The organism is Zhenpiania hominis (assembly GCF_014333425.1).
GTDB lineage: Bacteria > Bacillota > Clostridia > Peptostreptococcales > Anaerovoracaceae > Hominibacterium > Hominibacterium hominis.
Window position 1 is genome coordinate 1 of sequence record NZ_JACRYT010000010.1, and the last position, 57,671, is coordinate 57,671.

At 48.0% G+C, this 57,671-nt stretch carries 48 protein-coding genes and 1 pseudogene (1 of these 49 running past the window's edge); 11 read left to right on the top strand and 38 right to left on the bottom strand.

The features are described 5' to 3' along the window. Nucleotides 1-243 (top strand): hypothetical protein (locus H9L42_RS09820; RefSeq protein ID WP_187302588.1); only part of this gene is annotated, 243 nt, incomplete at its 5' end. 7 nt (nucleotides 244-250) lie between these two features. On the opposite strand, the gene H9L42_RS09825 is transcribed toward H9L42_RS09820, so the two are convergent. The 11 genes from H9L42_RS09825 to H9L42_RS09875 form a co-directional block, all read right to left on the bottom strand. Then, nucleotides 251-9,544, bottom strand: a complete 9,294-nt coding sequence (locus H9L42_RS09825; RefSeq protein WP_187303234.1) for a Cna B-type domain-containing protein — start codon at nucleotides 9,542-9,544, stop codon at nucleotides 251-253. A gap of 312 nt (nucleotides 9,545-9,856) precedes the next feature. Beyond that, on the bottom strand, nucleotides 9,857-13,855 hold the full coding sequence (locus H9L42_RS09830) for a Cna B-type domain-containing protein (protein ID WP_187303235.1): 3,999 nt from the start codon (nucleotides 13,853-13,855) through the stop codon (nucleotides 9,857-9,859). A 251-nt stretch (nucleotides 13,856-14,106) separates the two neighbouring features. Next, entirely contained in the window at nucleotides 14,107-14,742 is a 636-nt protein-coding gene (hisIE, locus tag H9L42_RS09835) for a bifunctional phosphoribosyl-AMP cyclohydrolase/phosphoribosyl-ATP diphosphatase HisIE (protein WP_187303236.1), read from the bottom strand. A gap of 15 nt (nucleotides 14,743-14,757) precedes the next feature. Next, nucleotides 14,758-15,513: an imidazole glycerol phosphate synthase subunit HisF gene (gene hisF / locus H9L42_RS09840; RefSeq protein WP_187303237.1), complete on the bottom strand. Its 756-nt coding sequence runs from the start codon at nucleotides 15,511-15,513 to the stop codon at nucleotides 14,758-14,760. A 17-nt stretch (nucleotides 15,514-15,530) separates the two neighbouring features. Then, nucleotides 15,531-16,241 carry a 1-(5-phosphoribosyl)-5-[(5-phosphoribosylamino)methylideneamino]imidazole-4-carboxamide isomerase gene (gene hisA / locus H9L42_RS09845; RefSeq protein ID WP_187303238.1) on the bottom strand — a complete coding sequence of 237 codons (711 nt, stop codon included), beginning with the start codon at nucleotides 16,239-16,241 and terminating at the stop codon, nucleotides 15,531-15,533. Between the two features lie 21 nt (nucleotides 16,242-16,262). Beyond that, nucleotides 16,263-16,904 carry a DUF4825 domain-containing protein gene (locus H9L42_RS09850; RefSeq protein ID WP_187303239.1) on the bottom strand — a complete coding sequence of 214 codons (642 nt, stop codon included), beginning with the start codon at nucleotides 16,902-16,904 and terminating at the stop codon, nucleotides 16,263-16,265. Between the two features lie 20 nt (nucleotides 16,905-16,924). Next, the gene (gene hisH / locus H9L42_RS09855; RefSeq protein ID WP_187303240.1) at nucleotides 16,925-17,548 is read right to left on the bottom strand and encodes an imidazole glycerol phosphate synthase subunit HisH; all 624 of its coding nucleotides are present in this window, start codon (nucleotides 17,546-17,548) and stop codon (nucleotides 16,925-16,927) included. 13 nt (nucleotides 17,549-17,561) lie between these two features. Next, nucleotides 17,562-18,149: an imidazoleglycerol-phosphate dehydratase HisB gene (gene hisB, locus H9L42_RS09860; protein WP_187303241.1), complete on the bottom strand. Its 588-nt coding sequence runs from the start codon at nucleotides 18,147-18,149 to the stop codon at nucleotides 17,562-17,564. After that, complete coding sequence (hisC, locus tag H9L42_RS09865) at nucleotides 18,146-19,219, bottom strand: histidinol-phosphate transaminase (protein WP_187303242.1); 1,074 nt, start codon at nucleotides 19,217-19,219, stop codon at nucleotides 18,146-18,148. The genes hisB and hisC overlap by 4 nt, the downstream gene beginning before the upstream one ends. Next, a complete protein-coding gene (gene hisG / locus H9L42_RS09870) occupies nucleotides 19,216-19,836 on the bottom strand; it encodes an ATP phosphoribosyltransferase (RefSeq protein ID WP_187303243.1) in 621 nt (206 codons plus the stop codon). Before hisG ends, hisC begins: the two co-directional genes overlap by 4 nt. After that, a complete protein-coding gene (locus tag H9L42_RS09875) occupies nucleotides 19,830-20,957 on the bottom strand; it encodes an ATP phosphoribosyltransferase regulatory subunit (RefSeq protein ID WP_187303244.1) in 1,128 nt (375 codons plus the stop codon). Before H9L42_RS09875 ends, hisG begins: the two co-directional genes overlap by 7 nt. Before the next feature lie 491 nt (nucleotides 20,958-21,448). On the opposite strand from H9L42_RS09875, the gene H9L42_RS09880 reads away from it, so the two are divergent. The 3 genes from H9L42_RS09880 to H9L42_RS09890 are packed head-to-tail and all read left to right on the top strand — an operon-like array spanning nucleotide 21,449 to nucleotide 25,577. Beyond that, complete coding sequence (locus H9L42_RS09880; RefSeq protein WP_187303245.1) at nucleotides 21,449-21,988, top strand: MarR family winged helix-turn-helix transcriptional regulator; 540 nt, start codon at nucleotides 21,449-21,451, stop codon at nucleotides 21,986-21,988. A 4-nt stretch (nucleotides 21,989-21,992) separates the two neighbouring features. Next, nucleotides 21,993-23,735, top strand: coding sequence for an ABC transporter ATP-binding protein (locus H9L42_RS09885; protein ID WP_187303246.1), 1,743 nt, complete (start codon nucleotides 21,993-21,995; stop codon nucleotides 23,733-23,735). Then, nucleotides 23,736-25,577 (top strand): ABC transporter ATP-binding protein, encoded by a 1,842-nt coding sequence (locus H9L42_RS09890; protein WP_187303247.1) that lies wholly within the window; start codon nucleotides 23,736-23,738, stop codon nucleotides 25,575-25,577. It abuts the gene before it with no gap. Nucleotides 25,578-25,869: 292 nt separating this feature from the next. Here the strand turns inward: H9L42_RS09890 and H9L42_RS09895 are convergent, their stop codons facing one another. Further along, entirely contained in the window at nucleotides 25,870-26,034 is a 165-nt protein-coding gene (locus H9L42_RS09895) for a hypothetical protein (protein WP_187303248.1), read from the bottom strand. Between the two features lie 114 nt (nucleotides 26,035-26,148). Here H9L42_RS09895 and H9L42_RS09900 point away from each other — a divergent pair, with 114 nt between their 5' ends. Continuing rightward, entirely contained in the window at nucleotides 26,149-26,583 is a 435-nt protein-coding gene (locus tag H9L42_RS09900; RefSeq protein ID WP_187303249.1) for a GNAT family N-acetyltransferase, read from the top strand. Here H9L42_RS09900 and H9L42_RS09905 read toward each other — a convergent pair. The 11 genes from H9L42_RS09905 to H9L42_RS09955 form a co-directional block, all read right to left on the bottom strand. Then, nucleotides 26,580-27,971: an ATP-binding protein gene (locus tag H9L42_RS09905; protein WP_346726308.1), complete on the bottom strand. Its 1,392-nt coding sequence runs from the start codon at nucleotides 27,969-27,971 to the stop codon at nucleotides 26,580-26,582. The two genes, H9L42_RS09900 and H9L42_RS09905, sit on opposite strands and share 4 nt — an antisense overlap. Before the next feature lie 116 nt (nucleotides 27,972-28,087). After that, nucleotides 28,088-28,591: a flavodoxin family protein gene (locus H9L42_RS09910; RefSeq protein WP_187303250.1), complete on the bottom strand. Its 504-nt coding sequence runs from the start codon at nucleotides 28,589-28,591 to the stop codon at nucleotides 28,088-28,090. A 13-nt stretch (nucleotides 28,592-28,604) separates the two neighbouring features. Beyond that, entirely contained in the window at nucleotides 28,605-29,150 is a 546-nt protein-coding gene (locus tag H9L42_RS09915; protein ID WP_187303251.1) for a flavodoxin family protein, read from the bottom strand. Nucleotides 29,151-29,175: 25 nt separating this feature from the next. Continuing rightward, nucleotides 29,176-29,994, bottom strand: a complete 819-nt coding sequence (locus tag H9L42_RS09920) for a formate/nitrite transporter family protein (RefSeq protein ID WP_187303252.1) — start codon at nucleotides 29,992-29,994, stop codon at nucleotides 29,176-29,178. Continuing rightward, on the bottom strand, nucleotides 29,991-30,620 hold the full coding sequence (locus tag H9L42_RS09925) for a DUF1847 domain-containing protein (RefSeq protein WP_187303253.1): 630 nt from the start codon (nucleotides 30,618-30,620) through the stop codon (nucleotides 29,991-29,993). The genes H9L42_RS09920 and H9L42_RS09925 overlap by 4 nt, the downstream gene beginning before the upstream one ends. A gap of 27 nt (nucleotides 30,621-30,647) precedes the next feature. Continuing rightward, entirely contained in the window at nucleotides 30,648-31,202 is a 555-nt protein-coding gene (locus H9L42_RS09930) for a DUF2284 domain-containing protein (protein ID WP_187303254.1), read from the bottom strand. Nucleotides 31,203-31,518: 316 nt separating this feature from the next. Further along, nucleotides 31,519-32,742, bottom strand: coding sequence for a Wadjet anti-phage system protein JetD domain-containing protein (locus H9L42_RS09935; protein WP_187303255.1), 1,224 nt, complete (start codon nucleotides 32,740-32,742; stop codon nucleotides 31,519-31,521). After that, nucleotides 32,714-35,986, bottom strand: coding sequence for an ATP-binding protein (locus H9L42_RS09940; RefSeq protein WP_187303256.1), 3,273 nt, complete (start codon nucleotides 35,984-35,986; stop codon nucleotides 32,714-32,716). The genes H9L42_RS09935 and H9L42_RS09940 overlap by 29 nt, the downstream gene beginning before the upstream one ends. Beyond that, complete coding sequence (locus tag H9L42_RS09945; RefSeq protein ID WP_243235743.1) at nucleotides 35,934-36,575, bottom strand: DUF4194 domain-containing protein; 642 nt, start codon at nucleotides 36,573-36,575, stop codon at nucleotides 35,934-35,936. Before H9L42_RS09945 ends, H9L42_RS09940 begins: the two co-directional genes overlap by 53 nt. Beyond that, nucleotides 36,572-37,948 carry a Wadjet anti-phage system protein JetA family protein gene (locus H9L42_RS09950; protein WP_187303257.1) on the bottom strand — a complete coding sequence of 459 codons (1,377 nt, stop codon included), beginning with the start codon at nucleotides 37,946-37,948 and terminating at the stop codon, nucleotides 36,572-36,574. The genes H9L42_RS09945 and H9L42_RS09950 overlap by 4 nt, the downstream gene beginning before the upstream one ends. Before the next feature lie 135 nt (nucleotides 37,949-38,083). Further along, a complete protein-coding gene (locus H9L42_RS09955; RefSeq protein WP_187303258.1) occupies nucleotides 38,084-39,436 on the bottom strand; it encodes a pyruvate carboxylase subunit B in 1,353 nt (450 codons plus the stop codon). Between the two features lie 225 nt (nucleotides 39,437-39,661). Between H9L42_RS09955 and H9L42_RS09960 the strand changes: the two genes are divergently transcribed. Both H9L42_RS09960 and H9L42_RS17175 read left to right on the top strand, forming a co-directional pair. Beyond that, nucleotides 39,662-39,841, top strand: coding sequence for a hypothetical protein (locus tag H9L42_RS09960; RefSeq protein WP_187303259.1), 180 nt, complete (start codon nucleotides 39,662-39,664; stop codon nucleotides 39,839-39,841). 25 nt (nucleotides 39,842-39,866) lie between these two features. After that, nucleotides 39,867-40,463, top strand: a complete 597-nt coding sequence (locus tag H9L42_RS17175; RefSeq protein WP_187303260.1) for a sugar O-acetyltransferase — start codon at nucleotides 39,867-39,869, stop codon at nucleotides 40,461-40,463. An 89-nt stretch (nucleotides 40,464-40,552) separates the two neighbouring features. Here H9L42_RS17175 and H9L42_RS17370 read toward each other — a convergent pair. From H9L42_RS17370 to H9L42_RS10030, 13 genes and pseudogenes are all read right to left on the bottom strand, one after another. Then, a pseudogene (locus H9L42_RS17370) lies at nucleotides 40,553-40,627 on the bottom strand (50S ribosomal protein L31); the annotation flags it as partial. A gap of 102 nt (nucleotides 40,628-40,729) precedes the next feature. Beyond that, nucleotides 40,730-41,269: a Uma2 family endonuclease gene (locus H9L42_RS09975; protein ID WP_187303261.1), complete on the bottom strand. Its 540-nt coding sequence runs from the start codon at nucleotides 41,267-41,269 to the stop codon at nucleotides 40,730-40,732. Nucleotides 41,270-41,457: 188 nt separating this feature from the next. Next, a complete protein-coding gene (rpmE, locus tag H9L42_RS09980) occupies nucleotides 41,458-41,658 on the bottom strand; it encodes a 50S ribosomal protein L31 (protein ID WP_187303262.1) in 201 nt (66 codons plus the stop codon). Nucleotides 41,659-41,780: 122 nt separating this feature from the next. Continuing rightward, the gene (locus H9L42_RS09985; RefSeq protein WP_187303263.1) at nucleotides 41,781-42,455 is read right to left on the bottom strand and encodes a potassium channel family protein; all 675 of its coding nucleotides are present in this window, start codon (nucleotides 42,453-42,455) and stop codon (nucleotides 41,781-41,783) included. 12 nt (nucleotides 42,456-42,467) lie between these two features. After that, entirely contained in the window at nucleotides 42,468-43,763 is a 1,296-nt protein-coding gene (locus H9L42_RS09990; RefSeq protein ID WP_187303264.1) for a TrkH family potassium uptake protein, read from the bottom strand. Between the two features lie 135 nt (nucleotides 43,764-43,898). Next, the gene (hydF, locus tag H9L42_RS09995) at nucleotides 43,899-45,095 is read right to left on the bottom strand and encodes a [FeFe] hydrogenase H-cluster maturation GTPase HydF (protein WP_187303265.1); all 1,197 of its coding nucleotides are present in this window, start codon (nucleotides 45,093-45,095) and stop codon (nucleotides 43,899-43,901) included. Nucleotides 45,096-45,110: 15 nt separating this feature from the next. After that, on the bottom strand, nucleotides 45,111-46,529 hold the full coding sequence (gene hydG, locus H9L42_RS10000; protein ID WP_187303266.1) for a [FeFe] hydrogenase H-cluster radical SAM maturase HydG: 1,419 nt from the start codon (nucleotides 46,527-46,529) through the stop codon (nucleotides 45,111-45,113). A 33-nt stretch (nucleotides 46,530-46,562) separates the two neighbouring features. Continuing rightward, nucleotides 46,563-47,516 carry a [FeFe] hydrogenase H-cluster radical SAM maturase HydE gene (gene hydE / locus H9L42_RS10005; RefSeq protein WP_243235744.1) on the bottom strand — a complete coding sequence of 318 codons (954 nt, stop codon included), beginning with the start codon at nucleotides 47,514-47,516 and terminating at the stop codon, nucleotides 46,563-46,565. Nucleotides 47,517-47,741: 225 nt separating this feature from the next. Next, nucleotides 47,742-48,608 carry a peptide chain release factor N(5)-glutamine methyltransferase gene (gene prmC, locus H9L42_RS10010; protein WP_187303268.1) on the bottom strand — a complete coding sequence of 289 codons (867 nt, stop codon included), beginning with the start codon at nucleotides 48,606-48,608 and terminating at the stop codon, nucleotides 47,742-47,744. Continuing rightward, entirely contained in the window at nucleotides 48,599-49,672 is a 1,074-nt protein-coding gene (locus tag H9L42_RS10015) for a DUF1385 domain-containing protein (RefSeq protein ID WP_187303269.1), read from the bottom strand. The genes prmC and H9L42_RS10015 overlap by 10 nt, the downstream gene beginning before the upstream one ends. A gap of 2 nt (nucleotides 49,673-49,674) precedes the next feature. Next, nucleotides 49,675-51,318 carry a transcription termination factor Rho gene (rho, locus tag H9L42_RS10020; RefSeq protein ID WP_187303270.1) on the bottom strand — a complete coding sequence of 548 codons (1,644 nt, stop codon included), beginning with the start codon at nucleotides 51,316-51,318 and terminating at the stop codon, nucleotides 49,675-49,677. 530 nt (nucleotides 51,319-51,848) lie between these two features. Continuing rightward, a complete protein-coding gene (locus H9L42_RS10025; protein ID WP_187303271.1) occupies nucleotides 51,849-52,697 on the bottom strand; it encodes a 3-hydroxybutyryl-CoA dehydrogenase in 849 nt (282 codons plus the stop codon). Between the two features lie 126 nt (nucleotides 52,698-52,823). Further along, a complete protein-coding gene (locus tag H9L42_RS10030) occupies nucleotides 52,824-54,041 on the bottom strand; it encodes a glucose-6-phosphate isomerase (protein ID WP_243235745.1) in 1,218 nt (405 codons plus the stop codon). An 80-nt stretch (nucleotides 54,042-54,121) separates the two neighbouring features. On the opposite strand from H9L42_RS10030, the gene H9L42_RS10035 reads away from it, so the two are divergent. After that, a complete protein-coding gene (locus H9L42_RS10035; protein ID WP_187303273.1) occupies nucleotides 54,122-54,379 on the top strand; it encodes a hypothetical protein in 258 nt (85 codons plus the stop codon). 354 nt (nucleotides 54,380-54,733) lie between these two features. After that, complete coding sequence (locus H9L42_RS10040; RefSeq protein WP_187303274.1) at nucleotides 54,734-55,123, top strand: hypothetical protein; 390 nt, start codon at nucleotides 54,734-54,736, stop codon at nucleotides 55,121-55,123. On the opposite strand, the gene H9L42_RS10045 is transcribed toward H9L42_RS10040, so the two are convergent. Both H9L42_RS10045 and H9L42_RS10050 read right to left on the bottom strand, forming a co-directional pair. Then, on the bottom strand, nucleotides 55,124-55,885 hold the full coding sequence (locus H9L42_RS10045; RefSeq protein WP_187303275.1) for a DUF4367 domain-containing protein: 762 nt from the start codon (nucleotides 55,883-55,885) through the stop codon (nucleotides 55,124-55,126). A 15-nt stretch (nucleotides 55,886-55,900) separates the two neighbouring features. Next, the gene (locus H9L42_RS10050) at nucleotides 55,901-56,281 is read right to left on the bottom strand and encodes a helix-turn-helix domain-containing protein (protein ID WP_187303276.1); all 381 of its coding nucleotides are present in this window, start codon (nucleotides 56,279-56,281) and stop codon (nucleotides 55,901-55,903) included. A 387-nt stretch (nucleotides 56,282-56,668) separates the two neighbouring features. On the opposite strand from H9L42_RS10050, the gene H9L42_RS10055 reads away from it, so the two are divergent. Beyond that, on the top strand, nucleotides 56,669-56,977 hold the full coding sequence (locus tag H9L42_RS10055; RefSeq protein WP_187303277.1) for a transposase: 309 nt from the start codon (nucleotides 56,669-56,671) through the stop codon (nucleotides 56,975-56,977). A gap of 503 nt (nucleotides 56,978-57,480) precedes the next feature. Next, nucleotides 57,481-57,671, top strand: the 5' portion of a protein-coding gene (locus H9L42_RS17280) for a hypothetical protein (RefSeq protein ID WP_346726309.1). 157 nt of this gene lie beyond the right edge of the window; only the first 191 of its 348 coding nucleotides appear in the window; it begins with the start codon at nucleotides 57,481-57,483; its stop codon lies beyond the right edge, outside the window.

A 57,671-nucleotide genomic window follows, 5' to 3' on the forward strand; every position in this document is an offset into this window, starting at 1 on the left:
AAACTGACGAAGCAGAGGATATACATAAAGAACCGAGGAAAGATAGAAGCGAGGGATTTCAAGGACAAAGACAGAGGAAAAGGCAGCTATGGTGAATATGCAGAACGGATCATAGAGGAGGCCTGCGAGGGAGCGATTGATTTCAGCATATTTGAGAGGAGAGAGCCTGTTTTCGATGGAAGCAGCGGAACCCAGACACTGATCAGAAGCCTTAGCATGAACAGAGGCATACCGCTAAGCTAGATGATAATCATTTTGGATCTGTCAACCAAAAACTCCACAACAACTTGACACCGCCGGAAGTCTTTCCTACATTGACAATCTTTGTCGTGTAGGTAGCGGTATCTTTCGCCTCTCCATCATGATTGTGTATATAGAGATCCGCTTTTTCCGCCGGTTCGCCGCCAATAGTCAGTTCGCGGGCGTAATAGGTGTATTCGATTTCCTTTCCGTCACCGTCTACATCGTATTTCGCCAGGTCATCGAATGTGTCCTTCCATCCATTTCCGGAATTCAGCGCCAGGGTAACCTGTTTACCGTCAGAGCCTTTTACCGCGTCTTTTGTCTCATCTTTCTCGCCTGTCGTGCGGTACAGTCCTACTACCACTTCCTTCTGATCCGCGGTTTCCACGCCGCCCCATACCTTCTCAACGTCCAGGGATGTCAGCTGCGTATTGGTGATGTCCAGATCGGTTACCTTATTTGTGTAGCCGTTCGGCAGTACTTCGTCAACGGTGTAGGTAATCCGCTTTCCGTCCTTGTCATACTCATCCAGATTTTCGAATGTGTATTTCCAGGATCCTGCCGTGCTGTTGCCCGTAATCTCCTGTCTCTTAACTTCCTTATCGTTCGCGTAAAGGATAACGGTGATCTTTTCCGGACGCTTGTTATCCGCGTTACCTCCGTCTCTCCATACTTTTTCGCCGGAGATATCGATCTTATCAGTCAGAGTATTGGTGAAGTCGGTTCCATTCTGCGTATCCGCGTATTCGTCGCCGCTTGTCGCCGCGTCCTTCGGTGTCGGAACGGTTTCTGTCACCTTATACGTGTACTTGTTTCCCTTCTCATCCGCTGCCGGCAGATCGGAGTATGTGTACGTCCACTTGTCTGTATCCGTATCTTTCCAGGTCGGTTTCACATTCACAGTTTCCGTCTCGCCGCCCTGAATCTGGCGGGTCAGAGTCAGTTCCAATTTGTCCGGTCTGTTCTGATACGCGTTTCCGTTGTCCACCCAGGTCTTGCTTCCGGTAATGGAAGTCTTTCCTACGTTAACAATCTTTGTCGCGTAAGTAGCCGCCTGTTCGTTCTCCGAATCATAGTCATATACCTTATAGAGATCCGCTTCTTTAACCGGGTTGCCGCCAATAGTCAGTTCACGGGCGTAATAGGTATATTCGATTTCCTTTCCGTCACCATCTACATCGTATTTCGCCAGGTCATCGAATGTGCCCTTCCATCCATTTCCGGAATTCAGCGCCAGAGTAATCTGTTTACCGTCAGAGCCTTTTACCGCGTCTTTTGTCTCATCCTTCTCGCCTGTCGTACGGTACAGTCCCACAACGACTTCTTTCTGAGCGTCTGTTTCCACACCGCCCCATACCTTTTCAACATCCAGGGACGTCAGCTGTGTATTGGTGATGGTATTGCCGTTTACCGTCCTACTGTAGCCTTCCGGCAGTACTTCGTCAACGGTGTAGGTAATCCGCTTTCCTTCGGTATCGTATTCATCCAGCCCACTGAAGGTATAGCTCCAGGTTTCGTCTGCCGTAGCGTCGCCGCTGTCAATCGTTTTGGTCTTAAATTCGGTTCCATTCTTGTAAAGTACAACGGTAATTGAGTCCGGACGCTTGCCATCGGCGTCGTTTCCGTCTCTCCATACTTTTTCACCGGAGATGCTGATTTCACCGGTCAGCGTGTTGGTCAGGTTGTTGCCACTCTGGCTCAGCGTATATCTATCATCGCCGCTTACCGGCTTTGGTATCGATTCTTCCACGGTATAAGTGTACATTTTGCCATCTCTGTCTGTCGCCGGCAGATCTTTGTAAGTGTACGTCCACACGTTGCCGTTTTTCGTCCATTCCGGAGTCGCGTTTACCTTTTCATTGCCAGCGCTTCCTGCCGCCTGACGGTATAATGTCAGCGTCAGCGTATCCGGTCTGGTCTCATATGTGTCATTATTATCCTTCCAGGTTTTTGTACCGGTAATATCGATCTTCACAATATTGACGATCTTTGTCTTATTTGCCTGATCATGGTAAACAATGTCATAGATATAGTCTATTGTTTCCTTATTGGCCGGTTTACCATCTATCGTCAGTTCACGGGCATAATAGGTATAAAGGTTGCCCTTCTTATCGTACTTCGGAAGTCCGGTAAAGTTCCCCTTCCAGGAATTATCCTTATTCAGGGTTACTGTCTTCTGGCTTCCGTCAGTGTTCTTTACAACATAGTCCTCATCGGTTCCTTTGCTGTCAGTAATTGTGCGGTACAATCCAACTACAACATTTGTACCCTTTACAGTGCCGCCCCATACTTTCTCTACGGAATAGCTGACCGCCTCTACGTTTTTGTAGATATAGGACGGGTAGTTTCCTACTTTTCCAATCTCCGCGTCTTCCTGAACGTATCCGCTCGGTACAGTTTCAATCACTCTGTACTGTGTCTTTCCGTCTTTCAGTTCGCTTCCCGGCATTACTTCCGGCAGATCGTTCCATACCGCCTTCCAGGATTCGTATTCGTGGAACGGTACATACTGGGATGAAGTTGGATCCATCACTGCTGCGGACGCCGGGGTTCCGTCTACCGTCACCGGACTGCTGACCGTTTTCCAGCCAGAAGCGGTCTTATACTGCGCGGTAAGTTTGACGGGTGTAGTCTTTCCCGCATTCAGGGTTCCCGGATTCCACTGCTTTTCACCGTAGATCTTTGTTGAATTCAGTGTATTCGTAGCCGTCGTTTTCTTATCTGTCGCGGACTTCGGATCATCATAGGTCACAGTATACGTCTTATTATAGGTATCCTCATTCTTAAGCACTGTCTGATCCTGATCGGTATTCAGTTCTCTTGCCCGATAAGTATAATCCTTTCCATTCAGATCCGTCTTTGGCAGGCCTTCGATGGCCGCCTCAACACTTTTATCGCTGTTGGTTCCATAAAGGGTTATGGTCAGATCCTTTTCTGCTGATTCGTTTGCTGCTTTCACCCTCACATTTTCCCACTTTTGGTTATCGACTGATTTCTGGATTACAAAGGTTGTTTCCCAGTCATAGCCCGTGCGTCCGGTGTCCGGACGGGTATTGTACAGGTTGTTATTGTCGCCTTTCCATACTTTCTCAACCGTAATATCCGTAGTCGGCAGACGGTTGGTATGAATTGTTTCGGTGTCTTTAACAGATCCGCTAACTCCCCATTCGAAGATTCCAGTACTGTACTTGTATTTATATGTAGTCCCGTCATCTTCTATAACCGTAATGTTCTGTGTTGCCTTCGGATCGCTGTTTCCATACTGAATAGAAACTTCCACTACGCGGTAATCAACCTCATGTTCGTTATCTTCTTTATCCTTGATCCAAGTAGGAAGATTGCTGAAATATCCAGTCTTCCACGCGTTCGCATCATTGATTCTTCCCGTCTTTGTTGTCTCAAATATGTAATCACTAAATTCCGCGTTGTACGTCTTATCTGACAGCATTGTTCTAAAGTAGCCGTTATCACCGCCTGCATCCATCCATTTAGCCGCCTCTCCGTCTACTGGCTTATCCGCGGCCTGCAGCTTAAAGGTTACCGTCAGATCCGTTCCCAGATAGTCATCCGTAATCGTCTTTCCATCCGAATCTACCCACTTCTTTGTAAATGGCTCGGAAGTCTTAATGCTGTTGGTCAGATCCGCCATATTTATAGCACTCTTTCCATCGTTTGATCCGCTGACAGTTCCATCGGACGGAGTTACATTATACTTTGAATCTGAATCTTTCTGTTCTGTTACCTGATACTTCCAGACCATACCGTTAGGCGCGTATTTTTCAAGCTCGTCATTGCCGGTTCCTTTGATTTCATAGGTCCATGTATCGCCGCTCTTTGTCCATTTAATATCATAATCCGTCTTATTGTTCAGATCCTGATCCATACCATTATCCTGATCTGGCTGTGAATCCGCTGAACGAGTTACGGTCAGTTCAATGTCATCCGGACGGAAGCCGAAGGCATCACTGTAATCCTGCCATATCTTCTTTCCTTTCAGCGTTACTTTCTCCGTCTCGTTCTGCTGGTTTTTAAAGGTCGCCTGAATTTCAGACTCCGTTTTCGGCTGCAGTCCTTCGACTTTCACGCCTTCCTGATTGCAAGTCTCTACCTGCAGATCACCTTCTCCCGCATAGGTTTCGTATCCGTTCAGATTTGTCTTCACTTCCTCAACCGTGTAGATATAAGGAGAGCCATTTGGTGCATAAATATCCAAATTTTCGAAGGTATGTGTCCATTCTACCGGGCTATTTTCATTTTTCTCATAAGCCTCTTCTACCTCATCGGAAGTCCATATTTCTGTTTTAGAGAAACTTGTATCCTTTACTGTTTCGCCCGTATTGTCTGTATAGGTTCTGGTCAACTTGAACTCCACTGCCGGATAAGCTTCCGGCTTGTCGTTCTCCATCGGCAGATAAAGGAATTTCTTGATTCCCAAGGATCCCTTCGTACTGTTGTATACGTTATCCATGCGGTAAGTGTGGCTATCTTCCGCGTCGTAAACCTCCGTCCACTCCGGGCTGGTCCAGCCTTCCGGCCAGGTTACATCTTCGTCCAGTTCATAACTGTACAATTTTCCGTTTTCCGAATTGTATTTCGGCAGCTCTATCGGATGTTCTTCTGTGCTGACAAATTCCGGCGTTCCATTATTAAATTTAACAACATTCTCTCCTTCGAACTTGATTTTGAAGACATAGGATCCCTTTGATTTCAGCTTCACCCATTGATCTTCTTTAATGGTCAGTGTCGCAATCTGTTTTCCGTCACCCGTTTCTCCGCTTACTTTCTGCAGCACTTTGAATGTTACTGTCGGCAAATTTACGTCTTCATATCCGGAAGGCAGGGAGGACCATACCTTCTGTCCGCGGATGGTTACTGTATCAAAAATGGAATTGATAAAGGTTCCGTCTTCCTGCAACGCATAGTATTTGTCATCAACCTTGATCGTATAATTATTGTCCTGCTTTTCTTGTACAGTTTCCGTACCAGCCGGATCGCCGTTCATTTCATAAGCAACATCCGCATAGTCAAATTCTTCATCATTAACCTTTGTTTTTTCCACGGCATAGTACATAATTTCATAGCCGAGGCTGTCATATTTCGGAACATTATCCAGAGTTACCGTCCAGTACGTGTACTTCTGATTTTCATCTTCCGCTGTCCACTTATAGTCCTTCTGGAAAATACTCGTCTCTGTTGTAATTTTTCCATCTGCTCCCTGAACATGCTTTACCTGGTAGATATCCAGATAGATGTCCGGACGCTGGCCTTCGTTGAAGACATAATCATCCTTCCACTTCTTATACCATTTGATGTCTTTGTTCCCCTGTAGGCGGTTGGTTACATCGACCGTCTGTTTGTCGCTGTCATGCAGTTCTCCAACCACATAGCTGGTCTGTGTTACGGAAGTCTGATATTTTGTCAGTGCCTCATAAACAGTTTTATAATCCGCTTTCAGCTCATTCCAGTCAACCACTCTGCCGTCTTGATCAACTACGACTTCCTTGATTTCATAATTTACAATCTTTCCTGTTTTATCGTACTTCGGAAGATTGTAGAAATAAATCTCGGAGGTATCATCCGCAAAGGAAATATTCTGGACGGAAGAAACTCCCTTTCCATCCTTATCCTTAATTTCTGTCGGGCTGTTCGGCGCGATAGTAACGGTATCCGCTGTCTTGTCTCCATAACCTTCTCGTGTAATTTCATAGTAGTCTTCCCTCGCTGTCATTTCTGAGAAGTTCACTTTCATCGCTAGGAACAGACTCGCATCATTTAACGCCTCCCTCAGCTCGGAGCGGGTCTTTCCACTGTCCTTTCCGTCCGTCCAGGTCTTAACAGCAGTCAGATCCACATTTCCAAGTCTGCGGTTGTCTACCGTGTAAATCGATTCATTTTCTACCTTTTCTTTGTAATAAGTCGCTTCATATTTATGTTCTTCTGTCTGGTACTGAATTGTGGTGTTCTCATCCGGCTCTTCCGGGTCTTCATAGTTTGGCGCAGTATTGGAATCCAGCAGGTAGTCTGTCAGAGGCACTTTCGTATCGCCTACTTTTTCTTCCAGAATATACACATCTTCTTCCGGATCCAGATAGCCGATTCCCACCAGCTTGTTCCATACGCCGTTCTCACCCAGAATGGCGGTTCCAATCTGCTGATCTTTCTCGTATACTTTTCCGTCTTCTTCCGTAGTAATGTTTTTATTTACATAAACATTGACTTTTACCTTTCCGCGATGGGCGGTATCACTGTTGTCCGTCCATTCTTTACGCACCATGATGCGGTTTCCGCCGTGGCCGTTATAGACAGTGGTCTTATAGTTGCCGTCTTCATCTCTTTCTGTTTTATAAGTCGGAATGTAGTCTCCCAGATCGCCGGTTTCCAGCAGCGTGTATTCATATACGCAGCCTTCTTCATCGTACTCCGCCAAAGGTTTGACCGTCGCTTTCCAGCTTTCTGTTTCCTGCGCGTAAATTCCCAGTTTTTTATTTACAAGCGTTTCCTTTGAATCCGGTTCTCCGTCCATTGTAAACTCAGCTACCGGCTCGCCCAGACCTTCTCCGCTGACCGCACGGTAGATCTTAAAAGTCACTTCCGCGCCTTCCGGAGCATCGATTTTTTCTCCATCCTCACCGACCCATACTTTTTCCACGTCATAGCGAATCGTGTCCGCGATGGAGTTGATTACAGTCAGCGTTCCTGTTTCTTCATCCGTTGTAGAGTCCGAACGGTACAGAACATTCTTTCCGCTCTGATTCAGCGTAAAATACAGACCATCTTCCCGTTCTTCCAGGAGGTTCGCGGAATTACCCTGCGTCACTTTACTTTCTACCCAGCGATATTCCAGTTCTCTTCCCAAATCGTCATATTTCGGCATTGTACGGGAGAATTTCGTTCCGGACAGATTTTCCGCATAGAAGTCATCTAAAACTTCGACTTCTTTTGTGTTCTGCCAGGTATCTTCGCCCTCGTCTGCCGGACGGGACTGAAGCGTTACTTCAACGGCAACATCTTCAAATTCCGCCTGGAAAGCCGCCGCTTTCCAAATTTTTACGCCGTCTACCGTTACCGTATCCGCAATCCGGTTTGTCAGAGTTCCTCCATTATACAGGAACGTGTTATTATCTTCCCGTACAGCATTGCCTCCGCCGTTATTAACGGTGTCTCTCACAATGAGCTTTCCATTTTCTTCTACAACCTCTCCGAAGATCTGGTCGTAGCTGTTGGCGTCACCTCCGTCTTTCGCGGTGGAGTCCAGATATTCTCTGGCCACGTAGATGTATTCATACCCTTCCGGGTCATATTTTTCCAGAGTGGGTTCCCCGGTACCAAGAAGGCCTTCCGGTTTTCCGAACTCAATGGTCTGCGTCGCATTTCCATCCAGCGTAATCGTCAGGATATCACCCTTAGCATCGCGAACCGGCGCTGCGGAAGTATAGGCTTCACCGCTGCGGAATCTCCAAAGCTGCACTTCACCTGCCGGACGTTTTTCCTGCGCGTTGTCTACGTCTTCATCATTCCACTTTTTTACCGCTTCATAATCGGTCTTTCCGGTCAGAGTCAGATACAGCGTTCCGCCATCGTGAATTTTGTTGACAACCGCGCCGTAATTCGGAGCTTCGGAATTGTCATAGGAAATTGCGAAGTAATCCGGCACAAGGCGCTGAACTTCAACTTTTCCTTCTTCCGTACCCTCTTTTTCTTCTACTCTGTAAGTAATTCTGGAACCATCCAGATTATATTTCCAAAGGTTTCCGTAAGTCATTTTTGAATTCGGATTTCCATTGGTAAAATTCAGCGTTTCCGTTGGTCCCTTTAATTTTTCGTGAAATTCCTTGTTTTCGCCGCAGGAAGCCATCAGCTGGAAATGACCTTTCACCGCATCCGCGATTCCGCTCATATCCGTCTTGTTTCCCTGTCTTACTGCGACATCAAACGCGAATTCCGTCTTCAGAACATAGTACCATCCTGGTTCTGTCAGATCACATTCGTACTTGTCCTTCATCGTGTTCAGATTCTCTTCGGTCACATCCTCTCGATCGTATCCATTTACCGCTTTCGGATCGACCTTCCATTCAACCTCGAATTCTCTCTGAACACCATACTTGTCCGTATAAATAACCTTTGAAGGCAATTCTTTTATATTGATCGTATACCGATTTACGCCATCCAGGTTCGCACTGGCGCTGTCCGACTCCGGAAATCCGTTCTCATCCATATCAAACAGCTTTCCGTTTTCTCCGTTCAGCACGGTCCAGCTTTCCCAATCTCCATCTTTCTCCTTCATACGGTAAGACAACGTCCAGTAGTCCTCTGCGGCCACGTCCGGACGAAGTCCTTCTTCATCACGATTGTCCGCCCAGAACACATTCTGTGTAATACCTTCGCCATATGTAATGTCTTTCTCCGCCTCTTCCAGATTTCCTGTGAAGGCATCCAGCACATTAGCAAACACCGCATCCATCTTCAGCTGCTTTTTCTCTTTCGCCGGCTCCTGTCCGTCCGCGGACGGCTGCTTACTTTCGTCTTCTACATTATTCTCTTCGCCGACAGGCGCGTTCTGTTCTTTATCGTTATTTTCTTCATCGTTTGGTGTGTTTTTTTCATCATCCTGCGCTGCTTTTTCCGGCACACTAAGTGACAGGACTTTGCCTTCAAACTCAAAGGCTACCTGTTCTGCTTCGTCCCCGTTCTGAGCATCGTCTTTTGCTTCAGTCGCAACGGTAACATCCTCTTTTGTAACTTCGATTTCCACATCTTTTTCCGCGTTTTCCGGAACCTGGAATTCGATTTTCTGCTTCAGATCATTGCTATCCTGATCCAGGGTAAAGCAGAGGTGAACATCTCCGTTTTCCTGTTTCTTCATGGAAATCTCCGGAAGTCCTTCTTCCGTCAGCTTCACAGCTTCATCCAGTTGCCCCTCTTCGTTTCGGAACTGGGCAAGGGCGTCCGCTTCTTCTTTGTCAAGTCGGATTTCCACATCCGCCGAAGCTGCCGGACCGTTTTTATTAAGAGAAGCTTCGAGCTGGACGTCACCTTTGCTCTCATCCTCCCTCTCTCCGGTATCCGGGAGCCATTTTACAGAAACAGCCGGATTGTCTCCGTCTTTTTCATCACCCGTTTTCGCGGGCTGCTGTTCTTTCTCTGTTTGATCTGTGTTTTTTTCTACAGTCTTTTCAACCGTGGTTTCGACGGTACTGTCTGTCGCCGCGGCCACAGCCTGCATCGGCATCATGGTTACCACCATAACCACCGCCAAAATCAGGCTTAAAATTCGTTTTTTCTCTTTTACGTTCTTTTTCATTACACACCTCACCGATCATGATTTCCTATTTGCAAAATGCAAAAATAGTTTTGTAATTATGACCTATTATACAGACCTCCAATTACATTTCAGTTACATTTCACAGTTTGAACAAACTTTTTTCAAATTTTTATTCAAATTTGTTCTTTTTTCTGTAACACGGTCAAATGCCAGCACCAGATCACAGAGATCCGGACAAAAAAACTAGGCAAATGAATTTTAACGAAAAAGAAGGAGCCGGGGCTTCTTTTTGACCCAGGATCCTTCTTTGTTTTCAGGCTATGCCTGTTTCACAGCCGCTTTCCTGCTATTTTATTTTTTTAATAGATTTCTGTTCCTTCCGTGAACAGCCAGAATTGCCATCACCGTAATGGCTGCCATCATCGCCAGCGCAAGCAGCGCGACGCTGCTGTCATCGCCCGTCTGGGTCGCGCTTCCCGACGCGCTGTCCCCGTTATTTCCGGAACCGCTCCCGCCTTTCGCGGCGGCTTTCGCTTTCTCATAGCGGTTCACGATGGTTACGCTGCCCTCGGTGTCCTGTGTATCGAGAACGACTTTCCCGTTTTTGACAGAAGCCTTATACTCCACGCCCTTCGCGTTTTCCACCGGAGTTCCGTCCTCATCCACTTCTGTAATGTAATAAGTGGCGGAGTCCTCTTCATTAAATGGAACCGAAATCTCTACCGTCGTTTCACTTTCATTATCCAGCACCAGCGGCACAATCATCTGCGTCCCATCGTCGTTTGTCAGAGGCTCGGTAAAGTCCGCGTCCTGAAAGATACCCGCGTAATACACGTCCTTGACATTATAATCGTCCCCTTTCAGAAGAACCTGCTTTGTAATGCGGATCGTGCCTTCATAGTAATAACCTTCATAATCCTGTATGTTGCGGAGATCCATTCCGTCCGCTTCTGAAGTATAACCTTCTACATAGCCTTCCTTTACGGAGTACTCGTAAGCGTTTCCGTCTTCATCGCACTCCGGCAGATTTTCAAAGGTATATTTCCAGTCGTCCGCCGCTGTTACGGTTTTCGTATATTTGTCGCCGTTTTCATCGATGTAGTCTTTTCCGTTCTGCTGCAGGATCACCTGAATCGAAGTTGGACGGGAATCGGCGTCTTCATCCGCCCAGGTTTTCGTTCCGCTGACGGAAATATTCGGAATCGCGTCATTTTGCGCGTAGACTCTCAGTCCGCTTGAGGCCTGTGTTACCCAGTCCGGAATATCGGTAATCTCCGAGTTTCTGCTCAAAATAATGAAAGCCTTTGGTGTCGAATCCAGCATATAGCCGTCCGGAGCCGATACCTCCTGATAACAATACCATGTATCGTAAGACAAATTGTTGAACACGATACGGCCGTTTTCATCGGTCACGTACGTATCCACCTTTTCCAGGTTATCCGCTTTCAGGCTCTCTTCTTCGCCCTTTGTAACATCTTTTATGACTGACAGCTCAAATTCCGCGCCGGACAGCGTCTTTTCGGCATTTTCGGAATCCACTTTACAGATCGTCAGCTTTGGATTTCCGGTGGCGGTTGCCCGGCTCTGTTCTACGACCATCTCGCGTTTGCTTTCCACTTCAATCAGCTTCGTATCTTCCGCCTGCAGCACAGCTGTATTGTTCATATCTACCGTATCGCCGGACTGTCCCTGCACATAGGCTTTGTATGTGATTTCCAGCGGCGTTTCATCCGGAAGGGTTAACGTAAAGCGGTTTTCATCCGAATCAATAGCGAGAGTATAGTCCTCCGAAGTAAGCGTTTCTCCGATTTTCAGGTTTGTAATCGCAATCGTTCCCGGCACCAGCGATAAGTTATCCGACATGGTGTCGATCAACTGAATCGTTCCCTCGCTGCCTCCCAGCTTTTCACCAGCCGGATTGACGGTCAGCTTATAATTGGCGTAAGGCGCGGTATTTTCGTTATAGGATACCAGCTCTTTGCTGAGCGGGGTATACTGAATGGTCTTTTTTGCCTGAACCTCCGGAAGCTTTTTGCTTCCGATCTGAAGCCGCGCGGTATTAATATATTCGGCGCTGTTTTCGCGTTCAAAGAAGTCCTCGTCCGTGATCTTTGTGACGATCTTCAGTTTTACTTCCTGTCCGGAGGCTCCTGTCAGCGTGGCCGTAATCTTTCGGCTGCTCTCATCATAATCAAAGTCCGCCGTGACTCCGCTAGCCGGAGACGTAACGCTGCCGCTTACAAATTCCAATCCCTCCGGCAGCGTATCGGAAATGACTGCCGCCGCGTCTCCAAAATCTGCTTTCTTGCTGTTTACCGTCAGCGTCCAGGAAAAAGTCCTCTCCTGTTCGCTGAAGTCATCATTGGCCGTCTTAGACAGATAGTTTGACGTGCTGTATTCAAAATTAGCGCTTGATTTCCATTGATAATCACTGATTTCCAGAGTTCCGGTGTTGGTATACGTATTCTTGGTCTCGCTGGGGAAATCTCCTTTTGACGTATATGTTATTGTAACCGGAGCTTTTACTTCCCTCTCAAAGGTAATCGTAAATTGACTGCCGCTCTGCTTCAGTGTGTAGTCCTCTCCTTCCTCCAGCGCGCTGTCGTTTCCGGATTCTTTCACGCTGAGATCGAGGCTGTCTTCTTCAAACCAGTGTTCACCACCGTCTGTAACACTCAGCGTATCGGTATATACCGCGCCTTTGGGGATGCTTGATTCCATTTCTTTATCCGAAAAAATATCTTTTTTCTCATTCTTAAGGGTTGTCGTCCAGTTTAGCGTCCCGGATTCCAGATCATAGCCGCTTAAGGTCTTGCTCAAACTGTATATGCTGTATCCGACATTCAGGGTGGTACTGCCTTCCGGAGTTCCGCCGCTGTCTTTGTAAAGCTCCAGGGTATTAGAAATCGTTGTATTCAGGCTCTGAGCAGTGGGAATCGTGTAATATTCAAAGATATAATAATACGCTCCTTCTGTTTCGGTATACTCCCAATACTTCTGATTTCCGGTCAGTTGGATGGTTTCCTTTTTTGAATAAGCGGTTCCTTCCGTATCCTCATCCGCAGCCGCGGAAGTTTTGTACTTAGTTACAGTCAAATCTCTTTCCGCGTCAAATTTTTGGTTTTCATCCAGTGTGTCCCGAAATGTCCATCCCTTCAGATTTTGCCCCGGATCACCGTTGGCGTAAATGACATAACGGATACTCCCGTCGCTTTGAACGGTCCCCGTTTTTTTGAACCACAGCTTGGAAAAGCTCTGGCTGTCGCTGGCGTTTGCGGACGTGTCTTCTTCCGTACTTACGCTGACCGTATTTTTTATGGTTTTGGATACCTGGACGGTTCCGTTTTTCGTTGCGGTTCCCATTCCGTCCGAGTAAACCGAATCGTCCACGTCAGCGCAGTAAGTGAGCACCAGTACATCGCCTTTCTCCATAGTTCCTTCCATCCGGAAATCTACCTTCTTATTCTCATTATCCCAAACCGCGGTTACATCCGTTACGCCCGGCGCCTTTGTATTGTCGAAGGAAAGGCTGTCTGTATCATAAGCAATATAATCTTTGCCGTCTGAAAAGGCGTCCGACGCAGTGATCCCCGTCAGATCCATCGTATTGTTGTCGTCTGCCGTAATGGTCACCTGGTATTTCAGACGAGCTGCCGCGTTCCGCGAGACAGTCTGCTCTGTATGGGATTTTTCGACCTTGATTCCTGCGTGTTCTTCCTCTTTTTCCGGCTCTACTGTTACTTCCAGAGTAATGTCGCCGATGGTAATGGTGGTTGTTTCTTCGCTGCTACCCGCGGCCTGCAGATTCAACTTTCCATCGAAGGAAATCATTCCCTGAATTCCCGTTCTTCCGTCTTCCGTAAGAAAATCCTCGCTCAGCGCAATGGTTATGACGCCTTCTTGGGAAATCTCATACGTCCCGATTTCATCCGCTCCGTCATACACCGTCCCTTCCTGTTTTGTCTGGATTTTAATTTCATCCGGCAGTGTATAAGTAAAGGTGTCCCCCGGGTAAACGATAAAATCCTTGGAGTCCATCTTCTCCGGAGCTTTATACTCAATTTCCATTCTGGCTTCCGCGTCTTTGGCGACCGTCTGATCCGTAACCTCTTCGTATTCTCCATCGGAATTTTTCACCATCAGCACAGCCGATGTAATCCATTCGCTGAAATCATACTCCACCGGTTCCCTGGCTGTTTCCTCCTGTGAGGTTCCCGGCGCGCCGCCTTCTTCACCTGTACCTGCCTGCTCCTGCGCGTATACGATGCCGCTTCCCGAAACAATCGTTGTAAGAAGCATCATCATTGACAGAAGCAAACTGAATATCCGTCTTTTTCCGTTCCTCTTCATCTCGCTTTCCCCCTCATTCTCTGCCATATATTCTGTGGAAAATTCTATCTGAGAATATTATAGGAACAAAAACGTTACCTTTTGGTTACATTTTGCCTTCCAATTTGAAAGTTCAGTTACACTTCACAATTTCCAGACGAATCCTTAACATTGGTGAATTTTTTTCACAAACCCGACAAAAAAGAGACTGCGCATCGGGGGATTTCCCGCCCGCTCGTCAGTCTCTTTTGCGTTCAGAAGGAGCCTCTCTTTTATTTCATTCTCTCCTGTTTTACCTTATGGTCCACTACATGCCGCTTTGCCAGTTCCGCGGTTACGTCCTTCATTTCAATACCTTGTTCCACCATCATAACCATAATATGATAAGCCAGATCCGCGATTTCAAAAATCGTTTCCTCTTTGTCCTGCTTCGTGCCGGCGATAATCACCTCTGTGGATTCTTCGCCGACTTTTTTCAGGATCTTATCCATTCCCTTATCAAAAAGATAGGTCGTATAGCTGCCTTCCTTCGGCTGGGTTTTACGGCCCCGGATCATCTCATAAAGTCCCTCATAGGAAAACGGCGTTTCATCTTCCGCCTGATACACTTCATTAAAAAAGCAGCTTTCCGCGCCTGTATGGCAGGCAGGTCCGTCCTTGATGACCTCCACAACCAACGCGTCCTGATCACAGTCCGCGGTAATGCTTACAACCTTCTGGCGGTTGCCGCTGGTCTCGCCTTTTCTCCACAGTTCCTGACGGCTGCGGCTCCAAAAGCAGGTATAGCCTTCCTTCATGGTAATATCCAGAGATTCCCGGTTCATATACGCCACCGTAAGGACCTGCTTGCTGTAATAATCCTGGACAATCGCCGGGATCAGACCCTTTTCGTCAAATTTCAGTTCCATAAGCTTGCTCTCTCCTTAAAGGCGCACTTCCACGCCTTCCTTTCTCAAATACTGCTTTAAGTCGCGGATCCCGATCTCCTTAAAATGGAAGATACTTGCCGCGAGCCCCGCGTCCATTCCCGGATGACGGAACAGTTCCGCGAAATCCTCCATCTTTCCCGCGCCTCCGGAGGCAATGATCGGTACGGAAACTCTGGCCGCGATAGCGTCCAGGAGCTCCAGATCAAATCCGTCTTTGACTCCGTCCGTGTCGATGCTGTTGACTACCAGCTCGCCCGCTCCGCGGTTCACGCCGTCTACTGCCCACTGCAGCGCGTCAATTCCGGTATTTTCGCGTCCGCCTTTGGAAAACAGGCGGAACACGCCGTCCACTCTCTTAATATCCATACTCAGCACAACACACTGGTCACCGTATTTTTTCGCGCCCTGTTCAATCAGATCCGGATTGCGGATCGCGCCGCTGTTGACGCTGACCTTATCCGCGCCGCATTTCAAAACGCGGTCAAAATCATCCAGCGTATTGATCCCGCCTCCCACAGTCAGCGGAATAAAAATCTGAGACGCTACATCCACCAGAATATCCGAAAACAGCGCCCGTTCCTCCACACTTGCGGTAATGTCATAAAAGACCAGCTCATCCGCTCCGCTTTCGTTGTAAAAGCGGGCCATCTCCACAGGATCCGCTACATCCTGAATTCCTTCAAAGTTAACTCCTTTTACCACTCTGCCGTTTCGAATATCCAGACAGGGGATAATCCGTTTCGTAATCATAGTCCTTGATTTTCTCCTTACTCCGCCAGACGCAGCGCCTGTTCCAGATCCAGCAGGCCGTCATAAAGCGCCTTTCCCAGAATCGCTCCATATACCACGTCTTTCAGCTGCGTAATTTCCTCTTCAAAACTGATACCGCCGGAAGCCACAATATCCAGCTCCGGGATCTCCGCCAACCTGCGGTACGCTTCAAGATTTGTGCCTTTCAGGCCACCATCCCGGGAAATATCCGTGTAAATTACAGTCTTTACGCCAATTTGGGAAAGATAGCGGCAGAACTCCATTCCCTCCCGCTCTGTAACTTCTTTCCACCCGTTAATCGCTACAAATCCATCTTTCACATCCACGCCCACGGCGATCTTTTCTTTGTATCGGGAAACCATCTTTTCCAGAAACTCCGGATCTTGAACCGCAATGGTTCCCAGAATCACTCTGCCGACTCCCAGATCCAGATACTGGCAGATCCGTTCTTCATCCCGGATGCCGCCTCCGACCTCCACAAAAAGATCCAGGTCTGAGATAATTTCCTTAATCGACTGGAAGTTCACCAGTTTTCCATCCTTCGCGCCGTCCAGATCAACCAGGTGAAGATTTTTCGCGCCTTTCTCTTTAAAGGACTTTGCCACATCCGCGGGGTTCCTGCTGTAAACGGTCATCTGATCGTAATCTCCCTGAAACAGGCGCACCGCCTGCCCCTCCCGCAGATCAATCGCCGGAAATAGCTCCATATTCAAGTTCCTTTCTATCATTTACGGTTGCTGCTGCTGATTCAAAAGCGCCTGAACCATCTCTGCCGATTCGCCGTACTGCTTTACGCTGTTTTTCAAAAGATCCGTAGCCTGCTGTTCGTTGAGATAAACGGTCACCTCTTCATTGGATCCGTTTGAGCGCAGGGTATAGGTCCACTGCACTTCCTGCGCGTCCGCCACAAGGGCCAGAATCAGCTCCGCGTATTGCTGCATATTCTGATCAAAAGAGTCCTTATCCGCCTCCGCGACAGTTTCGTCAAAGGTAATCGTCATACCCTTCGGCTCTTCTTCCAGCTGCAGCCTTACCGTATAGGCGGCTACATTTTTCCTCAAGTCAATGGTTTCCAGCAGCTGCGCCACGGCTGCGGAATCTTCAAGACTGTCCACTTTCGCGGCAAACAGATTCTGCGCTCTCTGTGAAATATTTGCCTGCGTGGACTGCGCTTCTTCCGTTGATGTCTCCGTTTCCGCCTCGGTGCTTTCCGATTCGGAAGCGGCAGAAGGCGGTTCCACAGTAACCTGATCCCGCTCCTGATTTCCCGTAATCAGCAGTAATAACCCGCCCAGTGCAACGGCAGTAACTGCTGCCACAATAAGGAGCATCTTAAGATTTTTGTTGATAACACTTCGCACTGATTTCATTGTACTTGTCTCCTGTAATACTATAGTTCCATAAAGGCTCTTAAAATGTTGAGCCCCACATTGCCGCTCTTTTCCGGATGGAACTGGGTTCCGTAAACGGAACCTCTGCGAACGGCGCCTGTGATTTCAATATCGTAATTTGACGATGCGATAGTATTTTCAAGACAATTCTTGCCATAGAAGCTGTGAACATAATAGACGTAATCGCCCTCTTTGATGTATTTGAAAAGAGGGTCTTCGTTTTTCAGATGAAGGCTGTTCCATCCGATATGCGGAACCTTCAGCTTTTCACCGGAAGGCCTCGCGGGGAGATCCGCCTCAATGGAAGCGATTTCACCCGGAATCAGTCCCAATCCTTTATGCTCTCCATACTCGTAGCTGGTTTCAAAAAGAAGCTGCATTCCAAGGCAAATGCCGAGAAGCGGCTTTCCCTTTTCTGTTTCCTCCAGAATCGCCTCCACAAGACCGGTTGCCCGAAGCTTGGCGATTGCGTCCTCGAAAGCGCCCACTCCCGGAAGGATAATCCGATCGGCGGTCCGGAGATCTTCTTCTTTGTTTGTAACCTTTGTTTCCGCGCCCAGAAATTTTAAAGACGCGGACAGGGAAAACAGATTTCCCACCCCATAATCAATTATTGCAATCATGTCTTACCTTTCTTTAAAGAACGCCCTTAGTCGAAGGGATTTCATCCGCGTATTCCTCACTGATGGCGGCTGCCTGAGCCAGAGCCCTTGCCAGAGCCTTGAAAACAGCTTCTATAATATGATGACTGTTTTCTCCCGCCAGCATCTTAAAATGAAGGGTCAGCCCCATCTCTCTTGTCAGCGCGGTCATAAATTCCTTTGTCAGTTCGGTGTCAAAGCTCCCTACCTTTTCTGTGGGGATCTGCACATCGAAATTAAGATACGCTCTTCCACTGATGTCCAACGCGCACAGAATCAGCGTTTCATCCATAGGAAGCATCATGCTGCCGTACCGCAGGATTCCCCGCTTGTTTCCCAGAGCTTCCCGGAACGCCTGTCCCAGAGAAATGCCGATATCTTCCGTTGTGTGGTGGTCATCTACGTGGCTATCGCCGCTGCACTTTAAAGAAAGATCAAATCGGCCGTGACGGGCAAACAGCTCCAGCATATGGTTGAGAAATCCGCATCCTGTGTCGATGTCGTAAGTCCCCCTGCCGTCGATATTCAGGGAAAGCTGAATATCCGTTTCACCGGTTTTCCTGTGAATCTGGCTTGTCCTCATCTTCTGTTCCTTTCTGTAAGCAGATCCTTTGTCACTGACAAAAGCGTCCGCATATCCTCTTCTTTTCCTATGGTGATCCGGACAAAATCCGAAACAGGCTCCTTCTCAAAGTGCCGTACCAGTATGTTCCTTTCTCTCAGTCCTGTAAAATAGTCTTTGCCGGAAAGACTGCCGCTTTTTACGAAAATAAAGTTGGCGGAAGACGGAAGCACCGTAAAACCCAGAGCCTCCAGTTCCGCGGATATCCATGTACGGGTCTCGATGATTTTTTTTCTGGTTTTCTGAAAATATTCATCGTCCCGGATCGCCGCCGCGGCTGCCTGAACGGAAAGCCGATTCAAGTTATAAGGGTTAAAGCTGAACTTGATCCGATTCAGATCCGCGATCAGCTCTTTGTTCCCCATAGCGAATCCGACTCTGGCTCCTGCCAGACTTCTGGACTTTGAAAAAGTCTGTACTATTAATAGGTTATCATATTTTCGCAAAAAAGGCACGCAACTTTTTGCGCCAAAATCAACATAAGCCTCGTCAATAATCACTAAGTTGCTCTCATTTGTTTTCAGAATATCCTCGATATCCTCTAAATTCAAGGCGATCCCGGTCGGCGCGTTCGGATTTGCCAAGATGATCGTACCGTCCAGATTTTTATATTTTTCCGGGTCAATTCGCAAATCCTCTTTTAAGGGAATCGGATTTGACTTTAAGAGGAACACATCGCTGTACACCTTGTAAAATCCGTAGCTCGGCTCCGGAAAATACACCTTGTCGCTGGGACTTTTAAACGCCATAAAGCAGAAAGCCAGGATTTCATCTGACCCGTTTCCCGCTATGACCTGTTCTTTTTCAAGTCCGTAATAGTCGGCGACCGCGTTTACCAGTTCCGCCGCTTCGGGATCCGGATAAAGCATTAGTTTGCTCACCTGTTCTTCACAAAACACCCTTCTTGCCCGCGGACTGGGCTCATATGGGTTTTCGTTGGTATTCAGTTTAATCAGACCGTCTGTTTTCGGCTGTTCTCCCGGGGTGTACGGCTCAAGTTTTTCATACTGCCTGTTTAAAAATCTGCTCATTTTACCGCCTCCCCCAGTTTGTTCATCATATCGCTGATAATCTCGTTCTGGAATTTAAAGCTGGATTTATTGGCGATAAACCGGGCGCTGATGTCTTTAAACTCCTCAATCACTTCCAGGTTATTGGCTTTCAGCGTGTTTCCCGTTTCCACAATATCCACGATCACGTCGGACAGGCCCAGAATCGGCGCCAGCTCAATGCTGCCGTTGAGTTTAATAATCTCAATGTCCCGATTTTTTTCCGAGTAGAATTTTTTAGCGATATTGACATATTTGGTGGCGATCCGCAAGGTCCGATCCGGATCTTCCACATAGCCTTTCGGCGCGGCTACCGCCATCCGGCATTTTCCGATATTCAGATCCAGCAGTTCATATACGTCCGGCCCGGATTCCAGAAGGATATCCTTTCCTACAATTCCCACATCCGCCGCGTGGTGCTCCACATAAATCGCCACGTCGCTGGGCTTTACCAATAGATAGCGGACACCTTTTTCCGGGCTTTCCAGAACCAGCTCCCGGTTCTTATCCTCATAAGCCGGACAGTCGTATCCCGCGTCCCGCAGCATAGAGTATACCTGATCGCCCAGACGCCCTTTGGGCAGCGCAATATTTAACATGTCGGTTCCTCCTTTCTCAGGGTTCCGTTTTCCAGTACATAGATATCCCGCGCCCGGACGTTCTTTGGCCGGGCCTTTTCCGCGCGCACGCTCAGTCCCTCTTCCTGCAGGCCCCTGACTGCCTTTGCCACAGAAACGATCGGTTCGCCGCATCGATACAGGACAAGCGCGTCGATATCATATTCTTCCTTTTCCTGCACAATGCGATTGACTTCATTCAGATAAAGCGCGAAGCCGATAGCTTCCGCCTTTTTCCCCAGGCGCGCCGCCGCCTGATCGTACTGGCCTCCCGCCAGAATACAGCTCCCCAGTTCTTTCACATAGCCCTTGAAAATGATCCCGTTATAATAGTCGATATCATTGACAATGGAAAGATCAAACTGGATCTTTTCGCCAATCCCCATCTCGCTTAAAGCGCTGTATATGGCTTCCAGCTCCGCGAGAGCCTTTTCCATGGCGCTGCTGAAGCAGATTTCTTTCGCGTTTTTAATGGTTTCCTCCGCGTTGCCGTAAAGATATGGCAGTTTGCACAGGCTTTCTGTCTGCAGTTTGGAAAGTTCCGCCTCTTCTGCCGCTTTTCTAAGACCGTCCGCGTTTTTATTTCGGATCAGCCCCAGCAGCCGGAGTTTGGTGTGTTCTGCCACCTGAAAGCTTTTCAGCAGTTCAACGACAAATCCCATGTGGGAAAGTTCCAGGATATAGTCCCCGCTGATGGCGTTCAGGCTTTCCGCCGCCAGAGAAATCACCTCCACAATACAGTATGGCTCCACTCTGCCGATACACTCCAGCCCCATCTGGCTGATTTCTTTAAAGGTATGGCTTTCCCGGCTCTCCCGGTAAACATTTTCCAGATAATACAGCTTTTCATTACTTTCGGAAGTGGCGTTGGTATTTTTGATGATACTCAGGGTCACGTCGGGCTTGAGGGCAAGGAGCCTTCCATCCAGATCCGTAAACGTGATCACCTTGTCGCTTCCGAGAAAGTCTTTGTTTTCCGCGTACAAGCTGTATTCTTCAAATTTACCCATTTTATATTTTTTATAGCCGTACTGCTCATAGAGACCTCTGAGCTGCAGACATGCTTTTTCATCGGGCTTCAATTTCGCCTTTTTATATTTCATAAGCCGAGTCAATCCTTTCTTTATACTTATAATATGTAACATGTCAACCGCTTTATCGAATTAAAGCATTAACTTATGCAAGTATTATAACATACTTTCGAAAATTGTCTATGGTTTTTCGAAAATTTCTTGCCAAAATCAAGCCGCGTATCACTTCCATGATCCTTTCGATTACAGGAGATTCTTCCCTTTGTATCCAGTCCATCTCCGGAAGGCATGAGGGATACAAAACTTTCCCGTTTGCGGGCTTAGAGTTTGAAAAAATCCCTGATTTTATCCGATTCTCAAAATTTCGAAGCCCGAAGCCCACAACTTTTGTATCCACCCGGTCAAATTAAGCGCTGCTGGCTACAACGACGCCTGTCTTTCTGCGTATTTTTTCGATAAAGCAAATCTATCTCTGAAACTAAAAATAGTTTCCTTGACAACCATTTTCTTGTGTGGTAATATAGTTGCCGATTCAACTATATGTACGGATACAGGAGGAAACCATGCGTCATCACATTTATATGAAATACTTCTCCATTATACACCGGTTCAGTATCATTTTCCATATTCGGAAACTCAAGGCATTTCATCTGTCCGGGCATCAGATGGGATATATTTCATGTATTTGCAATCATCCAGGAACGTCTCAGGAGCAGATGGCCTCTTATCTTGGTCTCAACAAAGGGGCTGTCGCCAAGGGAATCCGCCCGCTTCTGAAAGAAGGATATATCCGGCGGGTTCAAAACGAAAAGGACAGACGGGCTTACCGCCTCTATCCTACCGAAAAGTCCCGGGAGCTTTACGCGGCCGCGGAGGCTGCGTCGGAAGAATTTTTTCAGATTCTGACCAAGGGGATGTCGGCAGAGGAAAGTGAAATCTTTCAAAGCCTTTTATCCCGGGCGTGTGATAATGTGGTGGAAGCCGCAGGTGAAGACCGCCGGAAACTGACCCATCCGGGTCACGGCGCCGGGGAATGCGGCTGTTCTCATCCTGCGGATGTACAGGAATTCGTTGATTCTATGACTCAGAAGGGGGAAATTTGATCTTATGAAAGAAATGCTGAAGTATTACAAACCCTATATCCCGATCATTTTGCTCATTATCGCCGCCCTATTCGGACAGGCGATGTGCGAACTGGCGCTTCCCGGCTACATGTCGGATATCATCAATTTCGGGATTATAAAAAGCGATATGTCTTACATCTATAAGACCGGGGCAATCATGCTGCTGGTAGCGCTGGCAGTTGTAATCTGCACCGGACTCGCGGGGCTTTTTTCCGCGCGGGTGGCGGCCAAGTCCTCCAGAGACATTCGCAGCGCGCTGTTTCGCCGTGTAACCGCCTTTTCCGCCGCGGAACTGGAACGGTTTTCCACGGCATCTCTGATCACCCGCTCCACCAACGATGTACAGATGGTACAGCAGTCTACGGTTATGATTCTGCGGCTTGCCTGTTTCGCTCCGATCATGGGAATCGGAGCGGTCATCAAGGCCCTGCGGACCAGCGTTCCGCTTTCCTGGACCATTGCTCTGGCCGTACTGGCGATCCTGCTGATTATGGCGCTGGCCTTTTTCCTGGTAATGCCCAAATTTAAGGTGCTCCAGTCAAAACTGGACCGGATCAATCTGATTATGGGCGAGCGGCTTTCAGGCCTTCTGGTGGTCCGCGCTTTTACCATGGAGCCTTATGAGGAAGATCGTTTTGATGAAGCGAATCTGGAGCTGAAGAAGATCAACATCTTTGTCAACCGGGCTATGTCCTTTCTCATGCCCGCTCTCATGCTGGTGATGAATCTTTCCAGCATCCTCATCGTATGGGTCGGCTCCAAGCTGATCGACGCCCAGAATCTGCTGGTAGGGGATATGCTGGCATTCATGCAGTACGCCATGCAGATTATTATTTCCTTCCTCTTTATTACCATGATGTTTATTATGATTCCAAGAGCCGTTGTCTCCGGCCAGAGAATCGGCGCGGTGCTGAAAGTAGAACCGAGCATCAACGACGCCCCGGACTGTGTGGAAGCCGATAGTCCCGCGGGAAAGATCGAATTCCGCGATGTATCCTTCGCCTATCCGGACGCGGAGGAAAAGACGCTCTCCCACATCAGCTTTACCGCCAATCCCGGAGAGACTACGGCAATTATCGGCGGTACCGGAAGCGGAAAAAGCTCTCTGATCAGCCTGATTCCGCGTTTTTATGATGTAACCGAGGGAGAAATTCTCCTGGACGGAACGGATATCCGCAGGATTTCGCAAAAAAGTCTGCGCCAGGCGATCGGCTACGTCCCTCAGAAAGGGATGCTGTTTTCCGGCACCATCGCCTCCAACCTCAGGTACGCGAAAGAGGACGCTTCCTCCGCGGAGATGCGGGACGCGGCGGAAATCGCCCAGGCTATGGATTTCATCCGGGAAAAACCAGAAGGTTTTGAAGAACCGGTGGCGCAGGGCGGAACTACCGTTTCCGGCGGCCAGAAGCAGAGACTTTCCATTGCGCGGGCATTATTAAAGAATCCGAAGATTTATCTCTTTGACGACAGCTTTTCCGCGCTGGATTTCAAAACAGACGCCGCGCTGCGAAAGGCTCTGAAAGAAAAGGTAGGAAACAGTACCTTTATTATCGTCGCCCAGAGGATCAATACGATTATGGACGCGGATAAAATTATTGTACTGGATGAAGGACAGATCGCCGGTATCGGCACCCATTCCCAGCTTTTGAAGGAATGCAGCGTATACCGGGAAATTGCTTCTTCTCAGCTCAGCGAAGAAGAACTTGGTAAAGGAGGGTTGGCATAAATGGCAGACAAAGGAACACGGCAAAAAAGAAGAAGAGGGCCGGCAGGGGGTCCTCACGGCATGATGCCCGGAGAAAAAGCCAAGGATTTCGGCGGTACCATGAAAACATTGATCTCTTATCTGCGGCCCCATGGAATCGCGGTAAGCGTGGTCTTTCTTTTCGCCATCGCAAGTACGGTCTTTTCCATTGTGTCGCCGACTATTTTAGGCGACGCCACGGATGAAGTGGTAAAAGGGCTCATGTCTCCGGCAGGAATTGATTTCAGCGCGCTTCTGGATATTCTGATTCTGCTTATCGTCCTCTACGCTCTGAGTTTTCTTTTTTCCACAATTCAGGGGTATATTATGGCGGGCGTTTCCCAGAAAGTAACATATGAGCTGCGCCGCGCCATGTCCGAGAAAATGGATCGGCTGCCGCTGAAATATTTTGACAGCAAGACCCACGGTGAAATTCAGAGCCGCGTGGTAAATGACATTGAAACCGTCAACCAGACCCTTTCTCAGAGTCTGACCCAGATCATCACCAGTATTACCATGATCATCGGAATTCTTGTTATGATGATCCGTATCAATCTTCTGATGACGGTCACAGCGCTGATTGTGCTGCCTTTGTCCATGCTGGTTATCCGCCTGATTATCGGAAAGACCCAGCGCCACTTCAAGGCTCAGCAAAAGTATCTGGGCGAAGTCAACAGCCATGTGGAAGAAATGTATACGGGACATACGATTGTCAAAGCCTTTAACCGGGAGGAAGCCTCGGAGGAGGTGTTTGACGAGTACAACGAAAAGCTCTATGAATCCGCGTGGAAATCCCAGTTTCTTTCCGGCCTGATGATGCCGCTGACAAACTTCATCGGAAATCTGGCGTATGTGGCGGTCTGCATTCTGGGCGGACACCTGGCGCTGAACGGAAGCATCACCATCGGAAATATCCAGGCCTTTATCCAATATGTCCGCTCCTTTAACCAGCCGGTTTCCCAGGTGGCTAACGTGGCAAACCTGCTCCAGTCCACCGCGGCGGCCGCGGAACGGGTTTTCGAACTTTTGGATGAGGAAGAGGAGGTCTCGGATCAAAAGGCAGACGGAACTCCGGCGCTCAGCCGGGAAAATCTTCGCGGCTCTGTGGGCTTTGAGCATGTCGGCTTTGGCTATGAGGAAGAACTGATTATCAAAGACTTTAACTTCCAGGTTCAGCCCGGTCAGCGGGTAGCGATTGTCGGGCCTACCGGCGCGGGAAAAACCACGATTGTAAAGCTGCTGCTCCGCTTTTACGAACTCAACCAGGGACGGATTACCGTGGACGGAAACGACATCCGCGATTATTCCCGAAAGGAGCTGCGCGGCATGTTCGGTATGGTGCTGCAGGATACCTGGCTCTTTAACGGAACTGTCCGGGATAATATTCGCTACGGCAAAATGGACGCTACCGACGAGGAAGTTGTGGAAGCCGCCAAAGCCGCCCATATTCACCACTTTATCATGACCCAGCCCAAAGGCTATGATATGGAAATCAGCGAGGAAGCGGACAACATTTCCCAGGGCCAGAAACAGCTCCTGACCATTGCCCGCGCCATTCTCGCCGACACACCGATTATGATTCTGGATGAAGCGACCAGCTCCGTAGACACGCGGACGGAAGCGCTGATCCAGCAGGCCATGGCCAATCTGATGAAGGATCGGACCAGCTTCATCATTGCCCATCGTCTTTCTACGATTCGGGACGCGGACTGGATTCTGGTCATGAATCACGGAGATATTATCGAGCAGGGAACACACCGGCAGCTGCTTGAAGAAAACGGGTTTTACGCGAACCTGTACAACAGCCAGTTCGCGGAAGACTAGGGTCTGAGAAATTTCCCCGCTGTCCGACCGGAGCAGGGTGTAGGTAGCGAGGCACAGCGTCCAGCCCCACCATGCGTCCATCCCCACCATGGCGCGAACAAAACGCCTAAGAAGGTCCATCGGGTGCGGGAAGCGCCAACAAAAGCCTGTAGAAACTTCCCCCTAGTGCGGACAGCGCCAACAAATGCATAGATGAAAGAAGAGAAGCGCGTTTATCTGCTCGCTCTTCCTATTATCCGCACTCATCCATTTAACAATCCGCAAAATGTTCGCGCAGGCGCAGGCGCTGTTCCTACTGGCCAAACACATATAAATGAAATGCTTTCTGCTTTCCATTATGAGAGAGCAGTCCGGAAACCGGCTTGCCGGTTTCCTCTTTTTTCAACGTTTTTTCTGTCCGTAAATTTCCGACCTTATAGGGAAGTCCGTATTTGTCCAGTTTATATGTATTGAGCATCGTTTTCTCCTTTCTGCTATCCCGATTCTGGACTGAATTCCGAAGATTTATTCACAAATTCTCCCCTCGACCATCTTTGTCCGAATATGCTATACTGATTCCAGGAGGTGAAAAATGCTTATTTACAATTCTCAAATTTCCGTAAAAGAATACAATCGTATCCGTCTTGCCGTAGGCTGGAAAGAGCTGGATGAGGAACAGGCCCGGATTGGTCTTGAGAATTCCGCCTATCTGACAGTAGCCTGGGATGACAGCGAAAGCCGTGGAGAAACAAAGCCTGTCGGCATGGCCCGGGTTATCAGCGACGGCGGATATATGGCGCTGATTGTCGATGTCATGGTGCTTCCTGAATACCAGGGGAAGGGCGTCGGCCGCCGGCTGATGGAAAATATTACAGAATGGCTGAATCAGCTTACAAAAGACGGGAGATGCGTCATGGTAAACCTGATGGCAACTCCCGGTAATGAATCTTTTTATGAAAAATTTGGTTTTGTGGCACGCCCCAACGATCACATGGGTGCCGGAATGGTGCGATGGATTAACGATTAGTCTGTGATTTCCCAATGCCCGCTGAAACCGCGGCCGATATATTGAACATGATCCATTTCTTTTATATGCCGTTTTATCGTTCGAGTGCTTACCCCTAATGCAAGTGCCATTTTTTCTGTGCTTATTTTGGGGTCTTGTTGTATCAAATTTATAATCTGCAGATCCATCTCATCTTGGGTGACATCTTGGGTGACATCTTGGGTGACATCTTGGGTGACATCGTAGTTCAGGTTTGGCATTACAACCGTAAACTGATATCTGTCCGACCGAAATGACGGCTTTTTACTGTTATCGTAATTAACTTGAAATTCATATCCGCTTATAATTTTTCCAAATCCACTGCCCTTTCTCTCCATATACCCAAGTCTGTTAAACACATCCGCAAGCACAGGGTTTCTCCTTGTAGAAGGGACTGTAAGCGGATCCCTCTCCTGGATCAAAGAGCCGTCCGGCATACCACCTGGGGAATAAATTTCCATACGGTCATCATAAATGTCTATATGCACCTCGCTTCCATTCACCAGATAGTCCCGATGTGCCAGAGCATTAATCAAAGCTTCATGGTAACTCCGTTCTACATATTCTGGCATTTCTTCTCTTGAATTAGCGGTCTTTCGCCACATCATCTTCGTGTTACGTTTTATAAATGCCTCTCCGTTATCAATAAGAGAAATTACACTTCCAGAATATTCAGCATCATCCAATGCATCCACAATGCCTCCACTTTTATTCATTCCATTCCATCTTGTACAGAATATTCTTGAACAGCGGATCGGGCTCTCATCTGCTATCAGCGCGCCTGCGTTCGTTAAATACCCATTTTCATTTGCCAGCCCAAATGAAACCAGATCTTTTTCATCAAAGCTGCTTCCAGTCCATTTTTTATACCTTTCCCTGAGTTTAGAAAATGCATAATCTTCCACTTTGTAAGGTGAATCCTGTGAATCATACGATGTATTCCTTCCCCTGAGAACCAGTCTTTTCAATTCTATTGCAGTTGCTTTCACACTTTCATTTCCAATACGTACATATGCCTCTAACATGCCATCGCCTGAATAATAATACGGCGTTTCCTCTCCTTTGAAAATGTCGAGTATGATCAATACTTTTCCTTCTTCTGATTTATAAAATCTGAGTCTGAATTCCGGAATCGGATCCAGTCTGCTTTTAATGATCTCGCTTATCTTCTCTGCATCAGAATTTGGATTTTCCAATCCAATAAACTGATCTTGATCGGAAATGCCGAAAATCAAGGCGCCCCCAAGTGTATTCGCAAATGCACTTACACTTTTGCACCAGCTTTTTGCTTTCTTTGTTTCAAGCATGAGCTTTTTGTCATATTCGGTCGCTTCACCGATCAACTCATTTATATTCATAGCATCACTCACATTCTGTACTTCTGCTTTCTTTCACTTTTACTATATTTATTTTGTCTCCCTGGATGTTCTTTTAATACAATTCTCTTGCTTAAGTTTGCAGTTTTCTTTGGGGAATCTGTATCCTGTTAACGAATAAAATTCGTATATTCTTTCGCTTCGTACTCTGGAGGCTCTACTCCCGCGGCCCGTCCCGCTTCCATGTTTTTCAGGTTCCAGATGATATTCCGCGCCAGAGTGCGCATGGTCTGGAGACCTTCTTTGTCTTTCCGCACGTCTTCCGGAACTTTTCCGTGGACCTGGTTCCAGTACTGGGAGCTTACTACGTTCATATTGGAAATCGTAAAATATTTGTTCAGCCGATCAAAAGCCGCGCTGGCGCCGCCTCTTCTGCAGGAAACAACCGCCGCTGCCAGCTTTTCCAGGACTTCGTTTACCTGATCCCCGAAGGCGCATCTGCCTGTACCCGCGCAGCTGCCGCAGGCAATACAGCCTGCCACCGGCTTTGTTCCCAGATAGACGAATTCCGAATCCACGCCGCCGGCGGCAAGAGTATCCGCGACTTCTTTGAGAGCCGTATAGGTGCATCCATGCTCATGGGGGCTTCCATTAATCAGCAATATTTTACTCATCTACACTTCCTCCTTAAAATTTATCCGCAAAAGCTTCCGCCTGCCGGCATCCGTCCGTTTTCTCGATATCTCCGGCATTCAGAACGCCCGGGATTTCCACCGATCCGACCATTTCCCACTTAAGCAGAGCGGCGGATTTTTCAATCGGCATACGCACGCCCTCGAATACCGATAAATCCTTTTCTTCGCAGCAGGCAATCACGCCGCACTTTTTACCGGCAATCTCCTGACCGGAAGCGTAAAGAGAATACAGCTTGTCGATCACGCATTTAATCTGCGCCGGAATCGAGTACCAATAGACCGGCATAGTAAACACGACCGCCTCCGCCTCCAGAATTTCCGGGGCAATTACGTTGAATCCATCGCCAAAGGCGCAGGCTTTTCCTGTTTTAAAGCAGGCTTCGCAGGCATGGCAGCCGCCGACATGCATCATTGCCGCGTCAAAACGGGAAACGGTGTATCCCTTCTTTTCCGCGGCCCGGATAAAGGCGTCTGTCATAGCGAAGCTATTTCCGTTCTTACGAGGGCTTCCTGTGATTACAACCATCTTTTTACTCATCTTCAACCTCCTCAATCTATATTTTTTAATTTCCTTGTTTTTTATACGCGAACCAGCCGCTCATTCCCACAAAAACGGCTCCGCCGATCATATTTCCCAGGGTCACCGGCAGCAGGTTCCTCAAAAGGAAATTCCCGACTGTCAGAACAGACGCGTCCAGTCCCCGAAGGGAGACAAACGCGTCATTAGCAGACGCCATAATACCTGCCGGAATAAAATACATGTTGGCCACACTATGTTCAAATCCGGACAGCACAAACAGACCGATGCAGAAAAAGATCGCCAGGATTTTCCCTGTCGCGTCCTTTGCCGCCGCGGCCATCCAGACGGCCAGACAGACCAGCCAGTTGCACAAAATTCCCAGGACAAGCGCTCTGCCAAAGGGCAGGCTGACCTTTGATATGGCGGTCTTTACCGTCATCGCGCCCAAAAGCCCGTCCCCGGACTCCCACAACCCGGAATAACCGATCATTGCGGCAATCAGCAGCGATCCCGCGAAATTTCCTATGTACACGATAACCCAGTTCCGGAGAAGCTGAGAAGCTGTAATTTTTTTGTCCAACAGCCCTGTAACCATCAGGCAGTTTCCTGTAAAAAGCTCGGCCCCGCAGAAGGTAACCATCATAAGTCCTACAGGAAAGACAACCGCGGAAGCAAGCTTTGCCAGTCCGTAAGTCTCCGGATCATCCGCGAAATGAAAAGACGCGACGGCAGACGCCTGAGAGCCCAGGGCAATGTAGGCTCCCGCGAGAACCGCCAGTAAAAATAGTTTTCCGGCCCTTGCCGTTCCTTTTTCAACGCTGGATTGCTCGATAATCTCTAAAACTTCGTTTGCTTTTCTCATTTTTCCATTAATCTCTTGTAATAACTTTCTGCTGTATATAATGCCGCTGCCGGATTGTGCCCCAATACCCGATCTTTGGTGACGACTGTAGTCGTCAGAGCCTCTGAATACTTGTAAAACAGACTGTCGTGCCCCACGCAAAGGCCGACCACCAGATTCAGATCTGTTTTCGCCTCATTGAGAAGCTTTGCCTGCAGGATCGGATTGCACATATATTTCCCAATCTCTTCGCACTTCGCATCGATCCCTACTTCTGTTTTGGGAATGGAGCCTACCTTGCAGGCTGCCCCGTAAACTTCGAATCCATGGCTTCGCAGAATTTTCGCAAGGGTTCGGGATTCCCGCAAAAGCCCTACACACGTGGCAATTCCCAACTTCTTCGCGCCGATCTTTTCGGCGAACATCATAATCTCTTCCACTCGGCATTTTTTCAGATATCCTTCACACTCCACTTCCGCCGCCGCGCACATGGCCTTGTGATTTTCTTCTTCTCCATAAAGTTCCAGTACTTCCACCACCTGGTCCTCTGTCAGATCCGTGGTCAGACAGAAATCCGGATACATACTGTTTCGAAACTCGCAGTTGCGAACCATACAGTCTACGCAGGATAAGGTTTCTTTACTCATGTTGTTTGTCTCCCTTCTGATTCTATCCTATTTTACAAGCAGCCCGCTCACCAGCACAAAATAACGGGGCATGGTTCCCTCTTTCATCCATTCCAGCTCAATTCCCATCAGGCGGCTGATGGTCAGCCCCACATTGCCTCCCAGGGATTCAATGGAATAGCGCATTTTGTCGGGAAACCGGCAAGGTTGACCTTCCGTTCTCTTACAGATCCCGCCGCACCAGGTGCAGCAGCCCGCGGAGAGGCTGACGCTTCCAGGAAACTCCTGTTCTTTTTCATAGAGTTCACGAGAGAGCCGGGCTTTCACGTCACCCAAAGCGGTTCTCGTAATTTCCTCAATTTTTTCCTGTGGAAAGGACTTCCCCGCGTACTCTTTATCAAACTGGATTTTCTCGGCGATCAGATACAGCGTATTATATTCGCGCCAGTAATCCAGCGGATCAAATTCATAGGGCGGGCAGGACCAGAGCTTTCCATAATTGGGGCATGCCCTGCAGCTTTCCAGAAATGTTTCCACGTCCACATAGCGCTCCAGATACTCTTTTACGGGAATTTGCGCCTGATATCTTTGTGTTTTGTACATAGCCTTCTCCTTTCTGCGTCAAAGGGAAAAGTCTCTTTCTCCATTATACCCCGCGCAAACGAAAAAGCAAACCGCAGGTACAATAGCTCGCTTGGGGATATCGGGACAGAAACAGCAGATCCGGTTCCTGAAATTGTATCCTATGCCTTTCAAAATGGCTTTGTGGATACAAAACTTTCCGGTTTGCGGGAACGCTTTCTGGAAAAATCTCCGATTTCGGCCCAATTGTGAGAGAAGAGGCTTTACAAACCTATAACTTTTGTATCCATCTATCCATTTTCGACCATGGAGGATACAAACAGAAGATGCAATACGTTTAACTGCGCGGTTCTACACATTCCTGCTCCAGCTTGATTCCCTTATCTTCCATATAATCCAGCACTTCCAGATAGGGCGCCTCTCTGTGTTTTTCCCGCAGCCGCGAGAGCCGGCCGCGGTCGTTTTCTGTCAGGGGCCTGGCGAATCTTTCATACTCCCGCAGAGTAGCAAGATCCATATAGTAGGGCCGAAAAGGGATCCCGGTTCTCCTGCGCAAATCCTCGTAAATTTCAAACCCGCCTATGTCAATGTCACCGAAATGCAGGCATGCCGCGTCGGGAATCTGGCGGTAAATTTCTTTCAGCAAAGTTCGTCTCGCTTCATTCAGATAGCCTCCCAGGTAAATCAGAATGCAGTCCTGCTCCTGCCAGCGGAAAAAAGAAGTCAGGTTTTCTATGGTAATCAGCTTTCGGATGTTTTCCGTGTGTTCCAGTTTCATATGAGCAAGCGCGCTTCCGCACAGACCGATTCCCTCTTTCATTTCCCGCAGATCCACAAAGCTTCCCCGTCCCGGCCGCAGGGCGCACGCGCCTTTGAAGTACACAAAATTTGGAGTGTGATAGATGGAGTACTCGGCAAAAATGTCCTGTGCCGAAGAATCCGCAAAGCGCGGTTCAAACTGCCGGAATATCCTGGCAATCCCGGGGCGCATCTCTTCTACCGCCTTGGAGTCCGAAAAATGGGCTATAGAAAATTCCCGCAGGTAACAGTCCTTGCGGTTGCTTTCCATGAGAGAAACTGCCCGCACCAGGCGTTCGGCTTCCTCGGGCCGTGAAAGAGAAATGTATTCTTTCACCGTTTTCCCTGCCTGCAGCCGCTCAAGGAGAAAATCCACGAACCGCAAAGCGACAGGAGTGGGATACTGCTGTCTCAAATTTTTCAGAAGGCGGATCATCTCTTCGAGAAGCTGCTGCTTGGATGCCCTTCCCAGATACGAATAAATTCGCGGCAGGGCTTTCAGATTCAGGGCCACACTTTGAACGATATGACCTTCCTTTCCTTTTTTCCAGATAATCTCAATATATCCCGCCGCCTCCATCTGCCGCAGGCTGGCATGAATTTCCTCGTAAGCTGTGGAACTTTCGTCAAAATACTCGGGCAGATTCTTCCTGGTAAAGGAAAACCTCACCTTCCGGTTCACCTTGTTTGTGCCGGAAAACAGAGCGCTTCGCTCATAGGAATCCAGGAGGGCGTTAAGAATATGCCTGTCGTATGCTTTCATTATAATATTCCTCCACATAGCTGACTTTTTCATCGGTCATCACCAGCAGGGTCTGATCCGATTTCGGTCCGATGTATTGAATTTTGTCCGGCGGCGCGGCGATAACAATCTGCAGAGGCAGACGGTGCAGGAATTCCAGTACCCCGCCGATGCGCTCGTCGTCCATATTGTTGAAGGCTTCATCAAATAAGATCAGACCGATGGCTTCACCACCGATGTTGTTGCTGTAAAGCTGCATAAAGGAAGCCGCCACAGTCACATAAAAGGGCGTCTGGGTCTCGCCGCCGCTTTTTTCCTCGCACACCTTGGAATAGTAAGAGTAGCTCCCGTCCGTATGCAAAATTTTAATATCATAATCCATATATGTCCGGTAATCCGTAAATTCTTCCAAAGATCTGGCGCTGTTTTCGCTGTCCAGAGCCAGCCGTTCAAAGAGCTCGTCGATTACTTCCTTGTGGGTCTCATGGAAGCTGCCGGAAAACAGTGACTCTCCCTGCATGGCGTTAAAATCATCCATAATCATCTCGTAATAGCTGCGGAAGCGCCTGCTGGGCATGTGGAGGAATTCATATCGCTCATTGCTGAAGGTGATATCCTTCAGCGCCTGGTTCAGTTCCCGAAATTCGCTCTGGGCCTGTTTCATATTCTCCTGCAGACGGGAAAGAAACTGTTCCCGAAATTCTTCTTCCGCCGCCAGCCTTGCTTTTTCCACCTTTTCTTCATATTCCAGAAGTTCTGAGGTCCGCAGCCGGTCGTAGACACCCGCGTATTCGGGAAAGCCTTCTAATGTCGCCGGCGCGCCAAAGTCGTGCTCCGCCTTGTACCGGCTCATTGCCCCTACCATCTTTTCCTCTGCCGCTTTTCTCGTGGTTTCATTGGCCTTTCTCCGCCGCTCATAATTATCACGGAACTGGGCAAACCCTTTTTTCTGCGTCTGTTTCTCATATTCTTTGAGCCAGATTTCGCTTTCTTCCGCGCTCTGCGAAAGCTCCGCGGCAAGGGCTTCCTGCTCCTGCAGGCGGGCTTTTCCCTGCTGGATCTGCTGCTGTTCATGCTGGATCCTCTGCCGGATTCCGCCGATGATCTGGTTTTTCTTTTCCCCTTCCTTTTCCAGTTCCCGACGCAGATCCTCCAGGGCGTTCAGCTGAATCTGCTTTTGCAGAAAGGTGGAATTTTTCTCCAGGGTTTCGATGTTGACCCTGCAGGTCCCGATTTTTCCGCTGAGAACCGCCAGTTCCGTCAGGACGTTCAGATGATACTTTACATCGACGTCTTTTTCCGTACTGAGAGGTTCCAGTGTAGCGGAAAGGGAGGAAAGCCGCTCTTCGTCCGCCTGAATCTCCTGTTCCAGGAGCGCGTGCCGCTTTTCGCACTGCTCCAGCTGGATGCGAAAGGCCTTCTTCCCGATAAAGGGGACTTCATAGACGGAAGGGCGGATGGCGCTTGCCACCCGGTTCTGATACCGCATACATTCCTTTGTTATGGAAGTCTTGTAAGCTTTAAGCTGATCATAACGCTCGCACATCTGCACGTTTCCTAAAATCATATTGATAAAACGGCGGGCATACCGATTTTTCGATGTCACCACACTGGCCAGGGTACCGGCCGGCGCCTGATCGTAGGCTTCCATTTGCCAGGTATTGATCAACCCCACGCCGTAGGCTTTCCCCTCCCGGCGCAGGCGATCATAGATCCCCAGGGCAATATCAAAATTTTCCGGTTCCACCAGAAGATAAAAACGCTGGGTATTGAGATATCCCTCTACGGCGTTTCGCCAGCTTTCATCGGCAATTTCCAAAAGCTCACAGAGAACATGGGGCTCGGTATCCCGCCCGAGCCTCGCGAATTCCTCCCGGACAGCGTCCCGAAGACGGGTCACAGCCGGGGCGTAGGACAGCTTTTTCCGGTTAAGCTGTTCCATCCTCTGCTTCAACTCCTGCCGCTGCTGTGCTTTCTCCTGAAGCTGCATATTGAGCCGCGCGATTTCCTGCTGGGTTTCCCCGAATCTCTGTTTCTTCCAGTCAACAACATGCCGCAGACATTCTAATGTTTCCGCTACATTTCCCTGTTTTTCCACCGCATTCAAAAAAGTCTGGTATTCCTCCAGTACCGGAAACTCTTCTCCCAGCGCCTGAAGACGGACGATCCTCGCTGACGCCGCCTTTATGCTCTGCCGCAGAATCTTCCGTTTTTCCAGCAGACCTTCTTCCTCGATCCGCAGGCGATCCATCTGCCGCTTTTCCTCTTCAAGGGCCAGAAAATCCTTATCCTGTGCAAGCTCTACCCGCAGAGCCACTTCCATATTCTGTTTTTCCTCTTTTTCCTGGGAAATGGCCGCAAGCTGCCGTTCTTCTTCCTCCTGCCTGCGTTTTTGCCTCTGAATTTCATCTCGGGAAGCCTGGATTCCCTCTCTGGTCAGATCCAGTTCTGCCCGTGCCAGGAAAAATTCGTACATCCGGTCCTTCTTCATTCCATCCAGAACTTCTTCGTGATACCCGTCTATGGCTTCCAGCTTGGCCATCCGAACCTTCACACTCTCCAGCGTTCTGCCCAGATCCTGGTAGCTCCGCACGTTTTCCCGCAAAACGTCAATATTGACTTCCTTTTCGTCCAGCACATAGGAATAGACGAAATCCTTGATATCGTCAATGGGCCGGAAGGCCAGGGCTTTTGGAATGAGACGGAAAAATTTATCTTCCAGCCGTCCAAAACGGGCTTTTATCATTTTTTTAGCTTCCGCCTGAGTTTTGCACCACTGCTTAATTCCCTTATTCGAGGCGCGGAATTCACTGATGGATTTGGGCACATCTCCGTTAAAAAACATTTCGTCTGTAAAGCAGGTGTTGTCCATCAGATAGCGGACAGTTGTCTCCTGGCCCTCCGAAGCCGAGTCGATCACCGCGCCCACGACAAAATAGCGCTTCTTCGTTTCTTCGTAAAACTCCAGCGCAATATGGGCGCTGATTTCCCCGGTCCGTTCGTAGGGTCTATGCTCCCGCCCGGTCTTGCAGCGAATGTAACCGGTCAGCTTGCGCTTTCCATTTTCGTGAGCCGCTTTATTAAAATAGCTGGCAGTACAGGTTATGACAAACTGAATCGCGTCCAGAAGGGTGGATTTTCCCGCTCCGTTCTCGCCGGAAAGCAGGGTAAAATCTCCGAAATCAATCGTACAGTCTGTGAACCGGTGCCAGTTAATCAGCTTCATTCTCGTCAGCTTCTTCATCGGTATCTTCTCCTGACTCATCCGTCCTTCCCCCTTTCCTGTAAGTTTCTAATTTGTCGAAAGCCTGTTTAATATCCTCCACTTTTACAGCCATGAGAATCGACGCGTAGATCAGAACTCTCGACTCTTCACTGGACAGATCCCGATCCAAAAGCTCCACAATCTGAAAGCGGCGAAACAGATTCAGCGAGTTTCGCATGGTGGTCTTGTCGATCATTTTATCGCGGATTTTCAGGCTCAGGTATTTGTCCTGAAGATCCCCTAATGTAACGATTACCTCATCGCTGATGGAAAGCTCCCTTTTTTTCTCATCATACAAAATCCGGAGAATCAGCAGAATGATGGATTCGTAGAGCTTCAGGTTCAGACGGTTGTAGTTCTGGGGATTTACAAGCTGGACTACGCCGTACTCCTCGTTGATTTCCAGGCGGAAACCCAGGACTTCCAAATACTCCGAAAATATTTCCCTGTGCCGCAGAAGAAAGTAGTAATCGCTCTTTGCTCCCGCGTTTGATTTGCACAAAAAACACACGCTCAGCAGGCGGTTGCAGACGCGCTTGAAGTCATCCTTTTCTTTTTGCAGCATTCCCTCCAGCAGTTCCAATGTCATTTCCTCCAAATTTCAAAATTCTGAAAACGAAAACCGTTTTTTTCCGTTTTTTCTTTCATTTCTATGCGGTAGCTTCTGTTTTTTCTCTGTCCGTACAAACGAATGTAAATAAGCTTGATAAAATCCTCCGTTTCCTCAAGGGGCAGACTGCTGGCAGTAAGATGTTCCCGCTCCCCCATCTGCGCGAGCAGATACTGTTCGATCTTTTCCGGACTCAGCACCTTCCGCATCTTTTCCATCATTTTTCGCAGCTTTTCCTGGCGCAGACCCTCTTCCGGCCGGCGGATTCCGATCTCCCGGGGGACAAACTCTTTCCGCCCCTCAATGGGGGAGTAAAAGGATTTTTCATCCAGGACGCGGCAACTGTAAAGACGGATCAGCCCTTCCAGAAACTCCACCTCATAAATGCCTCCCAGATCCATCTGTTCCCGATTTATTTCTTCGTTCAGCGTCATGAGGATTTCCTTAAGCTGGCCCCTCACATCTTCACTTCCGGTCAAAAGGAACCTGGCCCGGTTGATGGCGGCTCTCTGATATTGGGTGTTCTTCTGGTTGATTTCCGCTAAAATGTCATCCATGTTGCGGAAAGCCTCGATAATTTCATGAAGATAGCGGTAGGTCAGCTCGCGAGCTTCCTCCGGTTCCAGCTCTTTCAGATCCGCCAGTTCCTGAGAGGTCTTATCAATATAGGATTTGCTGCGGCTTTTCTGTTCCAGCCGCTCGATAATCTCCGGCCGGAATTTGGATACATTGTCCGAGGTCAGAAGACGGTGGTAAGCCTTGTCCACAATATTGGTAATGTAGTCGTTAAACAGGGCGTCCATAATTTCCGCTACGGTCCGGTGGCGGGTCAGTTCGTCGATATACGTTTTGATACTGGAGTTTAAATTTTTCAGACCCGTAATCAGAAGATCCGTATTTTCCAGTATTTGCGTCAGCACTACGCCCGGATGATCGCTCTTTGTCCGTACCAGACTGTAAATGGTGTAAATATAGCCCTGATATTCGATCTGCTTGCCTTCCCCAATCTCCAGCAGCGTCTTAATAATCCGCACCGCGTATTCCCGGAAGTTCACCCGCTGTATATAGCTTTTATCTGTCTCGATTTCGATCCAGCCAAAACCTTCCAGCTTCCGCAGCATACTGTTTGCTTTCTCTCTGCTTTCCGTTCCCGCGAACTCATCATCCTGATAATCGGCCGCGGTCTTCTGCTCAAAATAATACTGCAGTTCATCGGCTAACACTTCCCGTTCCACACCAAAAGAAAGCTGATTATCCATAACGGAAAACAGCTTGCAGATACATTCCCAGTATATGATTTTATTGGGGGATGCCAGGGGTACGAAAAAATTCCCCGGAATAGTCTGAAACATGCGGCGCTCCTTTTCTCAGTATTTAAAATAATCTTATCACGGAGCGCCGCATAATACAACGAGTACCACTAAAATTCCGAGCATTTCTATTTTATCAGGGAACCGGCGGCACGCGGATAATTCTCCGGATCCGACCTATTTGGGCTGACGGCTGTAAAAAGTCTCCGCGGACTGAGGGAATAGAATATGAGCCAGAACTTCCTCATCGCTGGCCATTCCCCCCAATTCTCTCTTTTTCTCATAAAACTCCGGTGTCAGAAGATCCGCCGGACGGCAGGTAACAATATCGCCGTTTCCGATCACTTTCTTCTGCACGGAGCGATTAAACGGACGCGCGGTTCTGCCGTACTCACCTTTTAAAATGGCCCGTGTCTGTTTGCTGACCATTTTGTACCGCTCTCCAGTCATAACGTTGAAAACAGCCTGTGTCCCCACAATCTGTGAAGACGGTGTAACAAGAGGAGGCTCACCCAGATCTTCTCTAACCCGGGGGATTTCCTTCATAACCTCTTTAAATCGATTTTGCATATTCTGCTGCTTCATCTGTACATAAAGATTGGACAACATGCCGCCCGGTACCTGATAGCGCAGTGTTTCGGTATCAACGTCCATAACACGGTTGTCAATAAGCCCTTCCGCTTCCGCCCTCTTGCGGAAATCACGGAAATATTCTGTGGCTTCGTTCATGGCCTTCTCGTTTAATTTCGCGTGCTTTTTTTCATTTTTTATGGTCTGATACATAACTTCTGTAGCCGGCTGACTGGTTCCCAAAGCAAGCGGTGACAGCGCTGTATCGATTCCGTCACACCCGGCCTCCAGAGCCTTTAGATAAGTCATCGGCGCCACGCCGCTGGTGCAGTGAGAATGAAGCTGAATCGGCACATCAACTGTCTTTTTCAACATTTTCACAAGCTGATAAGCTTCATGAGGAAGGAGCAGGCCCGCCATATCTTTGATACAGATAGAATCCGCGCCCAGGGCTTCCAGATCAACGGCCAGCTTTTTCCAGTACTTTAATGTATAAGGTTTTCCCACCGTATACGCCATCGCCAGCTGAATATGGGCGCCCTCTTTTTTGGCCGCGTATACAGCTCTCTCCAGATTTCTAACATCATTAAAGGCGTCAAAAATCCGCAGGATGTCGATACCGTTTTCCACAGACTTGCGGATAAACATATCCACCACGTCATCGGAATAATGCTGATACCCCAGCAGGTTCTGTCCTCTCAGAAGCATCTGCAGCTTTGTTTTTTTGAATTTCCTCCGCAGCAGGCGCAGCCGCTCCCACGGATCTTCGTTCAGATACCGCATACAGACATCAAAGGTCGCTCCGCCCCAACATTCGACGGAATCGTATCCCACTTCATCCAGCACCTCCGCAATCGGCAGCATGTCCGCCGTCTTCATCCGGGTAGCCATCAGAGACTGATGGGCGTCCCGCAGTATGGTTTCTGTAAATTTAATTCTATTTTTTTCACTAAAAAACATTTCTCTGTCCCTCTTTTGATGATTCTCCGTTCTTCTTTGTATATTGTATAATGTATAGGATATTCATACTTTACTATAATATCAAGAATCCATAAAAAAAGCAAAAGGAACTTGCGAAGATGAGACAGATATTCGAGATTTATGAAGCCTTCCCTTGTCAGCATTTTCGCTACCCATTCACCGACAAATACGGTATAATTAAAGTTGGAGGCGAGCGGATATGGAATGCAATCTTCCGGACAGAATCATAAAAGAGATTACTTTCTTTGCAAAAAACATTCTGTAATGAAAGTGGTACTGGATACATTGGTTTTCCTAATTCGCGACAGCTTTATCCCTGCTTTTGCTGTTCTGGAAAAGACATTAAAGGAGAAACTGGAAGAAGCCGAAAGCGACTGGGCATGATAGGACAGGAAAGGACGTGATATTTATGACGGAAAAAGAAAGAATGTTAAGCGGAGAAAATTACAACCCCCGCGCGGACCAGCTGCTCCAGCGCAGATACGAGGCGCGTACGCTGCTGGATCAGTTTAACAACATGTCAGCTGACGCAGGAGAAGAACGTACCCGGCTGCTAAACCGTCTCATCGGTTCCCTTGGCGAAGGGGTCTGGCTGGAAAAGCCGTTCCGCTGCAACTACGGCGATAATATTTCCATTGGAGAAAATACCTTTATCAATTGCGACTGCATTTTTTCCGATGATAATCAGATTACCATCGGAAAGAACGTTATGATCGCGCCCCGAGTTCAGCTTTACGCCGCGGTTCATCCGATTGCTCCCTCTGAGCGGATTTTGAATCTTCCAAAGAGCGAACAGGCGGATCACCTTCCTTACCGGGTTTCCTCCAAACCCATTGTCATCGAGGATGACTGCTGGCTGGGAGGCGGCGTCATCGTTCTCGCCGGCGTAACCATTGGGAAAGGTTCTGTTATCGGCGCGGGAAGTGTTGTAACAAAGGATATCCCTCCCTATTCCGTGGCAGTCGGAAATCCGTGTAAGGTAATGCGAACCATTGAAGATAAATAACCACCTTTCTGATGACACGTTTTCCCGCATTTTGCGAAGAATACGTGCCACTCGAAAGGTGGCTATGATAGGAATCAATTTCGTTCGGCCTAGTCCAGATGATACTTGTTCTTGAACTTTTCAACGCGGCCGCCGCGGTTGATAAATTTCTGCTGACCTGTAAAGAATGGTTATAACTATTTGTTTCCAACAGCTTTATGGCGTGTTCTATTTGCGCTTTTGGTTTTCGGACTTTGCGTCTTTCTGAGTGAAAAGAAGTGAATATTTTATTCGGATTTCATGGTGATTTTTAAATCTCCATCATAGATATTAACCGGTATTTGATCCTCAAAATCATAGGTATTCATATCTTCATTTTCAAAGTCATAAACGATTACTTTATTTTCACCTGGATCTACAATCCAGTATTCTCTTACTCCGGCTTTCTGGTACTTGAATAATTTTATGAAATAATCCATTCGCTTGCTGCTCGGGGAGACAATTTCAATCACCCAATCCGGCGCGCCATTGCACCCTTTTTCGTCCAATTTGGATTTGTCACAGATAACTGAAATGTCCGGCTCTACATAGGTATGCTCATCATTATTGAGAAAGACTGCAAATGGAGCCGGAAATATTTCGCAATCTCCGTTCTGTTCTTGAATATAATTTCTTATTGCCCAATGCAAAAATGAAGCAATCCTTTGATGCGTTGTCCCCGGTGGAGTCATCATATACAACTCCCCCTCAATTAATTCTGCCCGCTCCCCATCTGGCAAAGCGTAAATATCATCAATGGTATAAAGCTTTTCCTGTGCTAATGCCATAGATATCAACCTCCTTTTTCGTTATTGTATCACATTTTATTCTCTTAATCCATCTGTATAAAATCGCTTTAAAAATTTCCATTTTCACCATAAAAATAACCACCTTTCTGATGACACGTTTTCCCGCATTTTCCGAGGAATACGTGCCACTCGAAAGGTGGCTATGATAGGAATCAATTTCGTTCGGCCTAGTCCAGATGATACTTGTTCTTGAACTTTTCAACGCGGCCGCCGCGGTTGATAAATTTCTGCTGACCTGTAAAGAATGGATGACACGCTGAGCAAACATCCAGACGGATTTCTTCTTCCGTGGATTTTGTAACAAATGTGTTACCGCATGCGCAAGTTACTTTACATTCCTTATAGTCAGGATGGATTCCTTCCTTCATGCTTCTCACCTCTTTCCTGCTCAGGCGTTCCCACCTTTGCATAATTTGCCGTAATTCAGCTTATTTACTATATCACAGGTTATTTTGAAAAACAAGTGTTTTTTTGAGGAAATTATTGTGTTCTATTCCCGATTCATCACTTTTCGCTCAAACCGATCCACATCCGAGAATTTACCTATTACAGCAATGGCATCGCCGCCGGCTACGATATCCTCCTGGCTGAAATTCACAATTGTAGAACTGGATCCCCGCTCCAGCGCGATCATTTTCAGAGCGTATTTTTCAAGGTGCAAATCGCGCACCGATTTTCCGTTCAACCAATTGTTGACCTTGATTTCAGAAACAACGTAATCATCATTGAGGTTCATCATATCCAGAGCAGCGGATTCAAGTAGAACAGCAGCCAGACGAGTCGCGGTTTCCATCTCAGGATGCACAACTTCCGCGCCGATCCGTTCCAGGATAATTCCATGTTCAATACTGTCGGCCTTCGCGATAACTCTGGGCACCCCCAAATTGATGACGTTCAGTGTCGTAAGCAGGCTGACATCCACTCTCTCTCCGATGCAGACAACAACGGTTTCACATTCTCCGATTCCTGTATCTTCCAGGGCTTCCTTTGTCAGTTTTCCCAGCTTGAACGCGTCCTGCACATAATTGCGCACCCGTCTCAGCTTACTCTCGTCTTCATCAATCACCATGACTTCCGCGTCCGCTTCTGCCAGTGTCTTTGTGAGGGCCATTCCAAATCGGCCCAGACCGATAATTCCAAATCCTGATTTTTTTCCTTCCTTCATTTTAAAACCTCCTTAACCGATGGTCACTTCTTCTTCTGAATAGGTTGCTTCCGGCAGTTCTCTGCCAAGCCAGATCGTGGCGATTGTAAGAGGCCCAAGCCTTCCCACAAACATTGTCGCGGACAGAATCACCTTGCTCGCGGCGCTTAAGTCCGGAGTGATTCCCGTTGACAGGCCGGTGGTGGCAAACCCGCTGACAACCTCGAATAAAATTTGCTCAAATGTAAATTCCGTTTCCAGCATACAGACGGCAAAAGTACTGGCAAGCACAACGCCAACAGCCAGCGAAAATACGGAAAACGCCTTCATCACAACATCTGCCGGAATAACACGCTTGAATGCTGTACAATGGGAATTGAAAACCGTACTCAGCATTTTCCGCACCAGTACAAAGAAAGTCGTTGTCTTGATTCCGCCTCCGGTGGAACCGGGAGAAGCTCCAATAAACATCAGCACAATCAGAACCAGCAAACCTGCCTGTGTCATTTCACCAATCGCTACGCTGGAAAAGCCTGCCGTTCTTGCGGAAACACTCTGAAAATACGCTTCCAGCCATGTGATATCCCCGCCTTCCGTCCATTTGAGGAACAATGTCCCAAATACGATCAGCGCGGCTGTAACAGACAGCACTACTTTCGTCTGAAGGGACCAGTGCCTTGGGGATCTGCCCGCCAGCAGCTCACTGATCACAAAGAAGCCCAGGCCTCCAAAAATAATCAAGCCGCTAGTCACAATACACAGCCACGCGTCCGCATGGTAATCCAGCAGATTTTTAAAACCACCCAGTATATCAAACCCCGCGTTATTAAATGACGCTATTGAATGAAAGACGCTGAGTCCAATCGCCCGACCGGTGGAATAATCCGCTGAAAATGTGACAAAGCTGAGAACCGCGCCGATCAGCTCAAAAGAGACTGTTACAAAGCCTACCGCTTTCAGTACATCCATCAACCCCTTTCCGGAAGACAGATTCAGAGATTCTTTCAAAAGCCGCTGTTTTCCGATCCCCATCCTGCCTCCGGCCGCGATGATGAAAATAACGCCAATGGATGTGATTCCCAGACCTCCGATCTGAATCAGCAGAGCAAGAACAACTTCGCCGAAAGAGGACAGTGTTGTTCCGGGATCTACCGACGCGAGCCCTGTTACACAGACCGCGCTGGTAGAGGTAAACAGGCAATCCACCAGAGGAACACATTCTCCTGTTTCCGATGAAATCGGCAGCTTCAAGAGGAGCGTTCCTAACAGAATTACACAGAGAAAGCCCAGAACCACAAGTCTTCGGGGCTTCAGCCGTTTAGATTTCATTTGTTTGATACCGCCTTTTCTTTTAAAATCAATTTATCTAGGCTGCATTATAGCACAACAACGGCAGATATGCTAGATACCTGCCGTTGCTTTCTTTTTTGATTAACTTGCTCTTTCTGTCTATTTTGAATATTGCTACTCCGGAAGCTGAATTTTGTCCAGAATTCCGCTGAGTTTGGCGATGGTAATCCCGTAATTGGTAATCGGGACTCCCGCTTCCCGTGCCTTGGCGATTCGGGAAAGCACATGTTTTCGGTTAAACATACACGCGCCGCAGTGGATCACCAGATCGTAGGAGGTAAGATCTTTCGGGAAATCATTGCCCGATACGACTTGCACATCCAGAGATTCGCCAAATTTCTTTTTGAGCATGCGCGGGATTTTCACCCGTCCGATATCTTCTTCCAGCGGCGCGTGGGTACAAGCTTCCGCAATGAGGACATGAGATTTTTCGGTCAGCCCGTCAATCGCCGCGGCTCCATCTGTAAAAGCGTGTATATCCCCCTTATACGCCGCGAACAGCACCGAAAAGGAGGTCAGCCTGCTTTCCGCCGGTTTCGCTTCGTAGACCTGTTTAAAGCACTGAGAATCCGTTATAATCAGAGATGGCGTTTTGCTGAGGTACTGAAGGCTTTTTTCAAATTCTCCCGCCGTAGTGCAGACTGTAGTACAGCGATTGTCGAGAAGCTCCCGGATCGTCTGTACCTGAGGCAGGATCAGCCTTCCTTTGGGCGCCTGAATATCCTGGGGCATTACCAGCAGAACCAGGTCTCCTTCCCCTGTCAGACCGCTGAGAATCCGCTGTCTCTTGTAGTCCTCCGGAACAGCCTCTTCAATGGCTGCTTTGATCGCTTCGATGCCTTCCTTCCGCAGAGCGCTGACGAGGATGGGCTTTTTCTTCAGTTCTTTTTCAATTTTTTCCGCCAGCTTTGCCCGATCGTTTCCCTCATCTGCCTTACCCACAACAGGGATGATGGGAATTTCCTTTTTTTCCATGGCTTCCACCCAGCTTTTTTCCTGGGAAAAATCCATATCATCGAAAATTACAATGGCCACGTCCGTCTTGTCCAGGATCTCCCGGGTCTTCTCCACCCGCAGCTTTCCCAATTCGCCTTCATCATCAAAACCGGCTGTATCGATAAAGACTACCGGACCGACAGGATGAAGTTCCATGGATTTATAGACCGGATCGGTCGTGGTTCCCGGATGTTCGGAAACCACGGAAATCTCCTGCTTGGTCAGCGCATTGGTGAGAGAGGATTTTCCGGCGTTGCGCTTTCCGAAAATTCCAATATGCAGCCGGTTTGCCCTCGGCGTTGTGTTTAAACTCATAGCTTCCTCCTTCGGTTACAGCCTGAAGTCTCTGCGCCCTTCGTGAATATCATTCAGATGCTCTCTTACCACTTCTTTGACTTTTTCGTTCGGAATCATTTCCAGACGCTTTTGAATGATAGCTTCTCCCTTTGCCTTTGTCTCCGGCGACGCGTAATCTTCCAAGTACTCTTTCAGGGTCATCAGAGCGTTGGGCTGGCAGATATTCGCGATCTGCCCGCTCTTTACAAGGCTCATAAAGCGATCTCCGGTACGCCCTTCCCGATAGCAGGCTGTACAGAAGCTAGGCACGTGTCCTTCATCGATCAGCCAGTCTACCACCTGGTTGAGGGTTCTCGTATCATTTACATCAAACTGGGAAGTATCTTCTTCCTCCGGTTCTTCTTCCACATATCCGCCCACGCTGGTGCGGCTGCCTCCGCTGATCTGGGAAACGCCCAGATGCAGGGCCGCTGCCCGCATTTCCTTGCTTTCTCTTGTGGACATAATAATTCCGGTATAGGGAACGGCAATCCGCAATACGGCGATGATTCTCTTGAACACCTCGTCAGGAACGCCATTGTCAAATTCATCCGGGTCAATATCATCGGCGGTTCTTACTCTCGGCACACTGATGGTATGCGGTCCGCAGCCGAAGGTATCTTCCAGATGCTGAGCATGCATCAGAAGTCCTACGAAATCGTATTTATACAGGTTCAGGCCGAACAGAACGCCGCAGCCCACATCGTCGATTCCCGCTTCCATCGCCCGGTCCATAGCTTCCGTATGGTACGCGTAGTCGCTTTTCGGTCCGGTAGGATGGAGATATTCATAGGCTTCCTTGTTGTAGGTTTCCTGGAACAGAATATAGGTTCCGATTCCCGCGTCTTTCAGCTTTTTATAGTTTTCCACCGTGGTGGCGGCAATGTTGACGTTTACTCTGCGGATAGCGCCGTTTTTATGCTTAATATTGTAAATCGTATCGATACATTCCAGAATGTATTCAATCGGGTTATTTTTCGGGTCTTCGCCGGCCTCCAGCGCCAGACGCTTGTGTCCCATATCCTGCAGCGCGGTTACTTCTTTTACAATATCCTCCTGGCTCAGCTTTTTCCTCGGGATATGCTTGTTCTGGCCGTGGTACGGGCAGTAACGGCAGCCGTTGATACAGTAATTGGATAAGTACAGAGGCGCGAACATAACAATCCGGTTTCCGTAGAATTTTTCTTTGATCCTTCCCGCCAGATCGAAAATCTCCTGATGAATCTGCGGGTCCTCGCATTCCAGCAGCAGCATAGCGTCCTGGTAATTGAGGCCTTTGCAGTCTTCCGCTTTTTTCAGAATATCCCGGATCCTGTCCAGATCGTTTTTATGCTCCTCCGCGTAAGCCAGCGTTCTTTTAATTTCCGCGTCATCAATGAATTCTGTCGCGATTTTTGATTTACTGTTGTACATTTTGTTCTTCCTTCCTTTTTTTCAGAGCGTTGATCAGAGAGGGATTCTGCCCAGCTGCCGAATTTGCTCTTCCAGTTTTTTTCTGTCTCCGATTACATCCGTTTTCTCCAGCTTGGCCGGATAGATTTCATAAGCCTGTTTATAGGGGTCGGGCGTCACTTTTTTCATAATAACGTTGGCTCCGCAGGCAAAGGCGTTGTCTTTTTCCTCCCGATTCACCACGCCCAGGGACGTTGTCACCGGCAGGTTCGCCTTTGGAAGCAGCAGCCGCGCCAGAGCCACCGCCCGCTTTGTCAGTTCCGTATCCCCGGCCTTTTCTCCCGCCAGAGGCGTGTCAGGATGGGGGATAAAGGGGCCGATTCCCGCCATTTTACAGTTCAGCTCTTTGAGCAGCAGCAGGTCGCTGGCGATGGTTTCCAGGGTCTGCCCCGGAAGGCCAATCATAAAGCCGCTGCCGGTTTCATAGCCCAGCCGGTTTATATTCTTCAGACATTCCACCCGCTCTTTGAGGGTTCCACAGGGGTGCAGCCTGTCATAAAGCTCCGGATCCGCGGTTTCATGCTTCAGCAGATACCGATCCGCTCCGCAGTTTTTCAGATAGCGCAGTTCTTCAAAGGTCAGCTCTCCGCAGCTCAAGGTCACCGCGGCTCCCATCTCTTTGATGGCTGTTACGATTTCCCCCAGCGTTTCTTTGTGGAAGTGAGGGTCCTCGCCTGACTGCAGGACAATCGTCCGATACCCCGCGTCCACCGCTTGTCTCGCGGTATCCAGAATTTCCTTTACCGACATCCGGTAGCGGACCGCCTTTTCATTGGTACTGTTGAGTCCGCAGTACAGGCACTGTCTCCTGCAGATGTTGGAAAACTCAATAATCGCCCGGATATGGACGATATCGCCTGTGTTTTCCCGCCGTACCGCGTCCGCCCGTCTGTACACCGGCTCGAAATCTTCAAGGGCCAGCATCTGTACCAGCTCTTTCTTTTCCATTTTTCTTACTCCATTCACATCAGATTCCATAAAAAAATCTCTGTATCAGCCGCAGCCATACAGAGATTGTCGTTACAAAGTTGTATGCCACCGCCTTTCCATAAGAGTTCCTTCTTTCTGGTTCAGTACGATTCATTTTTTTTGCCTTGAAAATCGGAAAATCCTTTTTCGCAGGCTTGTTATTATCATTTTACCACAAAAATGAAGAATTAACCATATAAATGATCAATACAGAGCGGAAGCATACACAACCCGGTCATGCCCCGCCAGATCCTTCCTTACAAATACTTTCGTAAACGCTCCGGTTTCGCGGATCAGCCGTGTTACGTCTTCCGCCTGATCATGGCCGATTTCCAGGATCAGGACGCCTTTTTTCTCCAGATGATCCGGCGCCTGGCTGATGATGCGCCGGTAAAAATCCAGCCCATCCTCGCCGCCGTCCAGGGCAATCATGGGTTCGTGCAGCTTTACCTCGTCCTGAAGGATCGGAATCATATGGGATCGTATGTAAGGGGGGTTTGAAGCAATCAGATCATAACGCCGCTTTCCTACCGCTTTGTAGAGATCTCCCTGCCGGAACCGCAGCTTCACTCTGTTCTTTTTCGCGTTCTGTTTCGCGGTCTCCAGCGCGGGCTCACTGCAGTCGCTGGCCGTTACCTTTACATTTTCGCAGATCCGGGAAAGGGCTATGCCGATGGCTCCGCTTCCGCAGCAGAGATCCAGAACCTTCCACGCCTTTCTCCTATGAGTTTTGCTGTTATCTCCGCGTATGATCTTTGCCGCTTCCTCTACCAGAATTTCCGTGTCCTGTCTCGGGATCAGCACATTGGGATTCACTTGGAAGTTCAGACCCATAAATTCCTGCGTGCCGGTAATGTGCTGCAGGGGAATCCGCTGTTCCCTGCGCGCGATCAGGTCAAAATAGCGCTTCTGCGTCTCCTCATCCACCGGTTCTCTGCCCCGCAGGAAAAGCTCTACCCGGTCTGCCCCGGTGATGTGGTAATAAATCAGCTCCGCGTCCAGCCACGGATCCATACAGTGGGCTTTTGTCAGGCGGCTTTCACCCAGTTTAATCATTTCTCTTACAAGCATTTACTATCCGCGTCCTTCTCCTTTTGTTCCTTTTTTTCCTCCATGGACGGCTCCTCTTCGTGTTTTTCCTCTTGAATCAGCTTTCCGTCTTTGTCGCAGACGCCTTCATAGCAGGGCGTATCCGGCGAAACCATAACCGCTTTCATGGCGGCAATGGCGACTTCCAGATGCTGTTTTTCCGGCTCCGCGGTGGTAAGCTTCTGAAGATACAACCCCGGCAGGCTGAGAATTTTGACCGCCAGATTGTCGCTGCGGCCCGCCCATCTGAGAAGCTCGTAGGAAAGCCCCGCAATAACCGGAATCAGCAGGAGCCTCGATAAAATCCGCCACACCAGGCTGGGCCATCCCAGCAGAGAAAACAGGATCAGGCTGATGACCATAACAAACATCAGAAAGCTGGTGCCGCATCTGGGATGGAGAGTATAAAACTGCTGGCAGTTTTCCGGGGTAAGTTCCAGTCCGTTTTCAAAACAATGGATACATTTATGCTCCGCTCCGTGGTATCGGAACACCGTCTGAATATCCTGCATTTTGGAAATCAGCAGAATATAAAGCACAAACAGAATAATCCTCAGTACGCCTTCTATCAGATTTAAAAGAACCTCGCTGGACGTAAAATGACCCAGCCAGTTCACTGCCGCTGTCGGCAGGATAATGAAGATTCCCACCGTCAGAAGCAGGGCGATCACAACAGAAGCGTACAGCATGATGTTCCATGCTCCCTTTTCGCCGAACTTTTTCTCCAGCCACAGAGAAAGTTTGTCCTCCTCGTATTCCACAGCGTCCGGTCCGTCGTAGCCTTCCAGAACCTCTGCTGAATACATCAGCGTTCTTGTCCCTGTCACCAGAGATCCGACAAACACGCCTACGCCGCGAATGATGGGAATCTTCATCCATTTTGCCGGTTCTTTCAGTTTTTCTGTCTTAATATGGATATCCTTGTTTGGAAGCCGCACCGCCACCGCGGTCCGATCTTCTCCCTTCATCATAATCCCTTCGAGAACGGCTTGTCCTCCCACCTTGGTCGGACAGGCGTCCTTTAAAAATATTTTTTTCAGATCCATCGTTACCCCTCAAGTCTGACACGTTTGATTACTTGGATAAAGTCGCTGTTGTTTCTTGTATGCGCCAGGTTGTCGATAATGGTTTCCGTCACTTCCTGCACGCTGCTGTTGGAAAGCGCTCTTCTCATTGCCCATACCGCTTCCAGCTCCTGCTGGTTCATGAGCAGATCCTCCCGTCTGGTTCCGGATTTGTTGAGATCAATGGCAGGGAAAATCCTCTTTTCTGAGAGCTTGCGATCAAGATGCAGCTCCATGTTGCCGGTTCCTTTAAATTCCTCGAAAATTACGTCATCCATCCGGCTGCCGGTCTCCACCAGGGCTGTGGCGAGAATGGTAATGCTTCCCCCTTCTTCCAGGTTTCTTGCCGCTCCGAAAAATTTCTTCGGTTTGTGAAGCGCCCCCGGATCCAGTCCTCCGGAAAGAGTTCTTCCGGAAGCCGGTACAACCAGGTTGTAGGCTCTGGCAAGACGGGTAATGCTGTCTAAAAGAATCACAACGTCTTTGCCATGCTCCACCAGGCGCTGGGCTCTGGCAAGAACCATTTCCGCCACCTTTACATGATGCTGCGGCAGTTCGTCAAAGGTGGAATAAATAACCTCGCCGCTCTTCAGGGAGCGTTTCATATCGGTTACTTCTTCCGGCCGTTCGTCCACCAGCAGCACGATCATTTCAATCTCCGGGTATTTCTTTTCAATACTGTTGGCGATTTTTTTCAAGAGTACGGTTTTTCCCGCTTTCGGAGGCGCTACAATCAGGCCTCTCTGTCCTTTTCCGATGGGCGCGATCAGATCGATCAGACGCATGGAAAGATCCCTTGTAGCAGTGTCTTCAAGAGAAAGCCGCTCATCGGGAAAGATCGGCGTCAGCTCTTCAAAATGGGGCCGTTTCATGGCGACGCCCGGTTCATCTCCGTTGACTGTTACAACGTAAAGCAGGGCGCCGAACCGCTCCCCTTCGTTGGGCTTTCTGGAAATTCCTCTGATTTTGTCCCCTGTTTTCAGATTAAAGCGCCGAATCTGCGCCGGAGAAACGTAAATATCCTTATCGCTGGTAAGGAAGTTGGAAAAGCGCAGGAATCCGAATCCTCCCTCTGCCAGTTCCAGAATTCCTTCTACCTCCGGCCGGTCTTCTTTATCGGGAATAACCTTGCGTTTCCCCCGGCTTTCCACTTTTTTCTCCTCGGGAGCCTCCGGTTCCTGAGGCGGCAGATCGTGCTTTTCATGAGTTTCAACCTTTTCACGGGGTTCAAAGGCTTCGGAAGTTTCGCGGGTTTCGGAAGCGGCTTCCCTCTCCGCGTCTTTGACTGCCGGCACTCTGACCGTCCGTTTTCTTTTGGTTTCTTTTCCTGGCTCCGCGTTCTTCTCTTCTTTTTTAGAAGCTGCCTTTTTTCTGGTTTCCCGTTTTCCGGTTTTGGTTTCTTTTACGCTTTTTGTAGCTTTTGCTTTCCGGGGCTTTGCTTTTTTTTCTTCCTGCTCTGTCTGAGGCTTTGTCTGCGCAGGTTCCGGCTCTTCCCCCGGCGCGTCAATCTTTGAAAGGGCTTCAATCAACTGCGCTTTGCGCATTGCGGCATACCCTTCAAGTCCCAGATTTTTGGCAAGCTCTTTTAATTCGACTACCTTCTTCCCCTTAAGTATTGTTTCTTCCATAAAATATCCTTTCGCGCAGATATATTGCAATATCCGTGCTGTCCTTTCCTTGTTCGTTCCTGTTTTGATGGTTTCACTGGAAATGTGTATTAGATAAAACAGATAAGCTTATAAGACTTTCAATATCTATTACTATATACCTATTTTTAGCAGGTTACAATATTTTTTGCGCAAAAAAATCCGGGCACCAGGGCAGATCTGCAAATTTTTATCTTGTCTGAAAGGCTCCTGATGTTCGGGTTATCAGAACGGTTGTGTCCAATTAGCGATATTAAATACTACGGACACATAATTTCGATAAAGAAACTCATTCTTTAGAAAAGAGTTTCCTCAGATACCTGTAATTGTTCCTGTATTTGAAACAACTTCGACAGTCTTTGATGAAATTCGACTATATTCGACATGCTCGAAAGTTAGTCCCAATAAACTTTTTATTCCCAAATAAGAAAAAAGCTGCATTGGACACACATCCGCCTTTAAACAGAAAAAAAAACAGGCTGTCCTGTGAAAGGACAGCCTTAAGTAATCGTTTATTTGCTGTAGTCGTAGAAACCAACGCCGGTCTTTCTTCCCAGCTTGTTGGCACGAACCATTTTTCTGAGCAGCGGATGAGGTCTGTATTTCGGATCTCCGTATTCTCTGTACAGAGTTTCCATAATAGCCAGGCATACATCCAGTCCAACCAGGTCGCCCAGCGCGAGAGGTCCCATCGGATGGTTTGCGCCAAGCTGCATAGCAGTGTCGATGCCTTCGGCGTCCGCGACACCGTCTGCCAGGATTCCGATACCTTCGTTGATCATCGGGATCAGGATTCTGTTTACAACAAATCCAGGAGCTTCCGCAACATCTACCGGAGTCTTTCCGAGAGCTTTTGTCAGCTCGATGATGGTTGTTCTTGTTTCTTCGGAAGTTGTCAGGCCTTTTACGATTTCTACCAGTTTCATAGCAGGAACCGGGTTAAAGAAGTGCATTCCGATGATTTTGTCCGGTCTGTTTGTCGCCGCGGCGATTTCTGTGATGGACAGAGCGGAAGTGTTTGTCGCGATAATCGTATCCGGCTTGCACAGTTCATCTAATTCCTGGAACAGCGCTTTTTTCGCGTCCATATCTTCCGTTGCCGCTTCAATAATCAGATCCGCGTCTTTTACGATGCTGATATCTGTGGAACCATGGATTCTTCCCAGGATTGCTTCCTTGTCCGCTTCGGTGATCTTTTCTTTTTTCACCAATTTGTCCAGGTTCTTTGTAACCGTAGCCATTCCTTTATCTACGGAAGTCTGTCTTCTTGCTCTCAGTACAACTTCGTAACCGTTCTGAGCGAGAACCTGAATAATTCCGGCACCCATTGTTCCTGTGCCTAATACTCCAACCTTTTTCATTAATACGTCCTCCTTGCAGTGTTACAATCCACTTCGCACGGATTGTTAAAAGTTTAACTTTTTCTTATGGGTAATTATATACCATACAGTTATATATTGTAAACTATTTTTGTACTATTTGCATTATTAAATTTCCTTTTTCATCTCTTTTTTGTAAGCTTCCACTCCCGGCTGGTCAAACGGGTTGACTCCCATCAGCATGGCGGTAACGGCGCAGGTGGTCTCAAAGAAATAGATCAGCTGTCCATAGTAGAAAGCGTCTAGCTTTGGAATATCAATGCGGATTACCGGCGTGCCCGCGCTGCTGTGGGCTTCGATGACCCCCTTCATAGCGGCGCGATTGAGCTGTGTCATGGTTTTGCCCTTCAGCGGGCCTTCCGGAACCGTCAGATCCACCGGGGACTGCTCGATATTCAGCACAGTCTCAAAGAAAATCGGGCTGCCCTGCTGGAGGAACTGCCCCATGGAATGAAGATCCGCTGTCAGTTCCAGTCCCGCCGGAAACAGTCCTGTGCCTTCCTTTCCTTCACTTTCTCCAAAAAGCTGTTTGATCCATTCTACAAAATATTTTAAATCCGGTTCATAGTGCTGGATCGCTTCTACGGATTTTCCTTTCTGAAGCAAGAGATATCTTGCCGCCGCGTAGTCCGGTCCGTCAAAATCCCAGTCCGGCGAAGCAGCCATCACTTCCGCGCCTTCCATCAAACTTCGGATATCCGCGCCTGCCACCGCGATCGGCAAAAGCCCCACCGGAGTCAGAACGGAATACCGCCCGCCGATGTCCGAAGGAATCACAAAGCTGGTATACCCTTCCCGCTCTGTTTCCTCGCGAAGGGCGCCGTTTTCGGCGTCTGTAATCGCGTAAATCCTTTTTACTGCCTCTGCTTTTCCATATTTTTTAATAAGCGCTTCTTTGAAAATATTAAAAGCCGCCGTTGTTTCTACAGTTGTTCCGGATTTTGAAATGACACATAGGCAGACTTCTTTTGCCGCCATTTCTTCCAGCAGTCTGGCATGGTACGTCGCGCTTAAGTTAATCCCCGCGAATTTTACTTCCGGCGCGTCCGGCGCTTTTCCCAACGCGTCAATGGCCGCCTTCGCGCCCAGATAGGAGCCTCCGATTCCAATGACGATAAAAAGTTCGCACTGCTGCCGGATGATATCGCTGACATTTAAAATCCGCTCCATCTCATTTTTATCTTGCTGAAGGGGCAGCTTTACCCACCCGGTAAAAGTCTCTTTTCCAGACCACAACCGTTCCAGCGCCGTGTCAATTTCCAGCTTCTTCTGCCGGATTTCTTCCATGGTCAGACCGCTTTTCGATAGATCGACTTTTATTTCCATACTCATTTCCTCCAAGAATCTCTGCCGTTTTAGCTTCTGTCTCTATTATACAGGCTTCTTTTGGATTTTACACCTTCCTTTTGGATTTTTATCACGACTTCTTCCATAAAAACAGCCGCCCCCGGCGCGAGATGGTGTGCGGGCGGAACGAGCAGGACGGCGCGTGGGGAGTGGGGATCGGGGAGCGGAGATCGGAGATCGCGAACAAATCGCTGATTATTCTGCTAGAAATGCGCGGCGCGCCAACAAATTTCGGATCTTTTTCCCAGAAATGCGCAGTTCGCCAACAAATTGCTGGTTTTATAAAAAAACCTGCGTTTTCCCATCTTTCTTTTTAACAAAATCCCAATATATAGAATTCTACTATGAATTTTTTACAAAATCCGCAATTTAAGTTTCAAAAATTCGGGAAAGTTCGCGTTTCCCCCGCGCCCTTCCAGCTCTTCCCTTTTTATGCAGAATCCTTCGCTTTTTAAACAATATCCTTCACAACAGATGATCCTCAATCCGGTAAATAGCAAAGACAAATTTCCCATTTTTCTTCTGGATTTCATGCACCATCTCAGCATCTCCACAGGCAGAAACGTCTTTTTACTTTCTTCCTTTCCTTTTCATTGTTTATCCTTTGGCCCTTCGTTACATTAAAGCTCTATTCGTTATTTTTTCAATTTTATGAAAGGTAGGAAAATACTATGAAAAGGAAATTTGTTTTAATTGTTCTGGCCCTGGTGCTCGCGTTTGGGGCGGTTAGTGTGGTAAATGCGAAAGTTATAGCTGCTTCAATTAATACGAACCGCACCAGCAATACTTCTGCAACTGTTTCCGCTAGTGGGGATTTCGATGGGATTAAAGACTCCTGCACCTGCAAAATTACTCTGCAGGAAAAATATAATGGTTCCTGGCGTAAAGCGACAGGAGTAACGAAAAAAACCGCATCTTTGACGGAAAAAAATACTATTAGCCTCCTCTTTTCAACAAAATTTACTCTTATCAAAGGAAAAGTCTACAGAGTAAAAGTTACATTTACAGATAAAAAAGGGACTCGGTCAACATCCTCCACATATTACAGTGGCAGTTTTTAGTTAAGTCAATTGATCATAAACTTTTATTAACTCTCTTTCTGAAATATCACCAAAAACGAATATCTTGTCTTTACCGCTAATTAATACTCCAGATATTTCCTTTTGGTGATTATTTATGTATATTGTTCCTAGCGCAACAGTGTCTTTTTTATCATATTCATTAACAAAAACTGATTGATTTCCAGTTTCATCTTGAGATGTTTGTACAATCTGAAATGATTCTTGGCCATCATTCGTTTTAAAAAGATATTCACACTTATATATTTCCTCCGAATATCTCTTTACCGTAGCCTTCTCAAACTCATACCCCTCCGGCACATAGCCCGGGATATACAGATTCGGCACATATTCCTTCAAATCTTCAATCTTATCCCAGTCCGTTTCCGTTATAGAGACTTCGCCGCTGTCGCCTTCCACATCTCCCTCATTAATAATTACCACGCCGTCTTTTTCCTCCACTTTCTGCTTCGTATTTTTGTCAGCATCGACTGGAACGACGGATTCCGGCAATACGGTATAAATAATCGCGGCGCATACAATCACCGCGGCCGCGGCGGCACTGATTGTTCTAAGACGTTTTATCTTCCGAGTCTTTCGGTCAGCGGCTTCGAGCTGTTTTAGCTCATCAATATTAATGGAAACTTCCGGTATTTCACCGATTTCCTGTTCCAAACCTTCCCTTAATACCGCAGCCAGCCTTTGTTCGCCTTCTGTTCTTTCGTTTATGCCTTTATGTTCGTCCCTCTTTCTCTCCTCGTCCATGTTCTCAGTCCTTTCTTACTCCTCGCCTCCGACAATGCCTTCCACATAATAGCGGGCGATCTGCTCCATACACTTGAGCTGCTCCAGGGAGCAGGCGGACAACGGACCCATGATGTTTTCTTTCACCCGTTCTATTTCCGGATCGCCGGAATCACTGATTGCGTGCTCGCCTGCCAAGATATAGTCCGCGCTCAAATTGAGTATCTGCGTCATTCTATACAGCGTTTGTATAGACATTCCTTTATCCCCGTATTCGATATCGGCGATGAACTTTCCGGATACACCCAGTTTTGCCGCCAACTGATTTCTCGTCATATGGATCGCCTCTCTCTGTGTCCGGATTCTGCGACCCATCATCTTCATATCGATCTCTTTCAGTTTGTTTGCTGTTTCCATTATACTATAGACCTATCCTCTCCGGGAGCTTCCTCTATCAGTTACATAACTCCCTACCTTTAGTCTAGTATTCTGAGACCACAGCAAAATAACCTGAGAGTAGAATCCTTTATATCTTTACAGGGTTTTTACACAAAAGCTCAATTTCCAGTCCGGTTCTCGCAAAATTTTCCCTTTTGAAGACTCAGACAATTAGTTTGAGTTTCCCCATTTTTTCCAAGAACAAATGGGGACATAGAAAATGCAAAAACACGGAACCTCCGCTATAATTAAATCACGACAAATAACCATTTTTGCATGATTCATTATAGCAGATGGTGTTGTACAATAATAGATGACAAGAACTCCTCAAAGTTAGTAGCATAAAAACTAATGGAGGAGGAAGACATGGGAAAAGCAAAGCAATATGATAAAGGCTTTAAAATCCAGGCAGTCAAATTAACACAAGAAATAGGTTCAACAAGAACCGCGAAAGAATTGGGTATCCCGGTCAACACCCTGTATGGATGGATGCGTGCATACAAAGAGGGACGGCTTGAATGCGGAGTGAGGACACCCGGAAATGCTATGACACTATCAGAGGAAGTCGCAATGCTGCGCAAGAAGGTTAAGCAACAGGAGAAAGAAATACGACGTTTGAATGAGCTTAACGATTTTCTTGAGGAGGCCAGCACTTTTTTCGCCGCGAGCCGTTAGAAGTCAAAAAAATAGAACGCATAAAATTCATAGCCATAAAGACCGACGACGGAAAGAGGAAAGGAAAAATAGCATTCTACTGTAAAACGCTAAATGTAAGCAAGCAAGGATTTTACAAATATTTTAGAAATCGTAAGAGACCCTGGAACTATCAAAGACTGGCAAATGTGATGTTGGAGATGTTGGAAGAAGATGAATGCAATGATACATATGGCCGGAAAAGGATGTATGTGGCATTGTTGTTGGAAAAGACCTGAAGGAGTGGATATTCCAAGCGAAAGACATGAACAGCGCGGGAGGCAGATGCCATGATAACGCCAGATGCGAAAGCATGTGGGCGAGATTTAAGGAGGAACTCTTATATGGACGGTATGATATGGAGAAGATGACAATGAGTGAACGGAAGCCTTTGATATGGAGGTACTTCATGAATTATTGGAACAACCGCAGGATCTGCTTCTCTATTGGAGGGCTTTCTCCGGCAGAAAAAAGCAGACGGTATTATGAGCAGATGGCCGACGCAGCATCTACCTGCATGGGTTACGGTTGCCTTTTGGACTTCGTGGCTACTTGTCCGTCATACAAAAAACTGCATCGCCATCGATGCCTCTGCCGATACGATCAGCACTCTGTCCGGAAAACTGGGCGCGCTTCCCGGAATTACCACAAAGACGATTTACGCCAAAGCACAACT

Coding starts and splice junctions, on each gene's coding strand:
- H9L42_RS09880 (WP_187303245.1), top strand. CDS start 21,449: ATGCGTCATCACATTTATATGAAATACTTCTCCATTATACACCGGTTC.
- H9L42_RS09955 (WP_187303258.1), bottom strand. CDS start 39,436: ATGTTTTTTAGTGAAAAAAATAGAATTAAATTTACAGAAACCATACTG.
- hisG (WP_187303243.1), bottom strand. CDS start 19,836: ATGTTAAATATTGCGCTGCCCAAAGGGCGTCTGGGCGATCAGGTATAC.
- H9L42_RS09960 (WP_187303259.1), top strand. CDS start 39,662: ATGCAATCTTCCGGACAGAATCATAAAAGAGATTACTTTCTTTGCAAA.
- H9L42_RS10040 (WP_187303274.1), top strand. CDS start 54,734: ATGAAAAGGAAATTTGTTTTAATTGTTCTGGCCCTGGTGCTCGCGTTT.
- H9L42_RS10030 (WP_243235745.1), bottom strand. CDS start 54,041: ATGGAAATAAAAGTCGATCTATCGAAAAGCGGTCTGACCATGGAAGAA.
- rpmE (WP_187303262.1), bottom strand. CDS start 41,658: ATGAAGGAAGGAATCCATCCTGACTATAAGGAATGTAAAGTAACTTGC.
- H9L42_RS09830 (WP_187303235.1), bottom strand. CDS start 13,855: ATGAAGAGGAACGGAAAAAGACGGATATTCAGTTTGCTTCTGTCAATG.
- hydG (WP_187303266.1), bottom strand. CDS start 46,529: ATGTACAACAGTAAATCAAAAATCGCGACAGAATTCATTGATGACGCG.
- H9L42_RS10055 (WP_187303277.1), top strand. CDS start 56,669: ATGGGAAAAGCAAAGCAATATGATAAAGGCTTTAAAATCCAGGCAGTC.
- H9L42_RS09985 (WP_187303263.1), bottom strand. CDS start 42,455: ATGAAGGAAGGAAAAAAATCAGGATTTGGAATTATCGGTCTGGGCCGA.
- H9L42_RS09875 (WP_187303244.1), bottom strand. CDS start 20,957: ATGAAATATAAAAAGGCGAAATTGAAGCCCGATGAAAAAGCATGTCTG.
- hydF (WP_187303265.1), bottom strand. CDS start 45,095: ATGAGTTTAAACACAACGCCGAGGGCAAACCGGCTGCATATTGGAATT.
- prmC (WP_187303268.1), bottom strand. CDS start 48,608: ATGCTTGTAAGAGAAATGATTAAACTGGGTGAAAGCCGCCTGACAAAA.
- hisB (WP_187303241.1), bottom strand. CDS start 18,149: ATGAGGACAAGCCAGATTCACAGGAAAACCGGTGAAACGGATATTCAG.
- H9L42_RS09825 (WP_187303234.1), bottom strand. CDS start 9,544: ATGAAAAAGAACGTAAAAGAGAAAAAACGAATTTTAAGCCTGATTTTG.
- H9L42_RS10025 (WP_187303271.1), bottom strand. CDS start 52,697: ATGAAAAAGGTTGGAGTATTAGGCACAGGAACAATGGGTGCCGGAATT.
- hisA (WP_187303238.1), bottom strand. CDS start 16,241: ATGGAGCTATTTCCGGCGATTGATCTGCGGGAGGGGCAGGCGGTGCGC.
- H9L42_RS09990 (WP_187303264.1), bottom strand. CDS start 43,763: ATGAAATCTAAACGGCTGAAGCCCCGAAGACTTGTGGTTCTGGGCTTT.
- H9L42_RS09935 (WP_187303255.1), bottom strand. CDS start 32,742: ATGAAAGCATACGACAGGCATATTCTTAACGCCCTCCTGGATTCCTAT.
- hisF (WP_187303237.1), bottom strand. CDS start 15,513: ATGATTACGAAACGGATTATCCCCTGTCTGGATATTCGAAACGGCAGA.
- H9L42_RS09890 (WP_187303247.1), top strand. CDS start 23,736: ATGGCAGACAAAGGAACACGGCAAAAAAGAAGAAGAGGGCCGGCAGGG.
- H9L42_RS09895 (WP_187303248.1), bottom strand. CDS start 26,034: ATGCTCAATACATATAAACTGGACAAATACGGACTTCCCTATAAGGTC.
- rho (WP_187303270.1), bottom strand. CDS start 51,318: ATGGAAGAAACAATACTTAAGGGGAAGAAGGTAGTCGAATTAAAAGAG.
- H9L42_RS09910 (WP_187303250.1), bottom strand. CDS start 28,591: ATGAGTAAAATATTGCTGATTAATGGAAGCCCCCATGAGCATGGATGC.
- H9L42_RS09885 (WP_187303246.1), top strand. CDS start 21,993: ATGAAAGAAATGCTGAAGTATTACAAACCCTATATCCCGATCATTTTG.
- hisIE (WP_187303236.1), bottom strand. CDS start 14,742: ATGGAACTGAAATTTGACGAAAAGGGTCTGATCCCGGCGATTGTCCAG.
- H9L42_RS09900 (WP_187303249.1), top strand. CDS start 26,149: ATGCTTATTTACAATTCTCAAATTTCCGTAAAAGAATACAATCGTATC.
- H9L42_RS17175 (WP_187303260.1), top strand. CDS start 39,867: ATGACGGAAAAAGAAAGAATGTTAAGCGGAGAAAATTACAACCCCCGC.
- H9L42_RS09850 (WP_187303239.1), bottom strand. CDS start 16,904: ATGAAATCAGTGCGAAGTGTTATCAACAAAAATCTTAAGATGCTCCTT.
- H9L42_RS09915 (WP_187303251.1), bottom strand. CDS start 29,150: ATGAGTAAAAAGATGGTTGTAATCACAGGAAGCCCTCGTAAGAACGGA.
- H9L42_RS09925 (WP_187303253.1), bottom strand. CDS start 30,620: ATGAGTAAAGAAACCTTATCCTGCGTAGACTGTATGGTTCGCAACTGC.
- H9L42_RS09945 (WP_243235743.1), bottom strand. CDS start 36,575: ATGACATTGGAACTGCTGGAGGGAATGCTGCAAAAAGAAAAGGATGAC.
- H9L42_RS09950 (WP_187303257.1), bottom strand. CDS start 37,948: ATGTTTCAGACTATTCCGGGGAATTTTTTCGTACCCCTGGCATCCCCC.
- H9L42_RS10050 (WP_187303276.1), bottom strand. CDS start 56,281: ATGGAAACAGCAAACAAACTGAAAGAGATCGATATGAAGATGATGGGT.
- hisH (WP_187303240.1), bottom strand. CDS start 17,548: ATGATTGCAATAATTGATTATGGGGTGGGAAATCTGTTTTCCCTGTCC.
- H9L42_RS09975 (WP_187303261.1), bottom strand. CDS start 41,269: ATGGCATTAGCACAGGAAAAGCTTTATACCATTGATGATATTTACGCT.
- hydE (WP_243235744.1), bottom strand. CDS start 47,516: ATGGAAAAGAAAGAGCTGGTACAGATGCTGGCCCTTGAAGATTTCGAG.
- H9L42_RS09930 (WP_187303254.1), bottom strand. CDS start 31,202: ATGTACAAAACACAAAGATATCAGGCGCAAATTCCCGTAAAAGAGTAT.
- H9L42_RS09920 (WP_187303252.1), bottom strand. CDS start 29,994: ATGAGAAAAGCAAACGAAGTTTTAGAGATTATCGAGCAATCCAGCGTT.
- H9L42_RS10045 (WP_187303275.1), bottom strand. CDS start 55,885: ATGGACGAGGAGAGAAAGAGGGACGAACATAAAGGCATAAACGAAAGA.
- H9L42_RS10015 (WP_187303269.1), bottom strand. CDS start 49,672: ATGGATCTGAAAAAAATATTTTTAAAGGACGCCTGTCCGACCAAGGTG.
- hisC (WP_187303242.1), bottom strand. CDS start 19,219: ATGAGCAGATTTTTAAACAGGCAGTATGAAAAACTTGAGCCGTACACC.
- H9L42_RS09940 (WP_187303256.1), bottom strand. CDS start 35,986: ATGAGTCAGGAGAAGATACCGATGAAGAAGCTGACGAGAATGAAGCTG.